Origin of the sequence: Peribacillus sp. NPDC006672, assembly GCF_050274955.1 — a bacterium.
In the GTDB taxonomy this organism is placed as follows: domain Bacteria; phylum Bacillota; class Bacilli; order Bacillales; family DSM-1321; genus Peribacillus.
In genome coordinates, this window is the sequence record NZ_JBNNOR010000011.1 from 56061 (window position 1) to 113731 (window position 57671).

Sequence of the window (57671 nt, forward strand, 5' to 3'; positions counted from 1 at the left end):
GGCATCAGGAGGTTTATTCCTGATGAAGTTCGGTTGGGGAGGGGTCATATCGGCTGTATCTATCCTAATCATCCTTGCTTCCGTTTGTGCCATGATGGTTGAAAAAGTGAAAATCGTTAAGTAAAATGATCTTTTCTATCATGATTTTCCGGAATCCTGAATATAATCTAGTGAAAAGGATATTGAATAAAAGATTGATAAGAGAAGAGGGTAATAGATAGAGTGAAACGAAAAGCAGTAATTCTCATTGGGTTAATAGGCGTTTTAATTATATTATTCGTTGTATACTTAACAAGTCCGGGCAGATTGGAAAAGGTGGAGATCGTTGAAAAATACTATCCGCATTTCTCCGATGGCAAGGCAGTCGGTTTTAAGACGAACGAAGTCATTGATGTGACGGAAACCGAAGAGGGATCCAATTGCGCAATGAAATTTAACAATGGGAAAACGTTGGAAATTGACTGTGACCGTTATTTAAAATACAAAATTGATGAAACAGTCTATATTACTTCCGAAGGAAATCATGTTAAGGAAATTCGAAGAAAAAGATAGTGGCATTCTTCACATGTAAAGCTGATTTTGTTGAAAGAAAACAAAATCAGCCTTTTTGCATTAATTGGAACTATGTTAGGAGGATAAGTGTTTACAATGACCTTTCTACAATAAGTTCCCCAGGTTTGTGAATGGTGGAATAAATGAAGAGCAAGAAGAGCACACTTGCCTCCGGTAAAAGGGAGTAATCAGCCATTCATTCAAAAACCCAGACCATAATTGGACTGGGTTTTTCATTTTTTATCTTTATTTTTAGTTTTGTCTTTTTTATTACGCTTCAGTACATCCAAGATTCTTCGGCTGTTGTTTTTACTATTTATGAGTTCAACTAAATCGCTCATGTTTTCAGATTCGAAGTCTTGTTGTTCTTTTTTCATGGAAATCCCTCCAAGTCATATATCATAATACCCTTTTTATTACGAGGGTAAACGTCTTTTATCATATTGATAATATTTGGATTTTATACCCGTTTTCATTGAAATTTTGAACAAAGTTTGCTTAACATTTAAATGAACGACTTTTTGGGTAGGGAAAAACGAAGAATGGAAAGGAATTGTTCAGATAGAACATATTGACGGACATGTGTTGAATTTTCTTTTTTTAGGACGATCATGATGGGAAATCTGATTCGGTAGGCGACGCGATAAAAAAAGGAACAACAGGCTTGATCAATAAGATTGGTTCCTGGTTTGCTTAATGCTAAGAGGTGTATTAATGAATAAACAACAAGAGTACGATCCAATAATAAAATCTTATCTGAAATTTCAGTCCCCTAAAGAAAATAGGGGGAATGTCATCGTGTATTTTTTAATTTTTTTAGATGCTTTGGGATTATTACCAATCGTGGCGGTTCCTTTTTCCCATGATTTTTTTATCGCTGCACTTATCCCCATCGCAGTCATCCATTTATGGGCGCTACTGTATGTCATCGCGCCTTATAAGTTTGAACAGTCTTATTATTTATTCTTTGGTTTTTATGGACTCGTCAATACATATGTGTTCTTTCTTACCACACAGAAGCTTTTATATAGAAACATTGGAGCAGAGGGACCTTGGCCATTTATCATGGGTGCAATCTTTTTTATTGGGCTGATTATCGGAGCGAATGGGCTCAATATTAAAGCCCTCTATTCGGGCACATATGCAAGACTTCAGAATCAGAAAAAGGGGACAAAGGCGAATCTTTCTCCAGTAGTAGCGGCATCTGGACTAGGATATGTCATTGCTCAATTGATATTGACTTATATTTACAGTGAATCGGTCCGAATGATGATATTCGTGTTGTTGATATCCATTTTATCGATTTTAACAGCGTTTTTCTCCATTTACATTCACCGATATTTTTTTATTTTGAAAAATCATGATATGGTAAAACAGATGTATCCGCAATTTGGATTGCCAAAGAAAATAAGAAACTAAGAAACTAAGAATCGATAAAATTGTATTAATACAAAGGGGGAGGAACCCCCTTTAGATGTCGAAGGATTACATGTACTTGCCTCTCCTTCATATAATTGGACATTCAAGATGGTCAATAGAGAGGGAATGGAAATGCTCAAAGCGGAGCAGGGCACAAGTGAGAAAATTTTAGATGAGGTGCTGGGTGTCATAAAGAGAGTAAAACAAGAACAGCCTGTGAATTAGGGATGGTGAATCTAGCATGGTTTTTAAGAAGAAGAAGGATTTAGAAATAAATAAAACATGGTACTGTATAGGAATTATGACGGATCAAGGACTGCAAGATGAAGAATATGATGCTCTTTCAAACCGTATTCTTGATTCGGTGGAAAATGTAGTGGTCATATCGGATTTGATCAGGGTAAATTGGGAGAAAGGAAAATTGCAAACCTTGAACGAACGATTCAAGAATCCGACACTTTCTGATCCTTGTTTTATTATTAATGAGTTCATAGAAGAGGATATCAAACGGGAAACGAAACTTCTTGAGAAAAACCATAAATGGAAGAGGTTTTTTGGAGGCCTATCACAGATTGACTACCTGGAGGCAGAGAATAAGGCAACCCACGATTTTGATAAGTCCCTTTTGTATACGGATGATGTAGACAAAGTGATTGAATATCTGAATAAATAAGAAAAGCACACCGATTATTTGTTTCGGTGTGTTTTCTTTATTCTGAAGTGATGAAAGAGAAAAACAGATAAAATTATGGGGGAAGTAGGAAAGATGGATAGAAACGCGAATAACTAAAGTAGAAAGAAAGCTTTAAAGGGAAAGGGAGATGTAGCAATGGAAGCTGTCGTACCTCAGCAAAAACCAAAACGGAAGTGGAGAAAACGCGTCCTATGGAGTTTAGGAATTCTGATTTTACTTTTGCTGTCTGTCTTGATTGTAACAAACGTATTTCTATTGCGCTCATTGCCCGAAACCAAGGGGGAAATAGTGCTATCCGGTCTTTTGAAACCGGTTACAGTGGTGAGGGATTCCAGTGGGGTACCACATATCAAGGCGGAAAATGATCATGACTTGTATTTAGCACAAGGGTATATTCAAGCACAGGACCGTTTATTTCAAATGGATTTAAGCAGGCGTCAGGCGTCTGGAAGATTGAGTGAAGTGATTGGTGAGAAAACCGTCAAAAATGATAAATATTTCCGAACGCTGGGACTGAGGCGGGCGGCTGAAGCGTCTTATGCAGCATATACAAGTGACGGGAAAGAAGCCTTGGATGTGTTTGCAGAAGGGGTAAATCTATATATCGATGAATTGAAGGAGAACGGAAAATGGCCGGTAGAGTTCACTTTACTTGGATACGAACCAGAACCGTGGACACCCGTCGATTCGCTCACCATCGGTAAATACATGGCCTTTGATTTAGGCGGGAACTGGGAAGATCAGGCGTTTAGACAGTATTTGCTGCAAACCTTCCCAAAGGAAAAAGCGTATGATTTATTCCCGGATTATCCAAAGGGCGCTCCATATATCATCAGCAAGGAAGAACTGGATATTGAAAAAAGTTTCGCTGGGGCCGTTATTCCTTATGAATTCAACGGCAGCAACAACTGGGTCGTATCTGGCAAGAAAACGGATTCCGGCCAGCCATTATTGGCGGATGATCCCCATCTGGGGTTAGCTACACCGTCCGTTTGGTACCAAATGCACCTGGAGGCCCCGACAGTCAATGTGAGCGGTGTTATTTTTGCGGGGATTCCGGGAATCATTCTCGGTCATAACGAAAAGGTCGCATGGGGTGTGACCAATACAGGCCCGGATGTCCAGGATCTGTATATTGAGAAGAGAAACCCGGAAAACGAAAAGGAATTCGCCTTCAAAGATAAATGGGAAAAAGCTCACATCTTAAACGAACCGATCAAGGTGAAGGATGGTAAGACACTAGACTATAAAGTGACGGTTACCCGTCATGGACCGGTTGTCTCCGAGTTTGCTGGGAAAAGCGGAAAAGACACAGTCCTTGCATTAAGGTGGACGGCACTTGATCCATCCGCAGAGCTTGAAGCGGTACTGAATATGAATAAAGCGGAAAACTGGAAAGACTTCGAAAAGGCCCTTTTGAAATTCGAAACGCCGGCACAGAATTTCGTCTTTGCCTCAGTCGATGGGACCATTGCCTATAAGGCGAATGGGAAAATCCCTATCCGTAAAAAAGGCGATAGTATGCTCCCTGTACCTGGCTGGACGGATGAATATGAGTGGAAAGGCTACATTCCATTTGATGAACTTCCAAAAACGGTCAATCCGGAAGAGGGATTCATTTCGACAGCGAATAATAAAGTCATATCAGATGATTATCCTTACCATATCAGCAATAACTGGGCGCAGCCGTACCGTCAGATGAGGATACAGGAGTTTTTAAAAGCGAATAAAAAGCTTACTGCAGAAGATATGCAAAGCTTGCAGATGGATCAGATGAATCTGCAGGCTAAGGAGTTTGTCCCTCAATTTATAGAGGTACTGAAAGGTCCATCAGGAAAACAGGAAGACCAGGCACTAAGGATTCTGGAGAAATGGAATCATATTGATTCCGTTGATGAAGCAGCACCGATGATTTTTAATGTGTGGATGAAAAAAATAGGGGAAGTTTTGCTTACAGAAGAAATACCGGAGGAAACGCTCAACCTCTTTAATGGAAGGCGTTCGGCCGTTGATGAACTACTAAGGCGGGCACTGGGCGGTAAGCCGGGTCCTTGGATTGAAGAGGCAGGCGGACTGGAGCAGGTACTCGCCAAGTCGTTACAGGAGACGGTAAAGGAACTGAAAGAATCACAAGGTGACGATATAGCTGATTGGGAATGGGGAGACTATCATCAGGTAAGGTTCAACCATCCGTTATCTAGTGTCGTCCCGTTAAATTATTTATTTAACAGCGGCGGCGGAATGCCGGTCGGCGGCAGCAGTGTAACCGTACAGGCAGCGGCATTTTTAGATGACGGAACCGTTAATCATGGTGGCTCCTGGAGATTTGTCATCGATCTATCCGACATGAATCAGGGATATCACCTCGTTGGGCCGGGGCAATCAGGTAACGTAAAAAGCGAGTGGTACCACGATCAGCTTGATGATTGGGCAGAAGGTACTTATCACAAAACGGTATTGGATGATCCAAAAGGTGATAAGCTGACGTTGAATCCATTATACTGATATTCAGCAAAAAAGTACCAAGTCCGGCATGCATGCTGGACTTGGTACTTTTTCATTGTTTTTGCTTAGTCAGGAATTCTGCAAGGAACTCCTCAAAATTAGGGGCCTCAATTGATACGATTTTTTCATATGACTCAATGATCTTGAGTTTAATCTCCTGTTCCAGATCATTGCGGTCTTGATAGTCGGTGTTTTTTAACGATTTTTTTATTTTAGGATTCAAAGAATCGATTAGATTCATCAATTCTTCTTTTGTTAGTTTTTTATCCACAATGGCTTTTCTCCTTTCTATTATATACCTCATCCATATAGTGCTTTCGCAGTTTTTTGAGAGCTTGTTTACGAATGCTTGAGATATTCTGGGGAGATTCATGAAAATAGGCAGCTATTTCCTTGTTGGATAGGCCATAGGAAAAGATCATGGTCAGTACCAGACTTTGTTTGGCTGTTAACTTCTTCAAGGCTTTTATCATTTCCTCATCACTTATGTGTGAAGAGAGTTCATTCGTTTCCCCCATCTTTTCAAGTTGAACGTCCAAAGTGCCGATTCGATCGATCATTCCGACAGTATCCTTTGGTGTCGAATCAAGTACCATTCGATAGCGTTCCCGCTGCTTACGTGCCCTTTTATCAAAATCAACGGAGAAAAAGTAAATTAAGGAGCACATGTATTTGTATACTTTAGCCCGGTAATAGAAAATTTTGAAGGTCTCGTTGAGATGACAAATGTTATGTGAAGAAGGGGAATCGAGAGTTTCGGTGAAAATCTTTAAATGCTCTGGGTCCTGTAAAAATACTTGAATAATCGGTTGTTCAAAGAAAGATGAGTACTGTTGTTGCAGGAACTCCAATGAATGAGAAAAAAAATGAGAAGTTAATTGGTTCATTGCTATCCCTCCTTTAATTAATAAAGTGATAGACAAGGGGAATAAATCAATTATATAAGAACATTCGTTCTTTTATCCATAAACCAATAGTGCTAGATTGATTTTTTTAAACAAGTTTCACTTTAGATATCAGATACATGAAAAGGGGTGAAGAGGATGATGATTGAGGATGCTACTGTGTGGGTGTCATTAGTTAGCGAATTTGGCTATCCATTCGTCGTTTCTATGTTTTTGCTCTTCCGCTTCGGTAAAAAATTAAAAGAACTGACAACGGACGTAGAGAACTTAAAAAAGTCCGCTCATAAAACGAAACGATAACCTCAGGACGTAATGTGCTAGGTAGTAAAAACCGAATTTCGGATTCTATTCTAAAAAGGGTCCGGAATTCGGGTATAAAGAAATAGGCACTTTTTGACCAATAATTCCCTCCTTTAAAGTCAAATAAAAAATAATAAACCATTATTTGGAATATAGCACAAAATGATTAAAAAATAATCGTCAATTGGAATCATTTTACTACAATAATTCATCCGTCAATGGAATTAGATAGGAAATCCTCCCCTCATACGATTTTTGTTTTATGGGTTAAAGTGAAAATACTTTTAAAAAAACAACATTCATAAAAAACTTATGGAAAGTTTGCGGCATCCAAGTAAAAGGATGCTGCTTTTATTTTTTTTTGGTAATAAACTGATAGTATGGAAAAGGGGTGGGAATTTTGAATGAAAAACAGCTAGAAGATATTCGGATTCTACAGCATGAATGTGAGCGGGAAGATTTTACATTAAAGCTGAACTGGGAGACACTTCGCAGTCGAAATGGTGTGAATAAGAATGATTTTCTTCACTATGATGGGTTAAAACTTGTTGGTTTTGTTGGGCTTTACGATTTTGGTAATAAAGTGGAGATGTGTGGGATGGTACATCCTGATTTTCGGAGGCAAGGAATTTTTACAAAGCTGTTGGACGACGCTATAAGGAGTGCCCTGGAGCGCAACTATAAGTCGATCATCTTGAACTCGCCTGCTCAATCACATTCAGGGACAGGATTTTTGAAACAGCTGCCATGTGAGTTCGCTTTTTCTGAGTTTCAAATGAAATGGTCTGGAACGGAGCTTGATGATTATGAGGATGCAGTCGTCCGCCCTTCACGGAGAGAAGATGAGGAAACGGAAATTCAGCTGGATATTCAATGTTTCCAATTTACGAAAAAAGAGGCGAGGGATTATTATCAGCGAATCCTGCATGAGGATACCCTGAAAACCATGATGATCGAAAAGGATGGCCGTTCTGTCGGTAAAATTCGTGTTGATCAGTCAGGTAGGGAAGCATGGATTTATGGATTTTCCATTTTACCGGAATACCAGGGTAAAGGACTTGGCAGAAAGGTATTGAAAAAGGTTGTAGCCGAACAATGCCAGCTTGGATATGATATTTTTCTTGAAGTCGAGGCGACTAATGAGCATGCTTTAAGACTCTATGAATCTTGCGGATTCAAAACGATTCAAAGACAGGATTATTATCAGTATAAAGAGGATAGTAACGACAAAGAGTGTTAGGGGGATAGGAATGCTGACATTATTCACTTATAACTGGCAGGTCCGAAATGAGTGGTTCAAATGGTGCCGGTCCGTATCGAGTGAGGAACTTATACGGCAGCGCACGGGCGGGATGGGCAATATTTTGAGGACGCTCGCCCATATTATCGATGTCGAATGCAGCTGGATCCGGGCCATTCAAGGGAAGCCGGATGTCGGGATTGATCTAGACGCCTATGATGCAATCCAGAAAGTGGAAGATTTATCTAAGCATTATCATTCTGAGGTCATGGACTATTTGAACTCGGATTCGTTTAATGGGGAAAATGAAATGATTCAGCCATCCTGGATGGAAGGGACATACGAAAAAGAAAGGATATTGCACCATCTGATAGCCCACGAAATACACCATATAGGCCAGTTGTCCATCTGGTCAAGGGAGATGGGGATCGAACCGGTATCAGCTAGTTTAATAGATAGGGCTTTATAGATTTCTATATTCTTAAACTGGTAATGCATCCGGCTTTACCAGTTTTTTTAGTTTTCATAAAAAGGAGATCACGGTGAAGTAGAGAGCGTCGAAGAAAGAGGGACGATCTTGAGATCCCATACGATGTAAGCAGGCTTGCTCATGTATGGACGAGCCTTAAAAAGTAACTTTCTTCCCAAGGATTCCCTCGTATTTCTGTAACGATTATATTTATAAAGGAACAACGATCCATGTTCTTGAATGAAAATGGTTATATAGGACCATTTATTCAAAATTCGTAATATTACGGTAAATTTTGGCGCTTATTCGACAAAATCATGTTATATTATTCTAGCATTTTACAAAAATAGAAGGGTTGTGAAGTATGTCGTACAAGATGAATGTTAAAAAGATGCTCGCACCGATACTTGCTGTAAGTTTGATTACAGCCCCATTTACCGTACCGGTCGGGGCATCTGCCAAAGAGGCTAATAAGAAACCGGTCGCTGCTAAACCATTTATCATTTCAGCTCCTGCTGTTAATTACACGAATGGCACCAAAGCGACTGTGACGGTCACACCGAAAAAAGGGAACAAAGGAAATGAAACCGTTGTCTTCCAGTTAATGAATGGGACGAAGGTCATTTCACAGTCAGCCGTTGAGGCGGATATTAAATCGGCCCAAAAGTTCTCTGCCTACTTCAACTCGTACAAATCGGGTTACTGGGTCAAAGTATCGGTTGTCTCCAAGTATAACGGCAATACGAGTAACTTCGGCAACAGCCTGGCAACCTCCGTTTCAGATGCGCCATTTGAACTAAGGATCATGGAAACGACAGATATACACACTAATCTAGTGAGCTATGATTATTATAAGGATGCCGTATCAGACTCCGTCGGCTTTTCTCGCACGGCATCTTTGATCAAACAGGCACGAAAAGAAGTGAAAAATAGTGTTTTAGTGGATAATGGCGACCTTATTCAAGGAACTCCCCTGGGTACGTACAAAGCGAATATAGCGCCACTGAAAAAAGGTGAAGTCCACCCTGTCTATAAAGCGATGAACTTGCTTGACTATGATGTGGCTACATTCGGCAATCATGAATTCAATTATGGTTTATCTTATTTGGACGAGGCCATCAACGATGCGAATTTCCCTTATGTTAATGCCAATGTTTATAAAAAGGATAAAGACAATAATCCGAATAATGATAAAAATAAATATACCCCATATAAAATCGTCAATAAGAAAGTAAAAGATATTAATGGAGCTGAAAAATCCGTAAAAGTAGGCTACATCGGATTTGCTCCGCCACAAATCATGGATTGGGATAAAACGAACCTTGATGGTAAGGTCGTTACAAAAGAAATCGTCGCAACAGCAAAAAAATATGTACCTGAAATGAAGAAAAAGGGCGCAGATGTAATCGTGGCGCTTACACACTCCGGTTTTAATGGCGACACAACGAACACCGAGGATGTCATCTATTCATTAAGTAAAGTGTCTGATATCGATGCCATCACGTTCTCCCATACGCATAAAGTCTTTCCGGCACAAGATGAAGCTTCTTTAGACAGCTTATTTAAAGATAGCCAAGGAAAAGTTCTTAAAGGTGTGGATAATAAAAAGGGTACAATTAATGGTGTACCGGCCGTTCAAGCAGGATATGGCGGTAGTAATCTTGGGATTATCGATCTTGATATCCAGAATATCAAGGGGAAATGGAAAGTCGTTAACTCAGATTCATCAACACGGGCAATCAACGATAAAGTAACTGGGAAGATAGCAGCTGAAGATGAAGCTGTCGTTAAAGCGGTTAAAAAGGATCACGAAGGAACGATCAAATATGTTAACACACCAATTGGAACGACTACAGCTCCAATTCATAGTTACTTCGCCCTTGTGCAAGATGATCCTTCTGTACAAGTCGTCACAAGCGCACAGAAATGGTATGTAGAAAAATACATCCAAAGCAACCGACCTGAATACAAAGACTTGCCTATTCTCTCTGTAGGAGCTCCTTTCAAAGCAGGACGAAATGGAGTCGAAGAATTCACCGAAATAAAAAAAGGTGGTTTGACAATTCGCAGCGCCGGCGACTTATATTTATACGATAATACTCTGAAAGCGATCAAAATCAAAGGTTCCGTAGTAAAAGAATGGCTTGAAATGTCTGCGGGGAAATATAATACAATTGATCCGGCTAAGACTGAGGAACAGGAATTGCTTAATGGAAAGTTTGCCGTCTATAATTTTGATGTGATTGACGGCGTTACATATCAAATCGATGTCACTAAGGCTCCGCGCTATGATGAAAAAGGGATAAAAGTGTCGGATTCAAGCAGGATTGCAGATTTGAAATATAATGGCAAGCCAGTGGATCCGAATCAAGACTTCATCGTCGTGACGAATAATTACCGTGCTTCGGGCGGAGGAAACTTCCCGGGAGTCAAAGGCAGCGAATACGTAGTTGACTCTGCGGATGAAAATCGCCAAGTCTTGATGGATTACATTACACAAGAGAAAGAGATCAATCCAACCGCTGATAATAACTGGTCGATTGCCCCGATTTCAGGCAAGGTGAACGTAACTTTCACCTCATCACCAAAGGGTGCGGATTATTTAAATGAAGAAAGCCCGATTTCCTATACAGGCAAAAACGATGATAAAGGATTTGGCATCTACAAATATAATTTAGGGAAAGAGAACGTTAAAGTGCAACTGCTCGGGATCAATGATCTTCACGGCCAGCTGGATACCACTTCTGATTTTGGCGGTATCAAACAAGGGCGTGCTGATTATTTAGCTGCGCACTTGAAGCAGCGTAAAGCTGAAAATCCTAAAAATACACTTTTACTATCAGCAGGGGATGCCGTTGGGGCAAGTGCTCCCGTTTCTTCTTTGATCCAGGACAAACCGACGCTTCAGTTTTTGAATAATATGAAATTCGATGTCGGGACAGTCGGGAACCATGAGTTCGACAAAGGGGTAGAAACCCTGATGGCTCAAATCAATGGCGGAAAGTCGCCTACATCTGATGTAGTATTTGATAAATTGAACTTTCCGTATGTGGTTGCCAATGTCGTATATAAAGACACGAATAAACCTATTTTGGACCCTTACGTCATAAAAAAGGTCGGCGGGGTTGATATTGGTTTCATAGGTGTAGTCACGAATTATACACCTCAAAAGGTAAGTCCAGATGGCATTAAGAATGTGGAATTCATTGAACAGGCACCTGCCGTAAATAAGGCGGTTAATGAGTTGAAGAAAAAAGGTGTAAAATCCATTGTTGTCATCTCGCATGACCCAGGTACTGAAAAAGACGGTGTCATTACAGGTGAAGTAGCTGATCTTGCCAAAGCGGTGGATGATGAAGTCGATGTGATCTTAGCCGGAGATAATCATGCTAGAGTCAACAATTATGTGGATAATAAATTGATTGTACAAGCTTACTCTTATGGAACGGCTTTTGAAGATGTGGATTTGGAAATCGATCCAAATACTAAGGATATTGTCAAAAAGTCAGCTGAAATTGTTACGGTTACACAAGAGGGCATCACACCGGATGCCGGGACGACTAAATTCATTAACGACTATTTAGACATGTTCCCTGAGTTGAAGGCCCCACTTGGGACAACGGATGAGAAAATTGTAAGAACCAATGCCTATACACAGGAAACTGGACTTGGGAATTTAATCGCCGATTCGATGAAGGCAGATTTGAATTCCGATTTTGCTTTCATGAATCCAGGTGGAATTCGTGCAGATATTCCAAAGGGAGAAGTCACCTTTTCAGATTTAGCGAAAATCCAGCCTTTCGGGAACGTATTGGTTAAGCTGGAACTGACTGGAGCCGAAGTGAAAACGCTGCTACAACAGCAATGGATCATTGAAGGAGCTCCGAAAACTTTGCAAATATCTGGACTGAGCTATACAGCCGACTTCAGTAAACCTGTCAAGGAGCGTGTTACTTTATTGAAGAAAGCGGATGGTACACCAATCAAGGATGCCGAAACGTACACAGTGGCCGTCAATGATTTCATGGCAAGCGGCGGTGATAACTATACCGTCCTGAAAGGAAAAGAGCGTGTGTTTGGACATGCTGATCTAGAAGCTTTCGTTAACTACGTGAAAGAAACCTTTAAAGGCGGAAAAATCACGGCAGAAATTGAAGGCAGGATTACCAATATCAATAATTAATTAGGATTCACCGGTGAGTTAAGAGAGTTTACTCGTGAAATTTGAAGATTTACTCGTGAGTTAAGAGGATTTACTCGTGAAATTTGAAGATTTACTCGTGAGTTTACAACATTTACTCGTGAAACTATAAAAGAGAGCGTTCCTGCACATACCCCTGTCAAGTAGATAATAAAAAAAGAGTATTTTAAGCTTCGGCCTTTTCTCGGTATTCAATCGGGGAAAGGCCGTTAAATTTTTTTCCACTATATCCCGACTTCCCATCGCTAATTATAATTCTTATTGTTTTTTGTAACGCCATCTTTCATTTTGAAGTGTAACTTTCTTCCAAATTATTCGTCGGTAATGTTAAGAGAAGGAGGAATACTGATGAATCGAAAAAAAGTGATACTAATTTTCGGCTTGTTTCTTTTACTGGGGGCATGTAGCAGTAATGATAAAGAAGAATCCTTATCGAAGTCACAGGGAGAAAAAGCGGAAAGTAAAATGGACTCCTCTTTATCAGGGGAACAGGCTTCTGATCAGGAGGCGGAAAAAGAGGCGGCAACAAATGAAAGAATGGTCATCCACCAAGCACAGCTTCAGTTGAAAGTGAAAAATCTTGAAAAAACACAAATGAAGATTGAAAGAAAGGCGAATGAATACGGAGGCTATATTGTAGAGTCGAATGTATACAGCGAAGATGAAGAAAGGTTAGAAGGTACGATCACAGTCCGGATTCCGGAAGCTCGTTTTCAGGACTTTCTTGCTGAAACCGAGGGGCAGGCTTCAGAAGTGGTCGGAAGGAACGTGACAGGCCAGGATGTAACGGAGCAATATGTAGATTTAAAAGCAAGACTGAAGTCAAAGCGGGCTGTGGAAGAGAGGTTACTTGCATTCATGCAGGACGCTAAGAAGACGGAAGATTTGCTGAAAATATCATCCGATCTTGCCATGGTTCAAGAAGAAATAGAGCAGCTGACCGGGCAAATGAAGTATCTTGAAAACCAGACCTCATATTCGACGGTTACAATCACGTTATCACAGGACAGGATTGTGGTACCGGGTATTGATAATAAAGAATTGAATACATGGGAGAGAACGAAGAAACAACTTGCAACAAGTGCCAATCTATTACTTAAAGCGGGTTCGGGGATCGTTGTTTTTATAATAGGAAACTTGCCTATCCTCATTATTTTAGGCGGAGCTGGTGCGGTGGTACATTGGGTGATAAAAAGAAGGGGTAAAAGGTAAAAGGCAGAAAAAAAAGAGGGTGCCCAAATTCGTTTGGGCACCCTCTTGCATTTATCTTTTTCGTTTATTCAAACCGGTCACATAATATAGGACTACCAACAGGATGATCCAGATCGGACCAACGATAAGAGCAATTCTTGTATCTGCTGAAAAGCCGAGTATAACCATTACGAATACTAAAAAGGCTAGAGTGAAATAAGAAGTGAATGGGAAAAGTGGCATCTTGTAAGCTAAGCTTTGTTTTTCTCCCGGACTCATTTTTCGTCTAGAGAAGATCTGTGTGACAAGTATGGTTCCCCATGTCCAGAGTGCACCAAAAGTGGCGACACTTGTAACGTAACTGAAAACTTTCTCGGCTTCCATGTAGTTAAGGTAAACACCGAAAAGTAGAACTGCAGCTGAAACGATAATGGCAACACCAGGAACGCCTGACTTTGTTGTACGTTCGAAACTTTTAGGTGATTCACCTTGCTGCGCTAGGTTGAATAACATTCTTCCTGTACTGAAGATCCCGCTGTTACAAGATGAAAGGGCTGCTGTCAGTACGACAAACTGAATGATTCCTGCTGCGCCTGGTATACCGATTTTATCAAACATCATAACGAATGGGCTGTCTTTTCCATTCATTTGATCCCACGGAGTAATCGATAGAATGACTGTAAGAGCTAAAACGTAAAAAAGTAAAATTCGATAAAAGACAGTATCGATGGCTCTTTTTAAAGATTTTTCTGGATTTTTGACTTCACCTGCGGTTACACCGAGCATTTCAATTCCCAAATAGGCGAACATGACCATTTGGAAAGAGAGGATGACACCGGATATTCCATTAGGGAAAAATCCACCATGTTCAACTAGGTTACCGAATCCAACCGCGATTCCGCCGTTACCCAGTCCAAAGATAATCATCCCGAAGCCAAGAACGATCATAAGGATGATCGTAACTATTTTAACTAAGGCGAACCAAAACTCCAATTCACCGTAAGCTTTTACAGCTAGAAAGTTAATCGTTGTCATGATGGCAAGTGCTGCTAACGCCCAAGCCCATTGTGGAGTCCCAGGGAACCAAAATTGCATATAGATTCCGACTGCCGTAATTTCAGCCATACAGGTGGCAATCCAAACGAACCAGTAATTCCAGCCGGTTATATATCCGGCAAGAGGACCGACAAATTCACTTGCATAACGACTGAAAGAGCCTGCGACTGGATTTTTTATCGCCATTTCCCCAAGTGCCCGCATGATAAGATAGATCATAAGCCCGCCGATAGCATAAGAAATAATAATAGCTGGACCGGCTAATTTAATCGCAGATGCCGAGCCGAGAAATAAGCCGACTCCAATTGCTGCGCCAAGAGACATTAATGCGATATGTCTTTCTTCCAAACCTCTATGCAGTTGAGATTCTTTGGAGTTTTGCATGATTTTCCCCTTTTCTTTGTTGGAGTGTAATTTTCTCTTTCTAGCTTTTTATCACTAGTAGAGGCGAATCAATATTATTTATTGATTATTTACATAATATTACTAAATAATATATTTTAATAGAAAGTTTGTAAAGTAAAAATATGAAAACGCTTACTATAAAAGGTATTAGCTATATAAAAAAAGTTGAAATTTTTATAATATTAAAATAGATTGCTATTTAAATAAAATATAATTAAGTGATTTTTCTAAAGAATCAGACTTTTGTGCAAGGAAAAGCTGCCCCATAAAAAGGAACAGCTTTTCGTTAAATATTTCCAGATGGCAGAGACCCATTCCGGGTGTTCTATGAAAGGGTTGTGATTATGCTATATTCATTGGTCTTTCTCCTTCTGGATTGTCAAAAAAGAGAGAATACGGCTTGTGAAGGTTTGCGGAATTTAGGGAAATAGCCCGGGAAATATCGAAGGCTGTTATGAAAATGGCGTAGATACGAAAAACCGTCAGCATTTACTGACGGTTTTTACTCTTTTTTATAAGAAAACTTTGAATGAAGCTCAATAACAATGATCCGATTAAAGCTCCCCAAAAAGAATTTATGACAAAGCCACTGACTACATAGGAAGTGATTTGGAATGTGAAAGCATTGATAATGAAAGAAAACAATCCGAACGTCAGGATGGTGATCGGCAATGTGATAAGTTGCAGAATGGGTCTAACCAGCAAGTTCATGATTGATAATATAAAAACCGCCAGCAGGGCTGTGCCATAAGATTTAATCGTGATGGAGTCGAGAAGCCAGTCAATAACGAGCAATACCAGCCCGTTGATAAGAAAACGCATTATTATGTTCATGAAAAACTCCTCCTGAAGTCACTATACTACAAGTCCATTATACTAAAACTTCGTGAATTCCAGTTAAATGTTTGCAGAATTGTCACAAAAAAAGAGGGATACGGATATGTATTCCCCAGAAGATGAATACCCATTTTGGGGGACTTTTTCTGTTCAGTTGTTGGCAATGATCTTTTCGAATTCACTTAATTCCAATGTGTTTTTCAGCTTTGGATTGGTGTTTAAAGAAAGCAGGGCACTTTCGATGAGAAAGGTTCGCGGATCACTGCTTTGTAAAAATTCCTCTTGGATAAAGTGAATTAATTTTAAGTTTTTTACCCGTTCTGCTTCATCATCTTGACATAGTTTTAAGATCATCTTTTTTAGGTCATTTGCAGAGTGCAGGAGTGCCGTATGAAAATCCTGCTGTGTATGGAAGCACTCAGGCAGCCATTGCTTGATAAGATCGGGTTCTAAAAGCTGTGCGTTTGACTTGCTAACGTCTTCGAAGATGGTTCTAATCCTGTCCACGCAATAACGGATAATTTCAGTAGGGTTGAATTCGGGCTCTTTAGCCAAGGCATTAAAATGAATCGTTTGATGCATCATCCCCGAGTAAAGAATGGCACAGTCCAAAATATATGGTTTTTTCTCAGCACCGAAAATATCCAGAAACCGTTTTGATAGCCAATGTATATGTTGGAATTTAGCATGTGTAATGAAGTTCTTAAGTTCAGTATCATTTGAAATCATTACTTCTTCATATAAGGAGAAGAGTTTATTACTTTTATTGGAGTGCATTTGTAATTCAGATTGTTTGATGAATATTTCAATATCTGAAAGGTTTTGCCCAATTAGCAATTCATTCCGCTCTTTTTCGAATTTTTCTTGCGTAGATAGGAAGACTGCCTTAAGCAATTCGCTTTTAGAAGAAAAGTAGTTATAAAAGGTTCCTTTTGAAATGCCGCTATAATCTAAAATATCCTGAATGGATGTTGCTTGATAACCCTTTTCAATAAATAATTGGTGTGCATATTTTACTACCTGCTGTTTCCGCTCATTCATATATTTATATCACCCTTACTTTTTTTGGACGGTCATTTTAACGTAATAGTATCTTATTTTCTATACGAACACAAACCGGTATGTTTACAATTTCTCCAGTATAATAAGGGTGATGGCATCAATGGATACCTTGTTTCAGTGAATACTTGGGAATGGATCAAGGCTGTTTAAATCAACTGAAAAATTAAGTTCCATGCATCCTTCTTATCTTTATGTAAATAAAGGCTAATGAAGTGAACAAACTCACAGGGAGAACCATCGGGTTTGTAATAAAATGAATAGAATGAAATAGGTGCAGTGCCCATCGTTTCATGAAAGCATAAATGAGATATCGGTTCCAATTCTCGATTACTATCCCAATAGTAGGAGAAATGATAAAATCACTTGTCTTGAAGGAATATTGGATATGAAGGTCGTATACCATTATTAGGAATCCCGTTATGGGGACATGTTATACCGTCGATGTATATGCTTTGTTCACATTCCATATACTGGTTATCCGGAAAAAGTTTTATCATTAATGAAAAAATGGATTAATTATTATATTAAAATTATTATAAATAAGTATTGATTTTTTTCTGAGAAGCTTTATCATTATATACATAAATAATAATGAAAAGGTGGTTCAATTATGACAAACAAGAAAAACCTTACTACAAGCTGGGGAGCACCAGTTGGAGATAATCAAAACTCAATCACTGCCGGCGAACGTGGTCCTGTACTCATTCAAGATGTACACTTGTTGGAAAAACTTGCCCACTTTAACCGTGAACGTGTGCCTGAGCGTGTAGTTCACGCTAAAGGTGCCGGTGCATTCGGCACTTTCGAAGTAACGAACGACCTTTCTCAGTATACGAAAGCTAAACTTTTCAATGGTGTTGGCAAGAAGACAGATCTTTTTATCCGTTTCTCTACAGTAGCCGGTGAATTGGGTTCTGCTGATACAGTCCGTGACCCTCGTGGATTTGCTGTTAAATTCTACACGGAAGAAGGAAACTACGATATCGTCGGTAATAATACGCCTGTATTCTTTATTCGGGATGCGATTAAATTCCCCGACTTCATTCATACACAAAAAAGAGATCCTAGAACACATTTGAAAAATCCGACGGCAGTCTGGGACTTCTGGTCACATTCACCAGAATCTTTGCACCAAGTAACGATCCTGATGTCCGACCGAGGCATACCTGCCACACTTCGTCATACACATGGTTTCGGAAGCCACACATTTAAATGGGTGAATGATGAAGGAAAAGGCGTTTGGGTGAAATACCACTTCAAAACAGAACAAGGCATCAAAAACCTTGATGTGAATCTAGCTGCAAAACTAGCAGGTGAAAACCCTGATTACCATACGGAAGATCTTTTCAACGCCATTGAAAAAGGGGACTTCCCTGCATGGAAATTATATGTTCAGATCATGCCTCTGGAAGATGCGGATACATACCGTTTCGATCCATTTGATGTAACGAAGGTATGGTCTCAAAAAGATTATCCGCTAATCGAGCTTGGCCGTATGGAATTGAACAGAAATCCTGAAAATTACTTTGCTGAAGTGGAGCAAGCCACGTTCTCACCGGGAACATTCGTACCGGGAATTGAAGCTTCCCCAGACAAGATGCTTCAAGGACGTTTATTCGCATATGGAGATGCACACCGTTACCGTGTGGGCTCGAATCACAACCAACTTCCGGTTAACCGTCCGAAAGTGGAAGCGAACAACTATCAACGTGATGGCTTCATGCGTGCAGATGACAATGGCAAGGGATCCGTTTATTATGAGCCAAATAGTTTTAGCGGCCCTGCAGAATCAACGGAAAATAAAGTCACTCCTTTCGAGGTGACTGGGAAAGCTGCACAAGTAGGTCATAATAGTGATGATCACTACACTCAAGCAGGTGATTTATACCGTCTATTGAGTGCGGAAGAGAAAACCCGCCTTGTTGAAACGATTGTGGGCGCAATGAAACCAGTGGAATTGGAAGAAATCAAACTTCGCCAAATCGGCCATTTTTACAAAGCCGATCCAGAATACGGAACGCGCGTAGCTGAAGGTTTAGGTTTGGTCGTACCACAAGAAGCGTAAAATATGGAAAATCCAATCTATTAAATGCAAACAGGCATCCATTCATGAATGGATGCCTGCTTTGTTTTATTCCGGGATGTCCTGTTTATCAGGAAGGTGAATGATTATGAACTAAATAGTAAGCTTTCTGTAAGCTTGGAGAATACCTGCGTAAATAATCAAAAGGCATTGTTGGAGTTCATGGATCAGGCATTCTGGATGATGCCATTTTGAGGAGAGGAGTGACCTACAACAATCTTGTAGTCCCTATAAAAGAAGAAAGGTCCAGGTGCTTTGGCAATAATTAAACCGAATCAGCATACATTTGGTTAAGAGGAGGTGCAGTATGGACGTTTTTGTTCGGCAGAATGATTCCTTGTGGTACTATAGCCAATTATTCAAGGTGAATTACCAACTTATCATTGATTCCAATAGTGGGATTGATCCGCTTGCTCTTATGATAGGACAGCAAATCAAAATTCCTGGCTTTACGACGACCGGCTATAAGATTAAGCGAGGGGACTCAATATGGGCAATTGCCAAATCACATAATCTTTCATTGGATGCCATATTTCTCGTTAATCCTAATCTCAACCCGAATGCCCTGAATGTCGGCCAGACGATTTCTGTGCCATTAAGGATTACGTGGAGGCTAATTCAAGGAAACCAGAATTATGATTATGGGATGATGGTGACCGATGTAAGACGTTTGAAAAGTATCTACCCATTTATTAAAACCTCCCCCATTGGGGACTCGGTGCTTGGAAAGAATATTCCCGAAGTAATGATTGGGAATGGTGACAAACGAGTCCACTATAATGGTTCCTTTCATGCGAATGAGTGGATTACGACGCCTGTAATCATGACCTTTTTAAATGATTATTTACTGTCAATCACGAATCAGACGGATATCCGCGGTCTATCTCTGTTTCCTTTTTATCAACAGACGATGCTGTCGATCGTCCCAATGGTGAATCCGGATGGAGTGGAGTTGGTTTTAAAAGGCGCGCCTGGCGATGAGACATTGAGAGGACGGCTCGTGGAATGGAATAATGGAAGCGAAGACTTCTCTGGCTGGAAAGCCAATATAAATGGGGTGGATCTGAATGATCAATTTCCTGCCAAATGGGAACTGGAACAAGCTCGCAATAATGTAACGAAGCCAGGTCCGGCAAATTATTCAGGGGAAGGGCCGCTTACACAGCCTGAAGCTATTGCAATGGCAGAGTTGACAAGAAAGCGTGATTTTAACAGAGTTCTTGCTTTCCATACCCAAGGAGAGGTCATTTATTGGGGGTTTGAAGGTTTGGAACCGCCCGAGTCGGAAACGATAGTCAATGAGTTTGCGAGGGTCAGTGGATATGAGCCAGTCAACTCCGCCAATAGTTACGCAGGGTATAAGGATTGGTTCATTCAGGATTGGCGCAGGCCGGGGTTTACCGTGGAGCTGGGCAAAGGAACCAATCCCCTTCCTATATCACAGTTCGATGAGATTTATCAGAAGTCGCTAGGGATTTTCTTAGCAGGGTTATATATGTGAATTTTGACCAAATGAAAAAGCTCGACTCCGTTTCCATGGGGAAGAGCTTTTTAGTCGTATAAACTATTAGACTTGAGACGATGAGGGCTGCTGCAAAAAATAAGTAAAGTTATGCTTTACTTATCGATTGCATGATTAACTCGCTTTTAGCCTAAAAAGTAACGGACGTTCTCCAGCATTCGTCCTAGTAATATTGCAGCCCCTACCAAAAAGAATCCTACTAGTTTTACGATAAAGAAGTTTGACTTCCTTAGCGCTAGTATTGGCCCCACCTACGCCAGATACATTGACGGCCACGCATGCCATCCAACCTAATCCCATTATAATAGAAAGCGCTTACATTTTCAAAATGAATCGTAGTGCAAATTTCGACATGTTCATCTGCGTCCCTCAATCAGCAGAGGGAAGGGCCTTATTGAATCTTTTTGCATAGGGTATTTCCTCCCTCATTGATAAAAATGAAAAGACCCTCCATTCATGTTGAATAGGAGACTCCGGTGCATATATCTTTCCGGAAAACTACATAAAACTTATTATTCCTAGTTTTCAAGTTATTATTTAAAAACTTAAATGAACTGTAGTCTTTTCATGTTTTTTGTGCAATTTTTAATGAAAATACGAATAAATATTTGTTTTTATTCGTTTATAGTTCGTATATAATGATTTTAAGGTATTGAGGAGGAGAGACAGAATGTATAAATCCAAAAAGATTTTATTATTGGGCTCGGGTGAATTGGGGAAAGAAGTCATACTTGAAGCACAGCGCCTTGGCGTGGAGACCGTTGCTGTAGACCGCTATGAACTAGCCCCTGCCATGCAAGTCGCCCATCGCAGTTATGTAATCGATATGCTGGATGCGGAACAACTAAGGGGAATTGTAGAAAAAGAACAACCCGATTTGATTGTACCGGAAATCGAAGCCATTGCTACTTCTGAATTAGTCAAATTGGAAGAGGAAGGCTTTCATGTCATTCCGACGTCAAGAGCAGCTAAATTGACTATGGATCGTGAGGGAATCAGGAGGTTGGCTTCCGAAACCCTGGAGATTCCGACTGCAGCCTACAAATTCGCTGATACTTATGAAGAATTTGTCCAAGCTGCTAAAGAAGTTGGATTTCCGAATGTCGTAAAACCGCTGATGAGTTCTTCAGGGAAAGGTCAAAGCGTGTGCCGAACGGAAGGTGACCTGGAAGAGTGCTGGAAAATCGCGATGGAAGGCGGCCGGGTTCAAAATGGACGGGTAATCATTGAAGAATTTATCCGTTTTGATTCGGAAATCACACTGCTTACTGTCCGAGCGGTAAACGGTACCATGTTTTGTGCTCCCATCGGCCACATTCAGCAGGGCGGGGATTATATTGAATCCTGGCAGCCGCATAATATGACAGAAGGACAAATAGTGGAAGCGAAAAGAATTGCCCATGCCATTACAGATGAACTTGGAGGGTACGGATTATTCGGTGTTGAGCTTTTCCTCTCTGGGGATAAAGTCTATTTCAGTGAAGTTTCTCCACGTCCGCATGATACGGGGCTAGTGACACTAGTGACTCAGAATTTGTCGGAGTTTGCCCTGCATGTTCGAGCAATCCTAGGATTTCCCATCCCGGAAATCACGCTGATCAACCCTGGTGCCAGCCGCCCATTAAAAGCGCAAGATGAGTTATCGGAATATTCTATAGTCGGTGTTGAACAAGCCTTGGCTTTACCGAATACACAAGTTCGTCTTTTCGGAAAACCGGTTACAAAGGTAGGGAGAAGGGTCGCTGTAGCCCTGTCATCTGCCGATTCAATCGAGGTAGCGAGAGTGAATGCTGCCCGTGCTTTGGAATGCTTAGCTATAGAGAAATAATAGTGAAAAGCGCTCTTTGAATTGGAGCGCTTTTCCTTTAGGCATGATTGTCCTTCACCGCGGTTAATTCATAACCCATCCCCCAAATACCTCATCTGTTACCTCTTTTAAGGCCGTCACCTTTTTATGATCTGAAGACTTCCCCAGATAGAGCGGAACTGGCATCGGTTTGCTGGAACCTAAAAAAACTCGATTGGAAGGTGAAAGAGAAGGACTTCAGTTCAAGGGCACTTCCCTACTCCGGTGTTAACCAGATCAGGTTAACGATTCAGAATATTTTCTCATCCTCTCAGCCAGTTAAATGGTCCCCTAGTGATGAAAGCTATGCTCGTAAAAGTGCATACAATCCCGTAACATGCCTGCCTTTTACCTTGTCTTAACAATAATCCTACTGCATTTTTACATAGCCTTGACATTGTGTTCATCTTTTTCACCTATAGTTTAATTAAATATAAATTATAGGGAGGTCATTCATTTGATTCATAATTGGAGTAAAAAGGTTTTGCCCATCACCCTCGCTTCTGCATTAGCATTTGGAAGTTTATCATGGTCCGCTGCGGATCGTGTTTCGGCAAAGGATAAGCAAAAAAAAGAACCGGAAATCAGGAACGTCATTTTCATGATAGGTGACGGCATGGGTGTTTCCTATACCTCCGCTTACCGGTATTTAAAAGATAACCCTGGTACGAAGGTGGCAGAACGGACGGAGTTTGATAAATACTTGGTTGGCCAGCAGATGACCTACCCTGAAGACGCTGCACAAAATATAACGGATTCAGCTTCAGCAGCAACGGCGATGTCTTCCGGAGTGAAGACCTATAATGCAGCAATTGCTGTGGATAATGATAAATCTGAAGTCAAAACCGTATTGGAAGCAGCTAAGGAAAAAGGAAAAGCGACAGGATTGGTTGCGACTTCTGAAATTACTCATGCTACACCTGCATCATTTGGAGCCCATGATGAGAATCGGAAAAACATGAATTCAATTGCAGACGATTATTATAATGACTTAATAAAGGGCAAACATAAAATTGACGTCCTATTGGGCGGCGGGAAATCCAATTTTGTCAGGCCAGATGTCAATTTGGCGAAAGCCTTCAAAAAAGACGGTTACAGTTATGTGACTGATAAAAATCAAATGCTTAAGGACAAAAATGAACAGGTCCTTGGTTTATTCGCTTCTGAAGGACTCCCGAAAATGATAGACCGCCCAAGTGAAACGCCTTCTTTGGCAGACATGACCAATTCGGCGATCAAGCGCTTGAATAAAGATAAAGATGGATTCTTCCTTATGGTCGAAGGAAGCCAGATCGATTGGGCCGGACATGATAATGATATCGTAGGTGCAATGAGTGAAATGGAAGACTTTGAAAAAGCATACAAAGCGGCCATAGAATTTGCGAAGAAAGACAAACATACATTAGTGGTGGCCACTGCCGATCACTCTACTGGAGGATTCTCGATCGGGGCCAAAGGAATATATAATTGGTATGGTGAACCGATTAAGGCAGCCAAACGCACCCCTGACTTCATGGCGGATGCCATCGTCAAAGGGGCCGATGTTGAAAAGACTTTAAAGCAATATATTAATCAAAAAGAAGTGAAACTAACTAACGATGAAATCAAAACGGTATCAGAAGCTGCCAAATCAAAAAATGTGACGAACATCGATAATGCAATCGAAGCCATATTCGATAACCGGACCAATACTGCTTGGACTACAGGGGGACATACGGGTGAAGATGTACCGGTTTATGCTTACGGGCCATATAAAGAACGTTTTACAGGGCAGGTCGATAACACGGATCATGCCAAAATCATCTTTGATCTATTAAAGAAGAAATAACACTTCAGGGAGGGATTCAATGAACAGACTGATGATTGGTGCCCTGTTATTAACAGCATTTGGTGCTCTTAATACCCAACCAGCTTACAAAGAAGAAACGACAGCTAAAGAAAAAACAGAGGAAATTGCTCGGCCACTGGTGAAAAAGGAAGTCTATGTTCCGAATCCACAGCTTCCTGATGATATAAAATTGAACCAAATCGGCCAGAACGTTTCCGATGCTAAAGGCGAATTAACTTTGAAAGCCTATAAAAAAGTGAATGAAACGTTAAATGTCGGCCCTATCGAGGTTAAAGTCAAAGAAATGAAAGTGATGCATGCTACCCCGGATTACAGCATGATTGATTTCTTTCATGGCTATACTCATGATGAAGATTTTGATATCGTAAAAGTGAACGTGGAAATCAAAAACAATTCGGAAAAAAAAATCAAGTTTTCCCCAGTCGCATTTCTTGAAACGGACAGCGGGGAACATCTGACATGGGAAGATGACATCTACCTAGAAGAACTTACTGGTGAAATAGAAGGAAACGGTTCAAAAAATGGAAACATTGGTTTCATTCTAAGTAATGGAAACATAGAGGGCATATCCCTCATGACAAGTGATGCGGTGGATGAAGAAGGGGAAGTCCTTGCAAAAGGCAAGTCAGCTGAATTCGCTTTTTAAAGAATATGTATAATTGCCTTGGAAAAATAAAATACTAGAACAAGTGATGGGGATTACTATCACTGAACGGAATATCCAAATCCTAATGATGAGGTGACACAGAATGAGCTATAAAGATCAATTAGATCCACATTCTCAAAAGTTTCACCATAATTGGACAAGACCTAAGCGTTCAAAATCTCAAGTTAATGGCCATACGCAAGAATCGCAAACAAACATTATACTAAGAAGCAATGCAAAGGCTCACAGGTGGTAATGGATATTTCCGACAAAGAAGGAGGCTCCCAGCGAGTCTTCTTCTTTATATTTAATGCTGAATCGACATCGAATCTAAACCATTAAAGGGATACATGGCTTTTCATTCATAATTATGATACCATTTACCTTTAAGTATGCCTGTCGTGAAATTTATCCATCACCGGAACTTTGATTCCGATTGAAAGTTTCACCTTATACAAATAGAGGACGTGAATTGTAATGATTAAAATTGAAATCCCTGCAGCGGATATAAGCATCAAACAAAGAAAGCAAGTTATAGAAGGAGACGAAGCTGTCATTCCTGAAATTTACGGGTTTATCGATTTTCATTTGATTCCCCGTGATAAAGGCGGCATCATCTTGTTTTACAATGAAAATGATGAGCTGATTTTTGTCGGTAAAGCTCGTAAATTAAGACCAAGGGTCAAGAAGCATTTCGAGGATAATGTTTCTCCAATTAAAGAGCATCGTAATGAAGTCAAGAAAATTGACATTCTTTTAGTCGAAGACGCTATGGAACGTGAAATCTATGAAACGTACATGATCAATAAACTTCATGCTAAATACAACGTCGACAAAGTGTTCTATAAATAAGGAAAAAAAGCTGGCTGCGCATGCAATCAGCTTTTTTTTGTGCAAACAAAGTTTACATCTAATGTACAAAAATAACTTCCGGACATTTACAGTTGCTTAATGTTAGGTTAACAGTGTTGGTTTATATTTAAAGTATTCCAATACATTTTCAGGAGGTTGCTATTGAAGAAAATACTTTGTAAAAAGGTGTTAGTTATCTCGATCGGGACAGTGATTGCCTTTGGGAATTTAACATGGTCCGTGTCACAAGCTTCTAAACTGGCTAAACAGAGAGAGATTGAAACTTTTGAACAAAAGATAGTAAAATCTTCAAAGTGGGAAATGGCGGAATAAGCATATGAACCAAAAAGTTTGTTGCTCGATTTGCAACAAAGTAATACGGAAAAGGTTCTTCTTGAAAAAGGAAAAATGAATTGGATAATGAAAAGATGTTGATGCTCAGCTGTTATAAGGAAGTACAATAAATGATAAAGCCGCACTGGAGGTTCATTACACATGTTGTTATGTGTGATTGGGCTTCTATTTATTTTTGTTTTTTATTTTAATGAGGAATGCCGGAGAAAACGATGGAGCGTATTTTGGGTTTCTGGTACAGATGAAATTTTACGTGAGTGCCCATGCTGCCGTATGGAGTAATGGCGATAACTCGTTCAGGAAAAGTATTCGAGAGGTAATTTTGAAAATAACTTGCAAATAGTAATGATTACGTTTTATTATAAAGGGGTGGTTTTAAAAAGAGGAATAATTCTATCAAATAAATCGTAATGATTTTGATTTATGGATAGGTTTAAAGCAAAAATTTTTAAGGGGTGTTTGTGAATGAGAAATAAGAAAATCCCCGTTACGGTTTTGAGTGGGTACCTTGGTGCGGGAAAAACGACGCTGCTGAATCATATCCTTGAAAATCGGGAGAATCTGAAGGTTGCTGTCATTGTCAATGATATGAGTGAGGTCAATATTGATGCGTCCCTTGTCAAACAGGGAGGGTTTACCCGGACAGATGAAAAGTTGGTGGAAATGCAGAACGGTTGCATATGCTGTACACTTCGTGAGGATTTAATGATTGAAGTGGAAAAGCTGTCCACACAAGGTAATATCGACTATATCGTGATTGAATCGACCGGTATCAGTGAACCCGTTCCGGTCGCCCAAACCTTCACGTATGTTGATGAAAACGTGGGAATTGATTTATCAAAATTTTGTCGGCTCGATACGATGGTCACCGTTGTTGATGCGAAGAACTTTTGGCAGGATTACGCTTCAGGGGAAACCCTTATTGATCGAATGCAGGCAAATGATGAGGCCGATCAGAGGGAAGTGGTTGATCTATTGATTGATCAAATTGAGTTCGCCAATGTAATACTTCTAAATAAAATGGATTTAATGAAGCAAGAAGATATAGGGGAGTTAAATGAGGTCCTTCAAAAAATAAACCCGGATGCGCGGATTATAGAAACGGATCATTCCCAAGTGCCGTTAAAAGAAGTCATGAACACCCATCTGTTTGATTTTGAAAAGGCAAGCCAAGGGGCGGGTTGGATAAAGGAATTAAATGAAGAGCATATTCCAGAAACCGAAGAATATGGGATTGCCTCCTTCGTTTACAGAAGGAAAAAACCATTTCATCCATCGCGGCTGATGACGTGGTTAGAAAGTTGGCCGGTGGAAGTGGTACGGGCAAAAGGCTTCCTTTGGTTGGCATCAAGAAATGATACAGCGGGCCTGCTATCACAGGCTGGACCGTCATTAATGATCGAGGGAGCAGGTAAATGGATTGCTGCTTATCCTAAAGATGAACAACAGCAGATACTGCAGGATGAACCTGAATTATTGGAGCGCTGGGATGATCTTTACGGAGACCGGATGACGGAACTAGTGATGATTGGCATTCAAATGAATCAACAGGAAATCGAAAATGAATTAGATCAATGCTTATTGACGGAAATAGAGTTGCAGCAGGATTGGTCTCAGTATGAAGATCCATTACCTGCATTTACGGAAATAGTTCATTAAAAAATTTAGGAGGAACAAACATGAGAGTAAACATTACTTTAGCATGCACAGAATCAGGGGACCGAAATTATATCACAACGAAAAACAAGCGGAATAATCCGGATCGAATCGAATTGAAGAAGTACTGCCCGCGTTTAAAGAAATACACGCTTCACCGAGAAACGAAGTAATTTCGAGATTTAAATCGTAATGATTATGTTTTATTGAAGAGAATGGTTGTAAAAGGAGGGAAGTTCATGTTGGAATGGATCATTATTGGCGGAGGCATTCAAGGGACGACGATGGCCACATTTTTACTAAAGTCAGGAAAAACGACAGTGGACCAGCTGGCGATTGTAGATAGAAATGAAGAACCATTGGCGAGATGGAAGCATTGTACGGAAGTGATTTCAATGCCATATTTGCGTTCGCCATCCGTACACCATTTGGATGTGAATCCATTCAGCCTGCAGAAATATGTGGAAAAAGCAAACTGGAACAATAACTTTTATGGCCAATATAAGCGGCCATCCCTACAATCCTTCAATGAACATTGTGCTCACGTTACAGATGATTTATCTATTAAGCAGGCATGGGTGCAAGGAAACGTCACCTCTGTCTGCAAAACGGGACAGGGTTGGGAAATACAATTGCAAAACAAGCGACGGCTTGCAGGGAAAAACCTCGTGATTTCAATTGGTATTGGTGAACAGCCTTATTGGCCGGATTGGGCACAGCAATTAAAACAAGAGGATGAGCGTTCCATTTTTCACATATTCGATGAAAATATTCCGGAGCTGACACAATTACATGGACCCATCACGATCATTGGAGGAGGCATATCTTCTGTCCATCTGGCTTTAAAGCTGAGTAAGATCTATTCCAATGAAGTAACAGTACTAAAGCGGCATCCGTTTAGAATTCATGATTTCGACAGTGATCCTGGTTGGTTGGGTCCGAAAAAACAGCGTCCTTTCCGTACTATAACAAGTTATCAAAAAAGACGCGAGGCCATTATCCAGGCCCGTAATAAGGGATCCATTCCACCTGGCTTACATAAAGTGCTGATGAATCAGGTTAAACAGGGATTATTGCGTGTCATGGATGTTGAAGTGATAAGCGCTGTGTGGAAGGACGGGCATATTAGCCTCAGGGATAAAAACGAAAAGGTTATCCAACAAAAAGGGACGATCCTTTTAGCAACCGGCTTTAAGTCTTCAATGCCAGGGAAGGATTGGCTAACGCCAGTCATCCAGTCGCATGATTTACGCCTTGCTGAATGTGGTTATCCGATTGTATCACAGTCGTTGCAGTGGGGACCTGGTTTATATGTTACGGGTGCATTGGCTGAACTTGAAATGGGGCCGATATCCAGGAATATATCTGGAGCAAGACAGGCAGCGGAACGAATCGTGAACAGTTTATAGAATTAATAAAATCATTATGTTTAAAAAAGGAGAGATTAAAATGGCCAAAAAATCCAAGGTGGTAAAAGCACAAAAACAGTTGGCAATGGTCGAAAAGTATGCAGAACTTAGAACACAATTGAAGGAGAAGGGGGATCATGCTGCATTGGCCAAACTCCCGCGTGATTCTTCGCCGACAAGGGTTCACAATCGTTGTGGAGTAACAGGAAGGCCGCGTGGATATATGCGTAAATTCAACATGTCACGTATCGTTTTTAGGGAACTTGCTCATAAAGGGCAACTGCCAGGTGTCAAAAAGTCAAGCTGGTGAAGCGGGGAGAAAAGCAAGGTTGATTCAGGGGGAAGGTTCCTTGAATCAACTTTTTATTTTGAAAAGGAAAGCTTTAAGCAGTCAGAGTATATAATATTAAATCGGTTAATAAGACAATTTGAGAAGTAGGATGTATGATTTTTTGTTAGTTACAAAGAGGAATCGTTCATGAGAATAAGAGCCCTTAATAAACCAAGAGCCGCTTCATGTCTTAACCTAGCTTAAAGGAAGTGTATGGCCGTAATCTTATTTTACTAACTTTAATGCTTGTTCAGAAATTAAGGCACGAAAATGGGGCGTGAGAGAACCAGTTTGTTTAGGTAAGGTAAGGTAAAGAAAGCAGAAGTTTTATCAACTCTGCTTTTTTATTAATCAAATTTATCTTTGGAAAAATTCAATCCACTCTTTTTCTGGTCCGTATACGTAGAAATAGCGATAACCATTTGGAAGGGTGACGATTTCTTCATCAATCAGCTCGGTGTTTTCTAAACTTTTAATCCGGGCATATTCCTCTTCGATATCATCCACAGTAATTGCAAAATGGTGGATCGTTGCTTCGGATGGCAGCGTGTCGCTATAACCTTGAATTAATTCAATTTCTGTTTCGTCTGAATCATTGTATCCAAGGAATGCTAGTTGGATTACACCATTAGTATGTAGCACCCGCGATTTCACTTTTAAATCTAATACATCCTGATAAAAGGTTATGGATTCTTCAAGATCTCTTACAACAACTCCGATATGATCGACTCTTTTTATAGCCAAGGAACTTCCTCCTAATTTTGTTTAGTACAATATGAAAGTATTAGTATATATAACATTATTCGTAATAAAATTACAATTTTGGGGTAGTGTTTTTCTGATTATTAAAAAATGATGGATGAAGGAAGAATTGGCTGGTTAATCGTGGAAAATAATTGATAAAGAAATAGACAATACTTAATGAAGAAAAGTATTGTCTATACATGTATAGTGGAGAACTCTTTCTACTTCATTGAATTTGCATCTCATTTACATAATCCATGAAATCCCTTGCTTCTTGAAATTCAGCTTGAAGATTGGCAGGTAAGTCATCGACATTAACTGAGCCGTTTTCACTCCCACTTTGCACGGCAATTTTTTCATATGTCATAAGAGCCTCAATATACGTTTCGTATTCCTCAGCCGTTAACAACTCTTCACTGGATACTAGTCCGTTTAATTTATCGAAATATGGCTGTATTTCCATAAAAGCTGTTTTTAATTCAGCGATTTTTCTTGAAGGAAGTTGGTCGTAATCAATATTGCCGTTTGCATCTCCATAGTCTAGTTTAGACTCAGTTACTACATGTAATAATTCTTTGAAATCAGCATACTCTTCTTTTCCCAATTCACCTTTAGCTTGGGACAGTTTTGCATCGAAAAGGAGATATCCCTCCATGGTAGCATTAGCCAAATGCTTTTTTACCTGCTCGAATGATCCGTATAGATCATCAGCCAGGAAGGATTGATAGGCGAAAGCACTGGTTGGGAGTAACAGTGAAGCAATTAGCACGCTTGTTATTAAATATTTTTTTCTTTTTCCTCGATTAGTTGTTATTGTACTCATTACTTTCACTTTTAGTTCTGGTGAAGGATTTAGGCTCTTACTTTCTTCATATAACGCTTCCCTTAATTGATTATGAAGATTGTTCATTATACATTCCTCACTTTCTCTAAAAATAATTGACTTTCTTTTCCTTTCGCATTCAACTTTCTTAAAGAAGCGTGAATCCTGGATTTAACGGTTCCAATCGGGATTTCTAAAATTCTGGCTACCTCTTCTTGTGAATAATCATTTAAGTAGCGAAGAATTACGACTTGTTTTAGCTTGTAAGGTAACTGGTTTACTAAATCTACGAGTTGTTGATTAGAAATTTTATCAACAATGTCATGAGAAAAATCTGGAACATTGATTCGTACTGCTACTTCTGCTTCTGCCTTTTTAGAAATCCTTAGGCGCATCCATCTTTTCCGTCGATAGGTTTGAAGCTGCCGTATGACAATCCCCATTAACCATGGTTTGAAAGGTCTTTCGCAATCATATTTACGAAGAGACTTAAAGACCTCTATGTAGATGTCCTGAATCACATCGTCAATATCCGCTTTTTCGTCTATAAGAAAGTGAACGTTTCTATAGACACTTTGAATAGTTTTTTCATATAGCTCGTCGTATGCCTGTTTCTCTCCCTTTAAGAAAAGTTTGATGCTGTAAATTAAATCATTTTGGTCACTCATCCTATAACCTCCTTCCGTCTATACTATATATTGGTAAGGTATTAATATTTCGTTCGCTTTTTAGGGGTATTTTCCCATTTTAATGGATTCTTTTCATGAAAAGAAAAGAATTTATTTTTTTCCAGGGCAAAAATTTGTTTCTATATGGAATAGTCGATATACTATTGAAACAACTCCATTATTTAATGGATATGGGAGGAGAGGTAATATGGGTAATATTCGTGAAGGTGAGGTTTTCACCCTTACTGATGACAATGATGAAGGCCATGAAGTTGAGGTTTTAGGATCATTGGATGTAGAAGGAACGGAATATGTAGCAGTAGGTTTGCTTGAAGATATTGAAGAAGATACAGAGGAAGATATCGATATTTTCTTTTTCAGGGTCGAAGGCGAAGGTGAGCTGCTCGATATCGAATCGGATGAAGAGTTCGAAAAGGTATCATTGGCGTTTGAAGCTGCATTTGAAGAGAAAGAATGATGGGGCAAGAGTAAAAGGCGGCACAATATGTGCCGCCTCAGACTTTAGAACAAAAGGTTTCGGAATGTTCTCATTCTGAAACCTTTTTGATTTTTTATTGGATTTGAAGTACTTTCTTTAATTTCTTACTCTTCTTCCTTATCGAAACTTTTTATAAAGCTTCATTATTCTATCTGCTTCGCATCGCAAGTTATAAAAATACTGGATAATTTCCTTTTCATTTTGTATTGATTCTTTCATTCCTTCTAAAGTTCGCTTTCCCACTCTTCTATCTACCAAAGAAAGAATCTTAATAACCATATCATCTGATTTCAATGCCTTTTCTATTGGTAAATTAAAGTATTCTTCAACTGCATCGAAAAAGTCATACTGTGCAAAAAACCCTTCAGCTTTAATCATTTCATGTGCTTGTATCCCTATCTGATAGTTTTGATGTCCATTATAGACATCGTATTCAATACTTTGAGCATTTCTTATTTCATTTTCTTTTCGATACATTTCTATATCAGATGTTATCGTACACATGTTTAGGATTTCCTTTTTATCAACAGTAATGAAAGCTCTTCCTAATTGGTCATGAGCCTTTCGATAATTCGTAACAGTAAACTGTACTCTATTTTTCAGGGAGTCACAGATAAAACTATCTAACTTTTTCTTTACTTTGCTCCACTGCTGGTTACGCAAGTTTTTATCCTCCTTTATATACATTCTAATTACTAAAAAAAGTAGATGTCTAACTATATCCAAGTAATGAAACCAACTCAAATAATGAGCGAGGTATTTTGTTGCCACGCCATAATCGTTGCATCCAGCCTTTCAAACGACTGTGATCGTTAATTGACTGCAAAAAGAGTTCTTTATACATGTCAAAAACAAAGTTGATTTGAACGGGTGTGCGAGTCTCCTGCGGGAAAAGCTGCAAAGGGCACCGAGGGTGGACCGTCCGCGGAAAGCGAGTGCCCTACGTTCCAATCAACGTTCAAAAGTTACAAACCCTCAAAAAAACTGTAGACAAACTCAATTATTTATCGAGTTTGTCTACAGTTTGAAGGCGGCATAATATGTGCCGCCTTTTTATATGTAGAAAGAAAGTATCGGCCCCGCCTTCGCCAAATACCATGATAGCCACGCGTGCTACCCAGCCTTACTTAAGTATAATGTTTTATTATTGATGGGACGTGTACTTTATATGAAGTTTTTGTGAAAAAACGGAGTATTTTTCCATATCTGGGGCATAGGATAAAAAAGTGGAGGTGATAGGATGGCTGTTGTAAAGAGCACTGCTGCCGATCGTGCCTTATTGGCAAGATTGCTTAGAGCTGAAGGCGAGGGTGAAGGTGATCAAGGCATGTTGATGATCGGGAATGTAGGGATCAATCGGATTAGGGCTAATTGTTCCGATTTCAAAGGGTTGAGGACGGTTCCAGACATGATTTATCAGGAACATGCCTTTGAAGCTGTGCAGAAGGGGTATTTTTATCAACGAGCAAGGGAAAGGGAAATAAGGCTTGCACGTCGCAGTCTAAATGGTGAAAGGCTATGGCCCTCGAAATTTAGCCTATGGTACTTCAGGCCACCGGGAGATTGTCCGGCAACTTGGTATAATCAGCCCCTGGTTGGGCGTTTCAAGCTTCATTGCTTTTATGAGCCAACAGGTGAAGAATGTGAAAATATTTATAATACATTTTAGGAAAGAGGCTGAACCTTTATAAAGGTTTGGCCTCTTTGTGTGTCAAGCATGTAATCGAAATATCATATGATAAAACTGGCAAATGATTTACTGATACTGTAAAATTGAGACTGTAAATTTCCGGATAAGAAAGGAATAAAAAAATTTGATGAGTAAAAGGCTTATTAATTATGGACAAGGGCAAATGGGAAAACAGTCGGTGGATGATACAGAGAAACTTAAGTCATTCATGGAGAACAACCCGGACGCCATATCCATTGTTGATCTGGAAGGAAAGACCCTTCAAGTAAATGCAGCTTTTGAAGAGTTTTTCGGTTGGAAGAATGATGAGCTCATTGGCATGCCATATCCAATTATTCCTGAATTCTTGAAGGAATCAGCCAATGAATTGCATGACCAGATTAGGGCAGGGGTAAAAAAGAAAGGCTTTGAAACGGTCAGGCAAAGGAAGGATGGCCGGTTAATCAATGTGAGCATCTCCCTGTTTAATATCCGGGTTAATGAAAATGAGCCGTCCGCACTGGTCTTCGTTTATCGGGATATCACGAACCAAAAGCTTGCTGAAGCTGCCTTGAAGGAAAGTGAACAAAGGTATCGCAGTTTAGTAGAGGTATCACCTGAAGCGATTTTTGTACATCGTGATGGGATAATAGAGTATATGAATCCCATGGGGGCAAAAATGCTGGGGATGGATAGTGTGGAAGATATTATCGGTAAGTCGGTCTTTCAGTTCGTTCACCTGGATTCCCGGGAAAGTGTACAAAAAAGAATCGAGATAATGAGGGACGATTATCAGGCGGTTGGTTTACTGGAACAAAAGTTCATTCGACTTGACGGGCAAGTATTTTATGGAGAAACACTCGGTCTTCCGATTATTTATAAAGGTCATCCAGCCATACAGGTATTCTGCAGGGATATTACGGAGCGTAAAAAGACCGAAGAGCTGCTTTGTAAATCCAATATGTTATCGGCCGTTGGACAGATGGCTGCGGGTATCGCACATGAAATAAGAAATCCATTAACTACGGTCAAAGGATTTTTACAATTATTAAGGGAATACCCTGAGCAAAAGGACTATCTTGAAATGACGGTCAGCGAAGTTGAGAAAATTGAAATACTGGCCAATGAATTTTTAAGTTTAGCAGAGCCTGAAGCGAAGGTTTGTGAATCGATTCAGCTTAACGATATTTTGGATAGTGTGATTACATTAGCCGAGTTTCAAGCGATATTGTATGATGTTGAAATCATCAAGGAATATAATACGGGTTTAGGATCTGTCATTGGCGAACCGAATCAGTTAAAACAGGTTTTCACGAATGTCGTCAATAATGCGATTGAAGCCATGCCTAAAGGCGGCAAACTTCATATACAGTTAAACTATGAGGGAGCCAACGCGATGATCCGATTCATTGATCAAGGATGTGGAATCTCAAAAGAGCGCATGAAGCATTTGGGGCAGCCTTTTTATAGCACCACGGAAAAAGGAACTGGGTTGGGGCTCATGGTCAGTACTAAAATCATTCATGGGCATAATGGGGAAATTCATTTCAGTAGCGAAGTGGGAAAAGGGACGATTGTAGAAATCATTCTCCCCCTCAATGAGAGTTCACAATGAAAAGTGACGAGAAGCCATGCTTTCGTCACTTTTTGGATTATAGCTTAACGATCGTTCTGCCTCTTGCTTCCCCTTTTAATAGGGTAGGAAGGATGTCAGGCAATTCTTTAATAGTAATTTCCTGTTGAACGAGCTGTTCTAAATGTGCAAGTTTAAAGTCGGTGGCAAGGCGATGCCAAACTTTCAATCTTGTATCCATCGGGCAATTGACCGAATCGACCCCAAGTAAATTAACACCTCTTAAGATAAATGGAAAGACAGTGGCAGGAAGGCTTGTGCCAGCTGTTAATCCGCTTACCGCTACAGATCCGCCATATTTGATTTGGCTAAGGACCGAGGCTAACGGTTCACCGCCAACGGGATCTACCGCCCCGCTCCACTTCTGTTTGCCCAGTGCGCGCAGCTTGCCATCATATACATCTTCACGTGATACAATGGTCGTCGCTCCGATTTCCTTTAGGTATCCATGTTCCGATTCCTTTCCTGTACTTGCTTCCACTGAATAGCCAAGTTTGGCAAGGATCGAGACAGCGAAACTGCCTACCCCGCCAGTTGCACCAGTGACGAGAACGCTCCCTTGCTTAGGGGTGAGGTTATTTTCTTCCAGGCGCAGAACTGATAAGGCAGCAGTGAAACCAGCAGTTCCGATGATCATCGCCTCTCTCATTGTAAGGCCATCAGGAAGTGGAACGATCCAATCTGCAGGAACACGGGCAAATTGACTATAGCCGCCGGATTGTGAAACGCCAATCCCGTAGGAGGTTGCAATGACTTCGTCGCCTTCCTGAAACCGGGAATCCTCAGATGAAACGACTATACCAGCCATATCAATTCCTGGAACGATTGGATAGCTGCTGACAATGTTTCCATTTGGAATGCTGGCGAGGCTATCTTTATAGTTCACACCAGAATAATGGACACGGATGAGCACTTCCCCTTGTGGTAAATCATCAAGTGATAGTTGCTGAATATTAACGGAAAATTGATCATCTTGCTTGTTTACAACCAATGCATCAAATTGCTGTATCATGGTTCGTTCCCCCTTTTATACTGAATCTACCCCATTATAGAAGAAAAAACGTCATAAAGTATAATGATACAATTCGAAATAAGTAGGCTTCCTTTTCTTTCTACTTCTAAAAATGGTACTATTAGATTTGATTCAGTTCATATTAAAGGAGATGTTTTACATGGCTAAAAAAGGATACATACTTATGGAAAATGGAGAAAAGATCGAATTCGACCTTTTCCCGAACGAAGCACCGAACACAGTGGCTAACTTCGAAAACTTAGCAAACACAGGATTTTATAATGGTGTAGTCTTTCATCGTGTAATCCCTGGTTTCGTAAGCCAAGGCGGAGATCCTACAGGTACAGGTGCAGGCGGAAGCGGCAAGCAAATCAAATGTGAAACAGTAGGAAACCCTCACAAACATGAGGCAGGCAGCCTATCCATGGCACATGCTGGAAAAGATACTGGCTCAAGCCAATTCTTTATCGTGCACGCGCCACAACCGCATCTTAACGGTGTTCACACAGTATTCGGTAAAGTGACATCTGGACTTGAAACAGCCAAAGCTATGAAAAATGGCGACAAAATGGAAAAAGTCGAAGTTTTTGACGCTGAATGATGGAAGTGAAAAGAGGGGGCATTATGCTCCCTCTTTCTTTTTGCTATTTAAAGGGCAGCAGACTTAAACTATAAGCCCATTTTGTTTAGTGACTAATGAAAGTAAACCACCTGTATGAAGAATTCTTTTCATTAGAGTAAAGCAAATATAGAAAGAATCCTTTTCCAGGGCCCCTTTCATTAAATCTTATTTGTCGCTGTCTAGAACTTCGGCTTTGTTCGTCGATTTTACTTCTTTGCAGGAGCATGGTTGAAGAATGGGACATACCCATTGTTCCAACACTAAGATTCCAGCTACCACTTTTTAAATCTTGTTCATGTCCCCTACTCCTTTTTACATCTTTATAATAGAACCACCTGTGGATCCTTTATAATTTCCCCATACCGTCTGTTTCTTGTCTGTCCTAATTCCTGACCCTTTGTAAATGTAAATTAGGGGAGCTTCATTTTGTTAGAGATACACATATACGAAAAGAGGGGATTCTTTGAAACATTGAGTCATTTTGGCGTAGCGCTTTCACTGAAACGATATTTGACCCCTGTCATGGTTTCCGAAATATCCCATAATCTTTTCGAAGTTTCTTCATTATACAAGGTATCGATGATAGTATCTTTTCTAGGAAAGCCTTTTCTGCTTTTCTTTCCATCGGGTCCAATATACTCCCCGCCTGTTAATGTAGGTTCCGTTGCGGCATAAAGAGTAGGGAGTGCTCCCATATTTGCCGGCTGGGTGATGGTTTTGGAAAGAAAGTGGACGAACCTATTCATGGGTTTGCCAGATCCGCGTGACATGAGATTAGTATGGGAAAGGCCTGGATGACAGGCAATGCTAATCGGGTTTGCTTCATGCTGGTTGAACTTGTTCTGTAATTCGCGGGCAAAGAGAAGATTGGCCAGCTTGCTTTGCCCATAGTATTTCATCGGTTTATAACCGTTTTCACCATTTAGATTTCCGAAGTCTATGAATCCATTGATGGCGGCCAAGCTGCTCAGTGTGACGACCCGCGATTTTGGTGTAGAAAGGATACGCGGAAGAAGGAGGCCTGTCAATGCAAAATGACCGAGATGATTGCACCCGAATTGCAGCTCGAAACCATCCTTCGTCTTGCTGTATGGCGGAATCATCACACCTGCGTTATTGATAAGGACGGAGAGTGAATCATAGTTTTCCTTAAAGGAATCAGCAAAATGCCGAATGCTGCTTAAATCACTTAAATCCAGCTGCATCACGCGTACATTCGCTTTAGGATGCACCGAGATGATTCTATCGACCGCCTTTTCACCCTTTGAAGCATTCCGGACGGCAAGAATAATCTCTGCCCCCTTACCGGCCAGAGCAAAAGCCGTTTCGAAGCCAAGTCCACTATTTGCACCAGTAATCACAATGGTTTGCCCCGATACATCGGCCATATCTTCGCCATTCCACTTTTCAATCATCCAAATCACACCTTTCCACACATTCTATACCTATCATATACCCAAATAATTCCTATATGTCACATTCTGTGGAGGGAATCAGGTGCTGTATTCTATTTTTTCTGATGTAACCGGAATTTTTTAATTATCCGCCCATTAAGTAATCAATTATATTTTTCATGATCAGAATGACGGTAACGATGATGAATAATACTCTTACGTATGCCACGCCCTTTTTAATGGCGAATTTAGAACCTGCCAATGCTCCTGCTATCATGGAGATCCCCATCGGTATTCCATAGGAAAAGTTGACGGTATCAAGAAATATGAACATGATCAGTGCTGCCAGATTACTTCCGAAGTTTAAAAATTTTGCGTTTCCTGCAGAGTGCAAGAAATCAAAGCCAATCATTAAAAAGGCAAACAAAATGAAAGACCCCGTTCCAGCCCCTAAAAATCCATCATAAAAACCAATGGCAAATATAGCGAACGCGAAAAGTGCGGCCTTTTGCCATGTGAGCCTCTTGTAAGTCGATTCTTGTCCCCAGTCTTTTTTTAAAAAGGTATAAATGGCTATAACTAGTAAAAGAACTAAAATCAGTGGTTTTAATAATTCGGGTGAGACGAAATTGACAACCCAAGCACCTAGTAACGATCCCATGAAAATAAGTGGGAAAAGTTTGGCCACGAACCGAAAATCAACCTTACCTGAACGAATGAAGGCAATGGTACTTGTTAAAGACCCCATGGAACTTGCTAACTTATTCGTTGCAATCGCGGCCGTTGGGGATAGTCCAGAAAATAATAAAGCGGGTATGGAAATCAGGCCACCACCGCCGACCACAGAATCAATGAATGCTGCCAAAAAGCCAAAAAACATCAGCAGCAAGAGTGTTGAAATTTGTATATCTTCCATCCAAGAAGCCTCCGTATCAATGTCATTATGGCCGAAATGCTTACTTTTGCGGCAGCCATAACCCAAAGTGTTTATATTAGTCACTATTTAGATAGTAACTAATATAAAACTTTCTGTAAATAAGAATCTGATGAGTTATGTTCCCATACCTTTTGAAATCGAATAGATTTCGATAGGAGATTTGGTATGATAGGCATATAACTTACTTAAAGCACTAGGAGGTACTATGCAAGATATCATTCAAAAACTACAGTCTCTCGGGTTTAGTCAATATGAAGCAAAGGCTTATGTTTCTTTAGTTCGCCAAGGTCCAACCAGTGCCTATCAAGTAAGCAAGGAATCTGGAATTCCCAGGGCACGTATCTATGAAATATTAAATGGACTTCAAGAAGAAGGAATCGTATTAAAAGAGGAAATTAATGACTCGATACAATATTCACCATTACCAGTCGAAGTGTTTTTGGAATCCGTCCAATCGAAATGGAACAATACCTATCAATCCATCAGTCATACACTAAAGCAATTCGAGAAAATCGAGCCCATGTCCGACAATCGTGTAATGACGCTTAAGGGTGAAGGGCATATCCTATCCTTTTGCCGTACTTTGATTCAAAAAGCGGAGGGGAGGGTGGTGGTTTCCTTATGGGACAAGATGTATGAGAAACTTGAACAAGAGCTTAAAGGGGTAGCCGCGCATTGCACTCTCAAGGGGATTGTATTTCAGGTTGAACACCCATTATCAGGTTTAGATATACATCGCAAAACCAGCTATGTGGACAATATCGGAGAGAACAAATGGTTTATCCTATCCATTGATGGCAAGGAAACGATTTACGGCCCTTCTTCGGAAAATAGAGAAACGGCGTTTTACACAGATGATCCCATTCATATCAATTTTCTCGAAAATTACATTTGGCATGATATCCTCGTTAACCGCTTAGTTAAAAAGGATGAAGAAGATGCCGAGCAATGGATTTCGAGGGAAAGGGACCGTTTTTTCTCGTTATAGCAGAAGGTAACATAAAAAGCTGATAACCCCTTATGTAGGGGTTATCAGCTTTTTTATTATTCATTATCAAAGTATGAATCAGAGTCATTCGGATAAAAGGGTTTTAGGAAATCTAATCGCTGACGATAAGTTGGATTTATCTCGATAAGACCTGTAAGACACAATTGTATGGTCATGCGCTAGAACATCTAACTGGAGAATTTGTGAGCTTTTCATTTCCAAATAGTACGTAACACCTTCTTTTTGTAAATGATAAAAAGAAAAGGGGATACCTAAAAGGTTTTTCCTGATTAGTTTTGTTTCAGGCTGATTTATGATGTGCTCACTCAATTCCACTATTGTAACAGAAGTTGTTTCTGTAATTGCTGTTATTTTTTCTTTTGCATAATCGACTGCATGACTGAAGGTTTCGGCAAGATTCTTCAAGATTCCGTCCATTTAGGGCATCTCCTTTGAAATAGGGTATGTATGTAGTATGGTACGTGGCAAATGCTTTATGCAAAAAAATACTCAATGATGCTATAGAATTGTCCGTTTATGAACATGATTAAGAGAGTGTTCAACGAAATCAAAAGGTAATCAAGGAAGGACAGAGAAAATGTCAATGAAGGTCAAAGCATGAAGAATAAAAAAATGTATATGGGCCTGCTTTTCATCACAATCCTCGCTTTTTCAATATTGTTCATTCAGTTGAATATCGATGTGAACTCAAGAGCGGAAAAAGGGAAAGACACCAATCTGGATAGTCATGAGAAAATAGAAAAAATGCTTGGAAAAATGACGCTTGAAGAGAAAATCGGACAGCTTATGATGGTCGGTTTCAAGGGAACTGAAAAAAACAGTGAAATTACGGAGCTTATCGAACAAAAACATATAGGGGGCGTCATTTATTTTGACCGCAATATGAAGTCACCTGAACAAGTGGCTAAGTTATCCAACTCGCTACAGCAAACAGCCGATCAAAGCTTACATCCGCTTCCGCTCATGGTGGCTGTCGATCAGGAAGGCGGGGACACAATCCGGATGAGGGAACGGGTATCGCCACTCCCTGCGCAAAAGGACCTTGGGAAAAATGCATCTGCCGAGGACATGTACAAGGTGGCAAAATTGAATGGGAAAGAACTTGGATCAATGGGGATTAACATAAATTTCGCCCCTGTTCTTGATCTATCGAAAAAGGATGAGCGTTCATTTGGAAAAGATCCGGAAAAGGTCTATCAATACGGAAAGAAAGCCATTCAAGGCTTGAATGATGTATCCATAACTGGTGCATTGAAGCACTTTCCAGGAAACGGACGCAGCGAAATCGATCCGCATGTCGAAACATCGTCAGTGGAAACAAATCAACTTGATCTGGAAAACTCGGATATCTATCCTTTCAAGCAAATCATAAGTGAAATGGATAACCAAAAGTTTTTCGTGATGGTGACCCACATCAAATATCCAGCCTATGATAAAGAAAAACCGGCAAGCCTTTCTAAAGTCATCATAGAAGACCTGCTTCGGGGAAAACTTAAGTATGAAGGGCTTGTGGTCACGGACGATTTGGAAATGGGAGCTGTGAACAAGTATTTCTCCTATGAAGAGATGGGGAAGCAGGCAATACTTGCAGGAGCTGATATGTTACTTGTCTGTCATGAATACTCCCATGAGCTTGAGGTATATAACGGATTACTCGAAGCTGTAAAGGCAGGAGAAGTTCCAATAGATAGAATTAACGAGTCAGTGAAAAGAGTGTTGACATATAAACTCTACAATATGAAACAAACGAAGGCAGACCCGGATCAAGCTGAAAAAGTGGTGAAAAGTCCTGAAAGCATAAAGTATATTGAAAGTCTGAATTTGGATAAATAAAAGGGAAACCGAACACAACAGGATGCTTTAGTTTAAATCAGTTGATAGAGGGAATACTAACTATAACTAACTTGAAGGAGGAAACTCACATGCCATCAAACAAAATGATTGGAACCGTCCTGTTAGGAGCTGCAGCATTTTTAATGCGCAATAAGAAAACTCGTGAAAAAACCATGAGTCAAATAAAATCCTTAGCCACACCAGAAACCATTGATAAGGTTAAGAGCCAACTCCAATCAATAACTAAAACAAAATCAAGTGACCCATCTGCTCATTAAGATGAAAAGCCCCATCAACTTGCTCAATCATGCAAGTTGATGGGGCTTTTTTTCATTGACCTCTTTTTCTTGATCAAACAGCTATATCTTTTCATTCTTCCAAGATTCGACTGGTTTTTGGCTTCATGAACCTGATGACCTTCACGACAAAGTAAAACGCCTGACTTCATCAGAAGACTTCCATTAACATTAGAACCCGGTGAAAGGAAAATGAAAAGCACTCGTTTCTTCCGAAGACCGTGGACAGGTCTGTCAAAAGTACAAGTGCTTTCATGAGTGATCAATGATCATTCAGCTTCATCTTCACCATTATCTTCTTTATTGAACCAAAGCGGATCCTCATTATCGACTTCACCATTATAATTAATCAGGATTTCTTCTCCTGCCTTTATGTCAGTGTAAGCAAAGAAATCAAATGTATGATTCTTAAAGTTGATGTCGTACGTAGCATTTGGTGTATAAGAGTGATTAAACAGCATGCCATAACCTAAAAGCATGGCAGTATGGTTAATTCCATATTCAAACGCATAATCAGCAAGCAATGTTTTCTCTATGAAAACATGCTCCTCGTTTGGATAAGCAATGACAGGTGCTTCATGCAAAAGCTCACCTTTTTTAATGTCTTGTGTTGCGAATACGCCTCTATTGAACTCACCATCACTGAGTGTGGAAGTTTTAACTTCAATCATGTTCGTCACCTACTTGTTCTATTCAATATAGTCCAGATCATCTAAGCTTGACAGTTAATAAGGAGAAAAGCAACTATTTTACGGAAATAATCATTTTCTCACTCATTTGGGGAATGACACTATTATATTTATTGAGGCCCTACCTTTATATCATAGGTTCCGTGGGACGGAATAATTCACATGAAGGCCGGAAAAAGTAGTCGAACGGCAGAATAATCCTCAATCGGCCGAAATTAAGCCACCTGGATATTATATATACATACAAAAAACACCTCCGCTAAATTGAAGCAAGGGAGGTGTCGGTCATATAGGTAATTCTCTTAATTCACACCGACAGCTGTAAAGCCATTTTTGACAGCTGTGACTTCTGCACTGCTTGAACCGTATAAATCAGAGGCTGCTTGTACGACTGCAGCTCTGGCTTGTGAAAAAGTCGACGAGGAAGTTAAATAAGTTGTGTTGGCCCGATAAAAGATGGTCCCTAGTTTATCAATGCCGATCCCGGATACTGTCACGCCATGGTGGGTTCCGCCGGCAGAGATTAAATAAGCTGCCTTATTTATGATTCCGCTGTTCGTATGGACTCCGCCATTATCAGCAGTTCCCGTATAACGGTTTGAATAATGGTCAGGGTCACCATTCAATGTTGGATTAGCCATTGAACGAAGTGCATCACCGGAAATGTTAGGTGTGTAAATATCTTCTCCGATCAAATAATCCGCTTTGTCACTTTGATTTTTAAATTCGACAACGGTGCCAAAAATATCAGAAATCGCTTCATTCAATGCACCGGATTCATTTTGATAGGTAAGATTCGATTCAGAGGAAGTCACAGCATGCGTCAGTTCATGTGCAACGACATCCAGACCGCCGGACAATGGGATGAACGTCGTGCCATCTCCATCTCCGTAAACCATTTGGGTGCCATCCCAGAAAGCATTATTGTATCTTGAGCCATAATGAACGGTTGATTTCAGGATGGTTCCATTTCCATCATAAGAATTCCGTCCAAATGTGGATTTGTAATAATCATAGGTTTTACCTGCATAAAAATGGGCATCCACCGCAGCTTTATCGGTAGAAGTAGTAAAAGCATTTGTCTTGTTGGAAAAAAGTGTACCAGGCAATTTTGAACCGTTATTGGCATTATAAGTGAAAATGCCTTTGCCGCGTGTATTATCTTGTAAATAGTATTGACCGTTGGATGAGGTAGTGTTCAACGACACGGTGTTGTTTAAGACGCCAGTGCCCGTTCCGACGGAATTGGTTCCCGTCACTTCATCTAGTGTATTATATTTATTCAAGATTTTACCCGTTTTGACTGAAATGAAATAATTATGATTTCCAGGTTCCGGGCTTAAGAATTTCAAATTAACTTTATATACATAATCGGCCTTGTCTTCATTTGCATATACATATAGCTCAGATTCAGGTGATTGTTCGTAGGCAGGAGTGAATCCAAGATCTGCTTCCGCTATTTTGATAGCTTCTGATTTACTGATTCCTTTTTTAGCCTTTTTCCCTAACTTCGTGTTTAGATTGGCTTCAACCGTACCGGACACGACCGTCAAAACACCTTTAGCGTCAATCATTACAGCTTGTGTAGAATTCCATACAGGTACGCCTTTATACGTTTGTTGCAATCTAAGGACAGTATTGCCAAGTTCATCCTTGCTTTCTTTCTGGATAGTAAAGGAGTCTTTCGCCTTTTGTTTTTCTAGCTTGTAAGACTTTGTATTTTTATCAAAAAAGGTAAGAATGATATCTTCTGCAGTTTGCTGCGATGGGTCCGTAAGTTTCCCAGACTTGAATTCTAGCGAATCTTTATGCTTATTATACTTTTCAACACTTAACACGTTTTTTGCCGCTAAAGCTTCTTGATGGGGAATGGCAGAAAATAATAGACCGATGGATAGTGCAGTTCCTAAAAATACCTTACCTTTCATAACACTCAACTCCTTCATGAGAATACCTCATTTTTGCATCATTTCATATTATTATCAAAGGGAGAAAACTCGCGAAAAATATGACATTTAAAGGGATAAAATGGTGAAAAATGGTTTTTGGTAGGTATATTATTTCTGAATATTCTTACAGTAATATTTGGAATATATTAAAATTATGTAAAAGGATCTTAATATTTTACTTGTTAAAAATCCCTTTTTTTTAAAACTGCAAAAAAACGTGGCATAAAGTGCAAAAAATCGTTGCGTAAAGTGCAAAATATTTTGTCTATTGAAGTCATTTTTTTTGTTAATTTGTTGAATATTGCGGTTTTTTAAATTTGGCATGAAAATTGCATATATTCAGAATAGGAATATTCGATTGTAAATTAGCTCTATTTGAAAGTCGAAGGAATAGGAAAATTTATTAAATGGATTTCCCCATAAATGAAAGCGCTTATATAGAAAGGGATGAAAATTTATGATACCAAAACAAGAAAACGACATCTTTCAGCATCCTCCAAAGCAAGAAGAACAAGAATTAAAGCGCGGTTTAAAATCCCGTCATTTAACGATGATTTCCATTGGAGGAGCTATTGGCACCGGACTGTTTCTTAGCAGCGGGGCAGCTATCCATACAGCTGGACCAGGCGGGGCATTACTTGCTTATGCCTTAGTTGGGGCAATGGTGTACTTCGTGATGACCAGCTTAGGGGAACTGGCCGCCTTAATGCCGACAAGCGGTTCATTCAGTACCTATGGAACGAAATTCGTCGATCCGGCATTTGGGTTTGCTTTGGGATGGACATACTGGTTCAATTGGTCGATGACCATAGCGGCTGAGTTGTCAGCCTCAACAATGATCATGAAATTTTGGTTTCCGAATAGTCCGTCATTGTTGTGGAGTTCATCATTCTTGGTGCTCATTTTCCTATTAAACTACTTATCCGTTAAAGGTTATGGTGAAGGGGAATACTGGTTTTCCTTCATAAAAGTAACGGCCATCGTTATTTTTATAATCGTTGGAATACTAATGATTGTCGGCATCATGGGTGGCGAAGCAGTAGGTTTTAAAAACTTCACAGTCGACGACGCTCCTTTCCCTGGTGGATTTATGGGTGTCTTCATCGTATTCATAGCGGCTGGCTTTTCTTTTCAAGGTACCGAAATTGTCGGCGTGGCTGCCGGTGAAAGTGAAGATCCTGCACGGAATATACCAAAGGCCATTAAAAGTGTCTTCTGGAGAATCCTGCTTTTTTACGTATTGGCAATCTTTGTGATAGGACTGCTTATCCCTTATACGAATTCAAGTTTACAAGGGGAAAACGTCATGGTAAGCCCGTTCACGCTCATATTTGAAAAGGCAGGTGTGGCCTTTGCAGCTTCGCTTATGAATGCCGTCATTTTAACAGCGGTATTATCAGCAGGTAACTCTAGTTTATATGCATCGACACGAATGTTATATTCAATGGCTAAAGATGGGCAAGCACCGCGCATTTTTGCAAAACTTAACAAACGCGGAGTGCCGGTTGCGGGAATGATTTTGACATGTGCCATCGGTATGCTTGCATTTTTAGCTTCTATATTTGGTGATGGTAAAGTGTATATATGGCTAATGAATGCTATTGGTATTACAGGATTTATCTTCTGGCTAGGTATTTCTATCAGTCATTATCGTTTCCGTAAAGCTTATATAGCTCAAGGCCATTCATTGGATAAGCTGCCGTATAAGGCATTATGGTTTCCAATCGGCCCGATTTTTGCTATTATGATTGGCTTAATCGTTATTCTATCTCAAAATTTTCAAGCATTTTTTTCAGACCACATTGACTGGGGCAGTGTAATAGCTGCATACCTAGGAATCCCACTTTTCCTTGGTCTATGGTTTGGATATAAACTGGTAAGGAAAACTAAATTCGTTAAACTTGAAGAAGTCGAGTTTGACTTTGACAAAAAATACGAATGAACAAGCTATAAGTAAAATCAGCCGGACAATGCAGTTTTAAATTGTCCGGCTCTTATTTGTCTAAATGTAAACCGCTATGTGCATGTAGGTTTATTTACCTTCGCCATTCAAAACTCTTATTCAAAGCCGGGAGCGGGATTCCTGGTTTTTTAATTTGTGTTAAATGGAAATTAATACAAATAAAAAGGCGGATGTTATATGATAAATGTAATCTCTATGTATGTGTTTCTATCAAATTAGCTAAAGGAGACTATATGTATCATTCTAATCTCTTTCAAATTTTTTGAAAAAATCAAAGGAATGCATACTGTATGACGGGGTAACTGCCATCTTTGAGAAGAGAAAACAGACTGTAACCGTTTGAAGTATCTAATCGCTAGAAAAGGAAGGTGCGTGCTTATGACTCTATTAACTAATTTGAAAGTATTGGACTTTTCAACGCTACTGCCCGGACCATTTGCCACTTTGATGCTAGCTGATTTAGGAGCAGATGTCTTGAAGGTAGAAAGGCCGGCGGCAGGGGATTCATGGGGTGTGAATCAATATCTTAACAGATCAAAGCAATCGATTACACTTGATTTAAAACAGTCGGAGTCCATCGAGGCCGTAAAAAATTTAGTGAAAGAATACGATATCGTCCTTGAACAATTCCGGCCAGGTGTCATGGAACGTCTAGGGCTGGGATACGAGGTTTTAAAACAAATCAATCCGAAGGTAATTTATTGTTCGATCACAGGATTTGGCCAGACCGGTCCCTACAAAGACCGCCCGGGTCATGATATCAATTATATTTCGATTGCAGGGTTAGCAGGCTATTCCGGTACGAAAAAAGACGGCCCAGCAAAGAACGGAACGCAAATTGCCGATCTTGCAGGAGGATCAATGCATGCTGTTATCGGCATTTTGTCCGCAGTCATTTACAGGGACAGAACCGGGGAGGGCCAATCCATCGACATCAGCATGACCGACTGCAGTTTCGCTTTAAATGCCATATCTGCACCTCTGAATTTACAACGTGGCTTGGAGCTGGAGCCAGAGAAGTTGATGTTAAACGGAGGGTCATTTTATGACTATTACGAAACAAAAGATGGACGTTATTTTTCGGTAGGAAGCCTGGAGCCTCCATTCCGTAAAGCTCTATGTGAAGCAATCCTCAAGCCTGAATTGTATGAACTAAGCTTGAGCAGAGATGCTGAGAGTGGAAGTAGATTTAAAACAGCAGTCCAACGTGCTTTTCTTGAAAAAAACTTTGATGAATGGAAAGAAATATTTGCTGATTCTGAGGCCTGTGTAGAACCAGTACTGACCTTTACCGAAGCGACCAATCATCCCCAACTTAAGGAGCGAGGCATGATTGTTGAAGTACCTGACGGAAAAGGAAGCATCCAGAAGCAAATTGCCTGTCCAATCAAAACATCGGTGTTTACCCCTCATTATAAACATACAGGGCTGAAGCCGGGACAAAGTAATGAAGAAGTTATCCGCACCTTTAATCGCTAAAAAAGAATGAAAGAAAGAATCTGACAGAGAAAAAGGTAATCTGTCGGATTTTTTTATATAAAAAGGAATACAGCCAGAACATCACTGATAAAAATTACCAGTTATAACTAGCGTGTACTGGGTATCAGAGTATCATCCTTCAACAAAGGGATTACAAGAAAATAGCTCTGGTAAGGAGGATGATACAAATCTTTGGTCTCCATGATATCATTAAATTTCTATTTTCCTTTTTTCTGATTATGCCAATCGTTACACTGATACATTTAAGCGGGCATATCTTTTTTGTTACCATCTTCGGAGGATCAGAAAAGAAAATCTTGATCGGTTGTGGTAATAAACTTTTCACCTTTTGGAACATAGAGGTAAGGAAATATTATTTTTGGAATGGGACTTGTGAGTTTAAGGGATTGAAACATGATAATCGTTTGACGAATATGCTGATTTATTTAGGGGGCTCTATCTTTAATTTAGTCAGTATGCTATTCATATACAGCTTGATTTACCAGAACATCTTAGAAAGCTCGGTAATCTGGTATCAATTCATTTATTTTTCCTTCTATATTATGTTCTTTTCCTTGTTTCCGATGTATTTCTCGGACGGGTCGCCCAGTGATGGGAAGGCTGCTGAATTGGCATTGAGGAACAAGCTGGAAGATAGGGTGACAGACGATATATTCGTTAAGAAAAAGGAGGATGAAGATAGCTGCAAGTAAAAAGGGGACGTGCTGGTAGCCGTTCTTTTTTTGTGCTTGGATGAAATAGAATAGGGTAACGACGTAATCTAGATATTGTTGCAGCAGGTGTTAGTCTGGTCATTGCAAGTTATAAAGCAAACTCCCTTGGAACGGCATTAGCACATGTATAATATACGGATTATTGATCAGGACCTTGCATGTTTATGAAAGGTTAACTACATTCCGGCATACGCTATAACTGACGTTCCATATCGAATATCAGTTATTGAGAGTTAAGTTGGAGGAGGAAAACCATAATGAATACATTCAATCCATCTAATACTTTCGGAAATGGTTTACCGATAACGATAACTGCAACTATGTTAGAGCGAATTATAAAGATGAAGTCTGGTGAGCAGGCCGTTAAAGTCGAGATTACGCCAGAACATATAGTGCTCATCGGAACGACGGAAGTGAAAAAAATGATGTTTAAGAAAAACGTGCCTTTCCGTATTACATTAAAACCGGTTCAGGTGGAAAAAAGAACGATTTCATTTGAATTAGTAGAAATGAAGCCTATTGATAGGAATTTTATTAACCAAAAGATATTTAACAGACCGCCATTTTTTAAATTTGAAAATCGAATAATCAAAATGAATTTTAATGCTTGGAACATCGTGAAGAGAATACCCGTGGGCACTATTAAATCGTATGAGTTGGCCGAAGGTGCATTAAAAATGAAAATTTCTTTATGATAATAGAAGAAAGGTAATCATTGAAGGAAATGTTTACATAGCATTCTTACCTGTATTATTTTAAAGGGGACACCAGGTATGTTAGTGTAAGGATATGGTAAAGGGCATTTTTTCAATAAGAAAAATTGTGTTTGATAAATCAAGCTCTTTAAAATATACTAAATAACTGAAGTTTTGAGTTTTTCCGGAAGATAAGGGGGAAAATGAATGGACCAGAAAATTTTGCCTGCTTCGGCAAGCATGAAGGATTTCGAAAGATTTCTAGAAAGTCCCTATGAAATAGGTGTGTTTCTTGATTTGCATATATCACAATTGAAAAATGTAAGTATGATGGCAAAGCAGCATAATAAAAAAATGATTTATCATGTCGATTTAATTCATGGTATTAAAAGTGACGAATACGCTACAGAATTTATTTGCCAGGAGTATTGCCCATATGGTCTGATTTCGACAAAATCCAGCGTGATTTTGAAAGCAAAGCAAAAGGGCGTTATTGCCATTCAACGAATTTTTTTAATTGACTCACATGCGTTAGAGAAAAGTTATAAGCTGGTACAGAAAACAAAGCCAGATTATATCGAAGTTTTACCGGGCGCAATGCCTTGGATGATTAAAGAGGTAAAGGAACGCTTACAAACCCCTATCTTTGCTGGCGGGCTCATACGCTCGTCAGATGAAGTCTTGAATGCCCTTGAGGCAGGAGCTTCGGCAATCACGACTTCAAAAACTGAATTATGGGAGATGTTTTAATTAAGATAGAGATTGCTGTTTTATAAAGGGAAAAAAATACAGGGGACTTCATTTATTTTTATACAAATTAATTGACAGCGTTTTCACAACCTAGTATATTTACATTACAAGTTAATACATGTGACGGAGATTAGGAGATTCACAACAGACATACTCATTATTATTTTGAGGATATTTCTGATGTGAATCTCCTTTTATTTGTTGGTAAGGCATCATTCTATAAGAGGAGGGATTATGTATGGCTCCATTTTGGGGAGAAGTAGTAGGTACGATGATTTTAATTTTATTTGGTGCAGGTATTGGGGCGGGAACTTCCTTAAAAGGATCTTATGCTAAAGATGCTGGCTGGATTGTCATCACGATTGCGTGGGGACTGGCTGTTACAATGGGTGTCTTTGCAGTTGGTTCCATAAGCGGAGCACATTTAAACCCGGCTGTTACCGTGGCATTAGCTATCAATGGAGATTTTCCTTGGGCTGATGTGCCAGGGTACATCATGGCCCAAATGATAGGGGCAATTATAGGTGCAACTCTTGTATTCCTGCATTATTTGCCTCACTGGAAAGCTACGGAGGATCCAGGTACAAAGCTTGGTGTGTTTTCAACCTCACCGGCTATCCCACATACTTTTTCAAATCTATTAAGTGAAATGATTGGTACATTCATCCTTGTCCTTGGCTTATTGTTTATTGGAGCCGGCGAGTTTACAGAAGGTCTGAACCCATTTGCTGTCGGTTTATTGATTGTTGTTATCGGGATGTCGCTAGGAGGAACAACAGGCTATGCCATAAACCCTGCCCGTGATCTTGGACCTCGTATTGCTCACTTCCTGCTGCCAATACCGGGTAAGGGAAAATCAAATTGGGGCTATGCTTGGATTCCGGTTGTTGGTCCGATAGTCGGTGGAGCACTTGGAGCTGTCTTCTATAAAGCGGTCTTTGTCGGTGAATTGACGACAGCCTTTTGGGCTGTTTTAGGAGCGAGCCTGATAATATTGGTGTTAGCGTATACTTTTGGAAAAAAGCAATCAAGTGAGTTAGAAATTAGCAACATAGCTAGTTAAATTAAAAAGGGGGGGGAACACAGTATGGAAAAATATATCTTATCATTGGATCAAGGAACAACTAGTTCACGGGCGATTCTGTTTAACGAAAAAGGCGAGATTATCCACTCGTCCCAAAAGGAATTCACGCAGCATTTCCCTAAGCCGGGCTGGGTAGAGCATAACGCCAATGAGATTTGGGGATCAATTTTAGCGGTAATTGCTGGTGTACTATCGGAATCAGGCGTAAAGCCAGAGCAAATTGCCGGTATTGGAATCACTAATCAGCGTGAAACGACAGTCGTATGGGATAAAGAAACTGGAACCCCTGTGTATAATGCGATAGTATGGCAGTCCAGACAAACGAGCGAAATTTGCGATGAGTTGAAAGGAAGAGGTCTTAACGACCTGTTCCGAGAAAAAACAGGATTGTTAATAGATGCCTATTTTTCCGGTACAAAAGTGAAGTGGATCCTCGATAATGTTGAAGGAGCCCGACAAAAAGCAGATGAAGGCAAGTTGTTATTTGGAACCATTGATACCTGGCTGATTTGGAAGCTATCAGGAGGCAAAGCCCATGTAACAGACTATTCTAATGCTTCACGGACATTAATGTATAATATTCATGAGCTTAAATGGGATGAAGAGCTGCTGGAGATATTGACTGTGCCGAAGTCGATGCTACCAGATGTTAGACCTTCTTCCGAAGTGTATGCTCATACGATCGAATATCATTTCTTCGGCCAGTCGATTCCAATCGCAGGAGCAGCGGGTGATCAACAGGCGGCATTGTTTGGCCAAGCTTGTTTTAATGAAGGAATGGCAAAAAATACGTATGGAACAGGTTGTTTCATGCTTATGAATACGGGAGACAAGGCTGTCAGTTCCGAACACGGGTTATTGACAACTCTTGCTTGGGGATTGAATGGCAAGGTTGAATATGCACTAGAAGGCAGCATATTTGTAGCAGGATCAGCAATTCAATGGCTGCGCGATGGTTTACGGATGCTTAAAAATGCCGAGGACAGTGAAGCCTATGCAAAACGTGTAGAAAGTACTGATGGAGTTTATGTTGTTCCGGCGTTTGTTGGGCTTGGGACTCCATATTGGGACAGCGATGTACGAGGTGCGGTTTTTGGCTTAACTCGTGGAACATCTAAAGAGCACTTTGTCCGTGCTACCCTTGAATCACTTGCATATCAAACCAAGGATGTACTTGATGCAATGGAGGCAGATTCAGGCATAGAGCTGAAGACATTGAGAGTGGATGGCGGTGCAGTTAAGAACGACTTCCTAATGCAATTCCAAAGCGATCTATTACGTGTCCCTGTTGAAAGGCCAACTATAAACGAAACGACAGCACTCGGGGCGGCGTATTTGGCTGGACTAGCTGTTGGCTATTGGAAGGATCAGGAGGAAATTGCCCAGCAGTGGGCAATCGATAAAACCTTTAATCCATCCATGGATGAGCAGGATAGTGAAAAATTATATGACGGATGGAAAAAAGCTGTTCAAGCAGCAATGGCTTTTAAATAAAAACAAAGCGAAGTCTTTCTAATATGAGCTAGAGTATGTTATACTAAAATCAAGTTAATAAATCGGCCGGAGAACAGGAGAGACCATGAATGCGTTATCGAGAATTCGATAATGTGCATTTATGGTCTCTTTTTTTGTTTTTATCGGCAAATTAGGGATATTAATATTATATGGACACTATGAGAACAAATGAACCAATTCAATATAAGGACCAAACTCACGAGTAAACGTGCAGAATTCACGAGTAAACAGTGCGAACTCACGAGTAAACAGCGCGAATTCACGAGTAAACAGCGCGAATTCACGAGTAAACGTGCAGAACTCACGAGTAAACGTGCAGAACTCACGAGTAACGTGCAGAATCACGAGTAATACAGGCTAATCGACAATGGAAGGCATTACTTAAAGGAGGAATCAGGCATGAGGTTTTCAAATATATATCGAGAAGAAACAATTGAGCTTCTGAAAAAAGAAAAATATGATGTGTTAGTCATTGGCGGAGGAATTACAGGTGCAGGGATTTCCCTGGATGCGACAACTCGAGGAATGAAAGTGGCATTGGTGGAAATGCAGGACTTCGCGGCAGGCACATCAAGCCGTTCAACAAAGCTTGTCCATGGTGGTTTGCGATATCTTAAGCAATTTGAAATAAAAATGGTTGCTGAGGTTGGAAAAGAGAGAGAGATTGTTTATGAAAATGGGCCACATGTAACTACACCAGAAAGAATGCTGCTCCCAATGCATAAAGGCGGCACATTCGGGAAATTCAGCACATCCATCGGGCTCCGAGTCTATGATTTCCTAGCAGGCGTTAAAAAAAGCGAACGAAGGAAAATGCTATCGGTTAGTGAAACACTGAAAATGGAGCCCCTTGTAAAGAAAGAAGGACTTAAAGGCGGAGGCCATTATGTTGAATACCGAACAGATGATGCACGTCTGACGATTGAAGTGATGAAGGCGGCTGTAGATCAAGGAGCGACACCGATAAATTATACAAAGGTAGAAAAATTGTTGTATGAAAATGGCAAGGTAATAGGCGTCCAGGTCAATGATTTACTATCAGGCAATCAGTATGAAATATATGCAGACAAAGTTATCAATGCCGCAGGTCCATGGGTTGATTCAATCCGTGAAAAAGACCAATCGAAAAAAGGGAAAACGCTGAAATTATCAAAAGGTGTTCATGTGGTCATCGACCAATCGAAATTCCCATTGAAGCAGGCGCTTTATTTTGATACACCAGATGGACGGATGATCTTTGCCATTCCGAGAGCCGGTAAGGCTTATGTAGGGACTACGGATACTTTTTATGATGGTGATCCTGCAGTGCCAACCGTTACATCCGAAGACCGTGCCTATTTATTAAAGGCGATTGATTATATGTTCCCAGAAGTGAAAGTTACGGATGGAGATATCGAATCAAGCTGGGCTGGAGTAAGGCCGTTGATTCTTGAAGAAGGAAAAGACCCTTCTGAAATATCAAGGAAAGATGAAATTTGGGAGTCCGATTCGGGCCTTATCACGATTGCTGGAGGGAAATTGACCGGTTATCGCAAAATGGCAAAAACGACGGTCGACCTTGTGGCAGAGAAGCTTTCCCAGCAGTCCAATAAGACTTACCGAGCGAGCAGCACTAAAGGAATGCCGATTTCGGGCGGGGATGTCGGGGGATCAAGCAACTTCTCCTATTATATCAAGCAACATATTCAAATGGGGGTAGACTCAGGACTCTCTGTAAAAGACTCCGAGGAAATATTGGCCATGTATGGGTCTAACGCACCTGTGTTATTCAATATCGCCAAAAGCGAAGGAAACGGAGGAAAAAGCACTGGCATTCCGCAGAAATTGTTCGTACAGCTGAAATACGCACTTGATCATGAAATGGCTGCAACTCCAGTGGACTTCTTCTTCCGCAGGACCGGGACCTTGTTATTCGATATCGATTTAGTCCAAACGTATAAAAATGCAGTGATCGATTATATGGCTGGATATTTCGGATGGTCAGCATCGACAAAAATGGAGAGAACCAATCAATTGGAACAGGAAATACTGGGTGCGATTAGAGTATCTTGACCTATATGCAAAAAAATGACGCCGGCGGAATCGCTGGCGTTTTTTTTAAATTCAGGGGAAAGTATGGATATCTCAGTTGGAAAAATAAAAAAGCGGCATGTTAGGTCTTCCGACTCAAAAACTATTGTTTAATGCATTAAGATGAAATATAATAAATGATAGATAAGTTTGAATTTTCAAAATATAATCAAAGGGGGAGCTTGATTGTCTGATTTTATTACGGCTTTAAATGGAGTTTTATGGAGCACACCAGTCATTTACATTTTATTGGGAGTAGGTTTAGTGTTCTCGATTTTGACCCGTTTTCTGCAAGTGAGGCATATTAAGGAAATGGTCGTTTTGATGTTCAAAGGGAAAAGTTCAGAAGCGGGCGTTTCCTCTTTCCAGGCATTATCCATAGCTCTTTCGGGGCGGGTCGGTACAGGTAACATTGCTGGCGTGGCAACGGCTATCGCTTTTGGTGGTCCTGGTGCGGTTTTTTGGATGTGGGCCATAGCCTTCATTGGAGCATCAAGTGCGTTTGTGGAATCGACCTTAGCCCAAATATATAAAGTCAAACAAGACGGTCAATATCGAGGGGGCCCTGCCTATTATATTGAAAAAGGAATGGGCGTGAAATGGTTTGCTGTTCTTTTTGCACTCGCTGCACTAATAGCCATGGCCGTGCTGATGCCTGGTGTTCAGTCAAATTCAATTGCTGCCGGAATGGAGAATGCATTTGGCATTAAACCTGCAATCACAGGTATAGCTATTATCCTTTTACTTGGTTTCATTATATTCGGTGGTGTAAAACGGATAGCTAATGCTGCGCAAATAATCGTACCATTCATGGCCCTGGGCTATATATTACTTTCTGTTGTCATCGTCATAATGAATATTACAGAATTACCAGGTGTCATTTCATTAATATTCAGAAGTGCCTTCGGGATGGATTCTGCATTTGGCGGGCTCATCGGAATGGCGATAGCCTGGGGAGTGAAACGCGGAGTTTATTCGAATGAGGCGGGGCAAGGCACAGGTCCTCACCCGGCTGCTGCGGCAGAAGTTTCGCATCCGGCCAAACAAGGTCTTGTACAAGCATTTTCTGTCTATATCGATACATTGTTCGTTTGTTCAGCAACGGCTTTCATGATCTTATTTACAGGTATGTACAATACTCAAGCGGAAAATGGATCATTCATTGTCAATAATCTAGCAAATGTAACACCGGGTCCAGGGTATACACAAGCGGCCATCGATAGCGCAGTACCGGGATTTGGTGCTGGGTTTGTTGCTGTTGCGCTTTTCTTCTTCGCTTTTACGACGATCATGGCATACTATTATATTGCAGAAACGAATATTGCTTATTTAATGCGCAACCGGAATAGTAAGTGGGCCATGTTCGTATTGAAACTCATCATTCTTGCGGCTAGTTTTTATGGAACCGTTCGTACGGCAGAGATGGCTTGGGCATTAGGTGATGCTGGATTAGGGATTATGGTATGGCTAAATGTCATTGCCATTTTAATTCTCGCTAAACCAGCACTTATTACCTTAAAAGATTATGAGAAGCAAAAGAAGAAAGGCTTGGATCCCGTTTTCGACCCCAAACCGTTAGGCATTAAGAACGCCGATTTTTGGGAGAATGAATATGTCAGCGACAAGGAAAATGTTTCTTGAAAATAAATTAATATGATGTGATACATGAAAAACCAGCTCAAGGTAATTGAGAGCTGGTTTTTCATGGTTTTTCGGTAACTAGCTCTTGTGAGAATGACCGTGAAGTTTTAGTTAAATATGGAATATTCTTGTAAAACTAATCGTATTAGTTATAATAGTAATCATATTAGTCTTGTAAGGGAGTTTGATTAAAAATGAAAATGACAAAGGTTGGTACAGTATATCAACTATCTTTCATGCCACGTGTATTTCCTGTGAACTGTTATTTTGTAGAAGAAGAGAATAGCCTTACACTAATAGATGCAGCATTACCCTACAGCACAAAAAGTATAATGAATGCGGCGCAGATTATTGGAAAACCGATAACAAGAATAATAGTTACTCATGCTCATGATGATCATGTAGGTGCACTTGACGGGTTAAAAGCATCAATGCCTGATGCACAAGTGAGTATTTCTATTAGGGAAGCATCATTACTTGCTGGTGATACCACGCTCCTGCAAAATGAAAATCCAATCCGTGGCGGAGTCCCTAAAAATATTCAAACTCGACCAGACTTACTGCTTAAAGAGGGTGACC

At 40.2% G+C, this 57671-nt stretch carries 56 protein-coding genes and 1 pseudogene (2 of these 57 cut by a window edge); 40 read left to right on the top strand and 17 right to left on the bottom strand.

What is annotated here, in order from left to right; all coding sequences use genetic code 11:
- Together ACQKKK_RS18225 and ACQKKK_RS18230 are read left to right on the top strand one after the other, a co-directional pair.
- Window positions 1-124, top strand: partial view of an MFS transporter gene (locus ACQKKK_RS18225; RefSeq protein WP_427617938.1) — the 3' portion only. It extends 1070 nt beyond the left edge of the window; the window shows 124 of its 1194 coding nt (coding positions 1071-1194); its start codon lies off the left edge, out of view; its stop codon occupies window positions 122-124.
- A gap of 98 nt (window positions 125-222) precedes the next feature.
- The gene (locus ACQKKK_RS18230) at window positions 223-552 is read left to right on the top strand and encodes a hypothetical protein (RefSeq protein WP_427617939.1); all 330 of its coding nucleotides are present in this window, start codon (window positions 223-225) and stop codon (window positions 550-552) included.
- Between the two features lie 233 nt (window positions 553-785).
- On the opposite strand, the gene ACQKKK_RS18235 is transcribed toward ACQKKK_RS18230, so the two are convergent.
- Window positions 786-929: a hypothetical protein gene (locus ACQKKK_RS18235; RefSeq protein WP_427617941.1), complete on the bottom strand. Its 144-nt coding sequence runs from the start codon at window positions 927-929 to the stop codon at window positions 786-788.
- Window positions 930-1266: 337 nt separating this feature from the next.
- On the opposite strand from ACQKKK_RS18235, the gene ACQKKK_RS18240 reads away from it, so the two are divergent.
- The 3 genes from ACQKKK_RS18240 (at window position 1267) to ACQKKK_RS18250 (ending at window position 5170) form a co-directional block, all read left to right on the top strand.
- On the top strand, window positions 1267-1971 hold the full coding sequence (locus tag ACQKKK_RS18240) for a hypothetical protein (RefSeq protein ID WP_427617943.1): 705 nt from the start codon (window positions 1267-1269) through the stop codon (window positions 1969-1971).
- A gap of 241 nt (window positions 1972-2212) precedes the next feature.
- Window positions 2213-2644: a hypothetical protein gene (locus tag ACQKKK_RS18245; RefSeq protein ID WP_427617945.1), complete on the top strand. Its 432-nt coding sequence runs from the start codon at window positions 2213-2215 to the stop codon at window positions 2642-2644.
- Window positions 2645-2800: 156 nt separating this feature from the next.
- Window positions 2801-5170, top strand: coding sequence for a penicillin acylase family protein (locus tag ACQKKK_RS18250; protein WP_427617947.1), 2370 nt, complete (start codon window positions 2801-2803; stop codon window positions 5168-5170).
- A 52-nt stretch (window positions 5171-5222) separates the two neighbouring features.
- Here the strand turns inward: ACQKKK_RS18250 and ACQKKK_RS18255 are convergent, their stop codons facing one another.
- Together ACQKKK_RS18255 and ACQKKK_RS18260 are read right to left on the bottom strand one after the other, a co-directional pair.
- On the bottom strand, window positions 5223-5441 hold the full coding sequence (locus ACQKKK_RS18255) for a hypothetical protein (protein WP_427617949.1): 219 nt from the start codon (window positions 5439-5441) through the stop codon (window positions 5223-5225).
- Entirely contained in the window at window positions 5434-6057 is a 624-nt protein-coding gene (locus tag ACQKKK_RS18260) for a sigma-70 family RNA polymerase sigma factor (protein WP_427617951.1), read from the bottom strand. Before ACQKKK_RS18260 ends, ACQKKK_RS18255 begins: the two co-directional genes overlap by 8 nt.
- A gap of 156 nt (window positions 6058-6213) precedes the next feature.
- On the opposite strand from ACQKKK_RS18260, the gene ACQKKK_RS18265 reads away from it, so the two are divergent.
- The 5 genes from ACQKKK_RS18265 (at window position 6214) to ACQKKK_RS18285 (ending at window position 13497) form a co-directional block, all read left to right on the top strand.
- On the top strand, window positions 6214-6375 hold the full coding sequence (locus tag ACQKKK_RS18265; RefSeq protein ID WP_427617953.1) for a YvrJ family protein: 162 nt from the start codon (window positions 6214-6216) through the stop codon (window positions 6373-6375).
- Window positions 6376-6766: 391 nt separating this feature from the next.
- Window positions 6767-7615, top strand: a complete 849-nt coding sequence (locus ACQKKK_RS18270) for a GNAT family N-acetyltransferase (protein WP_427617955.1) — start codon at window positions 6767-6769, stop codon at window positions 7613-7615.
- 10 nt (window positions 7616-7625) lie between these two features.
- Window positions 7626-8084 carry a DinB family protein gene (locus tag ACQKKK_RS18275; RefSeq protein ID WP_427617957.1) on the top strand — a complete coding sequence of 153 codons (459 nt, stop codon included), beginning with the start codon at window positions 7626-7628 and terminating at the stop codon, window positions 8082-8084.
- A gap of 364 nt (window positions 8085-8448) precedes the next feature.
- A complete protein-coding gene (locus ACQKKK_RS18280) occupies window positions 8449-12267 on the top strand; it encodes a bifunctional 2',3'-cyclic-nucleotide 2'-phosphodiesterase/3'-nucleotidase (RefSeq protein ID WP_427617959.1) in 3819 nt (1272 codons plus the stop codon).
- A gap of 366 nt (window positions 12268-12633) precedes the next feature.
- Complete coding sequence (locus ACQKKK_RS18285) at window positions 12634-13497, top strand: DUF4349 domain-containing protein (protein ID WP_427617961.1); 864 nt, start codon at window positions 12634-12636, stop codon at window positions 13495-13497.
- 51 nt (window positions 13498-13548) lie between these two features.
- On the opposite strand, the gene ACQKKK_RS18290 is transcribed toward ACQKKK_RS18285, so the two are convergent.
- From ACQKKK_RS18290 to ACQKKK_RS18300, 3 genes are all read right to left on the bottom strand, one after another.
- Window positions 13549-14916, bottom strand: a complete 1368-nt coding sequence (locus tag ACQKKK_RS18290; protein WP_427617963.1) for an amino acid permease — start codon at window positions 14914-14916, stop codon at window positions 13549-13551.
- Between the two features lie 510 nt (window positions 14917-15426).
- Complete coding sequence (locus tag ACQKKK_RS18295) at window positions 15427-15771, bottom strand: phage holin family protein (RefSeq protein WP_427617965.1); 345 nt, start codon at window positions 15769-15771, stop codon at window positions 15427-15429.
- Between the two features lie 153 nt (window positions 15772-15924).
- A complete protein-coding gene (locus ACQKKK_RS18300; RefSeq protein ID WP_427617967.1) occupies window positions 15925-16815 on the bottom strand; it encodes a TetR/AcrR family transcriptional regulator in 891 nt (296 codons plus the stop codon).
- A gap of 631 nt (window positions 16816-17446) precedes the next feature.
- Between ACQKKK_RS18300 and katA the strand changes: the two genes are divergently transcribed.
- The 12 genes from katA to rpsN all read left to right on the top strand — a co-directional run bounded on the left by katA (window position 17447) and on the right by rpsN (window position 29363).
- Window positions 17447-18901, top strand: coding sequence for a catalase KatA (gene katA / locus ACQKKK_RS18305; protein ID WP_427617969.1), 1455 nt, complete (start codon window positions 17447-17449; stop codon window positions 18899-18901).
- Window positions 18902-19226: 325 nt separating this feature from the next.
- A complete protein-coding gene (locus ACQKKK_RS18310; protein WP_427617971.1) occupies window positions 19227-20420 on the top strand; it encodes a M14 family metallopeptidase in 1194 nt (397 codons plus the stop codon).
- 691 nt (window positions 20421-21111) lie between these two features.
- Window positions 21112-22269 (top strand): phosphoribosylglycinamide formyltransferase 2, encoded by a 1158-nt coding sequence (gene purT / locus ACQKKK_RS18315; RefSeq protein WP_427617972.1) that lies wholly within the window; start codon window positions 21112-21114, stop codon window positions 22267-22269.
- Between the two features lie 478 nt (window positions 22270-22747).
- On the top strand, window positions 22748-24115 hold the full coding sequence (locus ACQKKK_RS18320; RefSeq protein ID WP_427618067.1) for an alkaline phosphatase: 1368 nt from the start codon (window positions 22748-22750) through the stop codon (window positions 24113-24115).
- Window positions 24116-24134: 19 nt separating this feature from the next.
- Window positions 24135-24782 carry a DUF4352 domain-containing protein gene (locus ACQKKK_RS18325; RefSeq protein WP_427617974.1) on the top strand — a complete coding sequence of 216 codons (648 nt, stop codon included), beginning with the start codon at window positions 24135-24137 and terminating at the stop codon, window positions 24780-24782.
- A gap of 103 nt (window positions 24783-24885) precedes the next feature.
- Entirely contained in the window at window positions 24886-25038 is a 153-nt protein-coding gene (locus tag ACQKKK_RS18330; protein ID WP_072272311.1) for a YpzG family protein, read from the top strand.
- 215 nt (window positions 25039-25253) lie between these two features.
- A complete protein-coding gene (locus ACQKKK_RS18335; RefSeq protein WP_170946990.1) occupies window positions 25254-25634 on the top strand; it encodes a nucleotide excision repair endonuclease in 381 nt (126 codons plus the stop codon).
- 162 nt (window positions 25635-25796) lie between these two features.
- A complete protein-coding gene (locus ACQKKK_RS18340; RefSeq protein ID WP_427617976.1) occupies window positions 25797-25967 on the top strand; it encodes a hypothetical protein in 171 nt (56 codons plus the stop codon).
- 486 nt (window positions 25968-26453) lie between these two features.
- Window positions 26454-27647 carry a GTP-binding protein gene (locus ACQKKK_RS18345; RefSeq protein ID WP_427617978.1) on the top strand — a complete coding sequence of 398 codons (1194 nt, stop codon included), beginning with the start codon at window positions 26454-26456 and terminating at the stop codon, window positions 27645-27647.
- Window positions 27648-27667: 20 nt separating this feature from the next.
- Window positions 27668-27817, top strand: a complete 150-nt coding sequence (rpmG, locus tag ACQKKK_RS18350) for a 50S ribosomal protein L33 (RefSeq protein WP_253512536.1) — start codon at window positions 27668-27670, stop codon at window positions 27815-27817.
- 66 nt (window positions 27818-27883) lie between these two features.
- The gene (locus tag ACQKKK_RS18355; RefSeq protein WP_427617980.1) at window positions 27884-29053 is read left to right on the top strand and encodes an NAD(P)-binding domain-containing protein; all 1170 of its coding nucleotides are present in this window, start codon (window positions 27884-27886) and stop codon (window positions 29051-29053) included.
- Window positions 29054-29093: 40 nt separating this feature from the next.
- Window positions 29094-29363 (top strand): 30S ribosomal protein S14, encoded by a 270-nt coding sequence (gene rpsN, locus ACQKKK_RS18360; RefSeq protein WP_427617982.1) that lies wholly within the window; start codon window positions 29094-29096, stop codon window positions 29361-29363.
- A 378-nt stretch (window positions 29364-29741) separates the two neighbouring features.
- Here the strand turns inward: rpsN and ACQKKK_RS18365 are convergent, their stop codons facing one another.
- From ACQKKK_RS18365 to ACQKKK_RS18375, 3 genes are all read right to left on the bottom strand, one after another.
- Window positions 29742-30128 (bottom strand): VOC family protein, encoded by a 387-nt coding sequence (locus ACQKKK_RS18365; RefSeq protein WP_427617984.1) that lies wholly within the window; start codon window positions 30126-30128, stop codon window positions 29742-29744.
- Window positions 30129-30354: 226 nt separating this feature from the next.
- On the bottom strand, window positions 30355-31038 hold the full coding sequence (locus ACQKKK_RS18370; RefSeq protein WP_089361815.1) for a DUF3600 domain-containing protein: 684 nt from the start codon (window positions 31036-31038) through the stop codon (window positions 30355-30357).
- A complete protein-coding gene (locus ACQKKK_RS18375) occupies window positions 31038-31619 on the bottom strand; it encodes a sigma-70 family RNA polymerase sigma factor (protein WP_427617986.1) in 582 nt (193 codons plus the stop codon). The genes ACQKKK_RS18370 and ACQKKK_RS18375 overlap by 1 nt, the downstream gene beginning before the upstream one ends.
- A gap of 208 nt (window positions 31620-31827) precedes the next feature.
- Here ACQKKK_RS18375 and ACQKKK_RS18380 point away from each other — a divergent pair, with 208 nt between their 5' ends.
- Complete coding sequence (locus tag ACQKKK_RS18380) at window positions 31828-32097, top strand: DUF1292 domain-containing protein (RefSeq protein WP_089361813.1); 270 nt, start codon at window positions 31828-31830, stop codon at window positions 32095-32097.
- A gap of 138 nt (window positions 32098-32235) precedes the next feature.
- On the opposite strand, the gene ACQKKK_RS18385 is transcribed toward ACQKKK_RS18380, so the two are convergent.
- Both ACQKKK_RS18385 and ACQKKK_RS18390 read right to left on the bottom strand, forming a co-directional pair.
- Window positions 32236-32781, bottom strand: coding sequence for an SF0329 family protein (locus ACQKKK_RS18385; RefSeq protein WP_427618069.1), 546 nt, complete (start codon window positions 32779-32781; stop codon window positions 32236-32238).
- Between the two features lie 45 nt (window positions 32782-32826).
- A pseudogene (locus ACQKKK_RS18390) lies at window positions 32827-32932 on the bottom strand (IS1595 family transposase); the annotation flags it as partial.
- Window positions 32933-33358: 426 nt separating this feature from the next.
- Here ACQKKK_RS18390 and ACQKKK_RS18395 point away from each other — a divergent pair.
- Window positions 33359-33787 (top strand): cell wall hydrolase, encoded by a 429-nt coding sequence (locus tag ACQKKK_RS18395; RefSeq protein ID WP_427617987.1) that lies wholly within the window; start codon window positions 33359-33361, stop codon window positions 33785-33787.
- 148 nt (window positions 33788-33935) lie between these two features.
- The gene (locus ACQKKK_RS18400; RefSeq protein ID WP_427617989.1) at window positions 33936-35402 is read left to right on the top strand and encodes a PAS domain-containing sensor histidine kinase; all 1467 of its coding nucleotides are present in this window, start codon (window positions 33936-33938) and stop codon (window positions 35400-35402) included.
- Window positions 35403-35439: 37 nt separating this feature from the next.
- On the opposite strand, the gene ACQKKK_RS18405 is transcribed toward ACQKKK_RS18400, so the two are convergent.
- Window positions 35440-36432, bottom strand: coding sequence for an NADPH:quinone oxidoreductase family protein (locus tag ACQKKK_RS18405; RefSeq protein ID WP_427617991.1), 993 nt, complete (start codon window positions 36430-36432; stop codon window positions 35440-35442).
- 160 nt (window positions 36433-36592) lie between these two features.
- Here ACQKKK_RS18405 and ACQKKK_RS18410 point away from each other — a divergent pair, with 160 nt between their 5' ends.
- The gene (locus ACQKKK_RS18410; RefSeq protein ID WP_427617992.1) at window positions 36593-37033 is read left to right on the top strand and encodes a peptidylprolyl isomerase; all 441 of its coding nucleotides are present in this window, start codon (window positions 36593-36595) and stop codon (window positions 37031-37033) included.
- Window positions 37034-37530: 497 nt separating this feature from the next.
- Here ACQKKK_RS18410 and ACQKKK_RS18415 read toward each other — a convergent pair whose 3' ends face one another.
- A complete protein-coding gene (locus tag ACQKKK_RS18415; protein WP_427617994.1) occupies window positions 37531-38469 on the bottom strand; it encodes an oxidoreductase in 939 nt (312 codons plus the stop codon).
- Between the two features lie 124 nt (window positions 38470-38593).
- On the bottom strand, window positions 38594-39364 hold the full coding sequence (locus tag ACQKKK_RS18420) for a TSUP family transporter (protein ID WP_427617996.1): 771 nt from the start codon (window positions 39362-39364) through the stop codon (window positions 38594-38596).
- Between the two features lie 226 nt (window positions 39365-39590).
- Between ACQKKK_RS18420 and ACQKKK_RS18425 the strand changes: the two genes are divergently transcribed.
- A complete protein-coding gene (locus ACQKKK_RS18425) occupies window positions 39591-40373 on the top strand; it encodes a TrmB family transcriptional regulator (RefSeq protein WP_427617998.1) in 783 nt (260 codons plus the stop codon).
- An 84-nt stretch (window positions 40374-40457) separates the two neighbouring features.
- Here ACQKKK_RS18425 and ACQKKK_RS18430 read toward each other — a convergent pair whose 3' ends face one another.
- Entirely contained in the window at window positions 40458-40811 is a 354-nt protein-coding gene (locus ACQKKK_RS18430; RefSeq protein ID WP_427618000.1) for a hypothetical protein, read from the bottom strand.
- A gap of 180 nt (window positions 40812-40991) precedes the next feature.
- Here ACQKKK_RS18430 and nagZ point away from each other — a divergent pair, with 180 nt between their 5' ends.
- Window positions 40992-42227: a beta-N-acetylhexosaminidase gene (gene nagZ / locus ACQKKK_RS18435; RefSeq protein ID WP_427618002.1), complete on the top strand. Its 1236-nt coding sequence runs from the start codon at window positions 40992-40994 to the stop codon at window positions 42225-42227.
- A gap of 89 nt (window positions 42228-42316) precedes the next feature.
- Entirely contained in the window at window positions 42317-42505 is a 189-nt protein-coding gene (locus ACQKKK_RS18440) for a hypothetical protein (RefSeq protein WP_427618004.1), read from the top strand.
- A gap of 287 nt (window positions 42506-42792) precedes the next feature.
- On the opposite strand, the gene ACQKKK_RS18445 is transcribed toward ACQKKK_RS18440, so the two are convergent.
- Both ACQKKK_RS18445 and ACQKKK_RS18450 read right to left on the bottom strand, forming a co-directional pair.
- Window positions 42793-43194, bottom strand: coding sequence for an SET domain-containing protein (locus tag ACQKKK_RS18445; RefSeq protein ID WP_056523115.1), 402 nt, complete (start codon window positions 43192-43194; stop codon window positions 42793-42795).
- A 320-nt stretch (window positions 43195-43514) separates the two neighbouring features.
- Window positions 43515-45140 carry a M4 family metallopeptidase gene (locus ACQKKK_RS18450; RefSeq protein WP_427618006.1) on the bottom strand — a complete coding sequence of 542 codons (1626 nt, stop codon included), beginning with the start codon at window positions 45138-45140 and terminating at the stop codon, window positions 43515-43517.
- Between the two features lie 478 nt (window positions 45141-45618).
- Here ACQKKK_RS18450 and ACQKKK_RS18455 point away from each other — a divergent pair, with 478 nt between their 5' ends.
- The 11 genes from ACQKKK_RS18455 to ACQKKK_RS18505 all read left to right on the top strand — a co-directional run.
- Complete coding sequence (locus ACQKKK_RS18455; protein ID WP_427618008.1) at window positions 45619-47103, top strand: amino acid permease; 1485 nt, start codon at window positions 45619-45621, stop codon at window positions 47101-47103.
- 399 nt (window positions 47104-47502) lie between these two features.
- Window positions 47503-48603 (top strand): CaiB/BaiF CoA transferase family protein, encoded by a 1101-nt coding sequence (locus tag ACQKKK_RS18460; protein ID WP_427618010.1) that lies wholly within the window; start codon window positions 47503-47505, stop codon window positions 48601-48603.
- A 179-nt stretch (window positions 48604-48782) separates the two neighbouring features.
- Window positions 48783-49316, top strand: a complete 534-nt coding sequence (locus tag ACQKKK_RS18465; RefSeq protein WP_427618011.1) for a hypothetical protein — start codon at window positions 48783-48785, stop codon at window positions 49314-49316.
- A gap of 278 nt (window positions 49317-49594) precedes the next feature.
- Window positions 49595-50032: a hypothetical protein gene (locus tag ACQKKK_RS18470; RefSeq protein WP_427618013.1), complete on the top strand. Its 438-nt coding sequence runs from the start codon at window positions 49595-49597 to the stop codon at window positions 50030-50032.
- 207 nt (window positions 50033-50239) lie between these two features.
- The gene (locus tag ACQKKK_RS18475; protein ID WP_427618015.1) at window positions 50240-50782 is read left to right on the top strand and encodes a glycerol-3-phosphate responsive antiterminator; all 543 of its coding nucleotides are present in this window, start codon (window positions 50240-50242) and stop codon (window positions 50780-50782) included.
- A gap of 238 nt (window positions 50783-51020) precedes the next feature.
- Window positions 51021-51845 carry an MIP/aquaporin family protein gene (locus ACQKKK_RS18480; RefSeq protein WP_427618017.1) on the top strand — a complete coding sequence of 275 codons (825 nt, stop codon included), beginning with the start codon at window positions 51021-51023 and terminating at the stop codon, window positions 51843-51845.
- A 24-nt stretch (window positions 51846-51869) separates the two neighbouring features.
- A complete protein-coding gene (gene glpK, locus ACQKKK_RS18485; RefSeq protein WP_427618019.1) occupies window positions 51870-53360 on the top strand; it encodes a glycerol kinase GlpK in 1491 nt (496 codons plus the stop codon).
- A gap of 189 nt (window positions 53361-53549) precedes the next feature.
- Window positions 53550-53732 (top strand): hypothetical protein, encoded by a 183-nt coding sequence (locus tag ACQKKK_RS18490; protein WP_427618021.1) that lies wholly within the window; start codon window positions 53550-53552, stop codon window positions 53730-53732.
- A 48-nt stretch (window positions 53733-53780) separates the two neighbouring features.
- Window positions 53781-55433 (top strand): glycerol-3-phosphate dehydrogenase/oxidase, encoded by a 1653-nt coding sequence (locus ACQKKK_RS18495; RefSeq protein ID WP_427618023.1) that lies wholly within the window; start codon window positions 53781-53783, stop codon window positions 55431-55433.
- A gap of 204 nt (window positions 55434-55637) precedes the next feature.
- Complete coding sequence (locus tag ACQKKK_RS18500; protein ID WP_427618025.1) at window positions 55638-57092, top strand: alanine/glycine:cation symporter family protein; 1455 nt, start codon at window positions 55638-55640, stop codon at window positions 57090-57092.
- Window positions 57093-57286: 194 nt separating this feature from the next.
- Window positions 57287-57671: the 5' portion of an MBL fold metallo-hydrolase gene (locus ACQKKK_RS18505; protein ID WP_427618027.1), read on the top strand. Its footprint extends 320 nt past the window's final position; the window shows 385 of its 705 coding nt (coding positions 1-385); the start codon lies at window positions 57287-57289; the stop codon falls past the right edge of the window.

What these genes read in the sequence shown, in the direction of transcription:
- ACQKKK_RS18235 (WP_427617941.1), bottom strand. Translation starts at nt 929, where the DNA reads ATGAAAAAAGAACAACAAGACTTCGAATCTGAAAACATGAGCGATTTA.
- ACQKKK_RS18240 (WP_427617943.1), top strand. Translation starts at nt 1,267, where the DNA reads ATGAATAAACAACAAGAGTACGATCCAATAATAAAATCTTATCTGAAA.
- ACQKKK_RS18245 (WP_427617945.1), top strand. Translation starts at nt 2,213, where the DNA reads ATGGTTTTTAAGAAGAAGAAGGATTTAGAAATAAATAAAACATGGTAC.
- ACQKKK_RS18250 (WP_427617947.1), top strand. Translation starts at nt 2,801, where the DNA reads ATGGAAGCTGTCGTACCTCAGCAAAAACCAAAACGGAAGTGGAGAAAA.
- ACQKKK_RS18260 (WP_427617951.1), bottom strand. Translation starts at nt 6,057, where the DNA reads ATGAACCAATTAACTTCTCATTTTTTTTCTCATTCATTGGAGTTCCTG.
- ACQKKK_RS18265 (WP_427617953.1), top strand. Translation starts at nt 6,214, where the DNA reads ATGATGATTGAGGATGCTACTGTGTGGGTGTCATTAGTTAGCGAATTT.
- ACQKKK_RS18275 (WP_427617957.1), top strand. Translation starts at nt 7,626, where the DNA reads ATGCTGACATTATTCACTTATAACTGGCAGGTCCGAAATGAGTGGTTC.
- ACQKKK_RS18280 (WP_427617959.1), top strand. Translation starts at nt 8,449, where the DNA reads ATGTCGTACAAGATGAATGTTAAAAAGATGCTCGCACCGATACTTGCT.
- ACQKKK_RS18285 (WP_427617961.1), top strand. Translation starts at nt 12,634, where the DNA reads ATGAATCGAAAAAAAGTGATACTAATTTTCGGCTTGTTTCTTTTACTG.
- ACQKKK_RS18290 (WP_427617963.1), bottom strand. Translation starts at nt 14,916, where the DNA reads ATGCAAAACTCCAAAGAATCTCAACTGCATAGAGGTTTGGAAGAAAGA.
- ACQKKK_RS18295 (WP_427617965.1), bottom strand. Translation starts at nt 15,771, where the DNA reads ATGAACATAATAATGCGTTTTCTTATCAACGGGCTGGTATTGCTCGTT.
- ACQKKK_RS18300 (WP_427617967.1), bottom strand. Translation starts at nt 16,815, where the DNA reads ATGAATGAGCGGAAACAGCAGGTAGTAAAATATGCACACCAATTATTT.
- katA (WP_427617969.1), top strand. Translation starts at nt 17,447, where the DNA reads ATGACAAACAAGAAAAACCTTACTACAAGCTGGGGAGCACCAGTTGGA.
- ACQKKK_RS18310 (WP_427617971.1), top strand. Translation starts at nt 19,227, where the DNA reads ATGGACGTTTTTGTTCGGCAGAATGATTCCTTGTGGTACTATAGCCAA.
- purT (WP_427617972.1), top strand. Translation starts at nt 21,112, where the DNA reads ATGTATAAATCCAAAAAGATTTTATTATTGGGCTCGGGTGAATTGGGG.
- ACQKKK_RS18325 (WP_427617974.1), top strand. Translation starts at nt 24,135, where the DNA reads ATGAACAGACTGATGATTGGTGCCCTGTTATTAACAGCATTTGGTGCT.
- ACQKKK_RS18330 (WP_072272311.1), top strand. Translation starts at nt 24,886, where the DNA reads ATGAGCTATAAAGATCAATTAGATCCACATTCTCAAAAGTTTCACCAT.
- ACQKKK_RS18345 (WP_427617978.1), top strand. Translation starts at nt 26,454, where the DNA reads ATGAGAAATAAGAAAATCCCCGTTACGGTTTTGAGTGGGTACCTTGGT.
- rpmG (WP_253512536.1), top strand. Translation starts at nt 27,668, where the DNA reads ATGAGAGTAAACATTACTTTAGCATGCACAGAATCAGGGGACCGAAAT.
- ACQKKK_RS18355 (WP_427617980.1), top strand. Translation starts at nt 27,884, where the DNA reads ATGTTGGAATGGATCATTATTGGCGGAGGCATTCAAGGGACGACGATG.
- rpsN (WP_427617982.1), top strand. Translation starts at nt 29,094, where the DNA reads ATGGCCAAAAAATCCAAGGTGGTAAAAGCACAAAAACAGTTGGCAATG.
- ACQKKK_RS18370 (WP_089361815.1), bottom strand. Translation starts at nt 31,038, where the DNA reads ATGAACAATCTTCATAATCAATTAAGGGAAGCGTTATATGAAGAAAGT.
- ACQKKK_RS18375 (WP_427617986.1), bottom strand. Translation starts at nt 31,619, where the DNA reads ATGAGTGACCAAAATGATTTAATTTACAGCATCAAACTTTTCTTAAAG.
- ACQKKK_RS18380 (WP_089361813.1), top strand. Translation starts at nt 31,828, where the DNA reads ATGGGTAATATTCGTGAAGGTGAGGTTTTCACCCTTACTGATGACAAT.
- ACQKKK_RS18395 (WP_427617987.1), top strand. Translation starts at nt 33,359, where the DNA reads ATGGCTGTTGTAAAGAGCACTGCTGCCGATCGTGCCTTATTGGCAAGA.
- ACQKKK_RS18400 (WP_427617989.1), top strand. Translation starts at nt 33,936, where the DNA reads ATGAGTAAAAGGCTTATTAATTATGGACAAGGGCAAATGGGAAAACAG.
- ACQKKK_RS18405 (WP_427617991.1), bottom strand. Translation starts at nt 36,432, where the DNA reads ATGATACAGCAATTTGATGCATTGGTTGTAAACAAGCAAGATGATCAA.
- ACQKKK_RS18410 (WP_427617992.1), top strand. Translation starts at nt 36,593, where the DNA reads ATGGCTAAAAAAGGATACATACTTATGGAAAATGGAGAAAAGATCGAA.
- ACQKKK_RS18415 (WP_427617994.1), bottom strand. Translation starts at nt 38,469, where the DNA reads ATGATTGAAAAGTGGAATGGCGAAGATATGGCCGATGTATCGGGGCAA.
- ACQKKK_RS18420 (WP_427617996.1), bottom strand. Translation starts at nt 39,364, where the DNA reads ATGGAAGATATACAAATTTCAACACTCTTGCTGCTGATGTTTTTTGGC.
- ACQKKK_RS18425 (WP_427617998.1), top strand. Translation starts at nt 39,591, where the DNA reads ATGCAAGATATCATTCAAAAACTACAGTCTCTCGGGTTTAGTCAATAT.
- ACQKKK_RS18430 (WP_427618000.1), bottom strand. Translation starts at nt 40,811, where the DNA reads ATGGACGGAATCTTGAAGAATCTTGCCGAAACCTTCAGTCATGCAGTC.
- nagZ (WP_427618002.1), top strand. Translation starts at nt 40,992, where the DNA reads ATGAAGAATAAAAAAATGTATATGGGCCTGCTTTTCATCACAATCCTC.
- ACQKKK_RS18440 (WP_427618004.1), top strand. Translation starts at nt 42,317, where the DNA reads ATGCCATCAAACAAAATGATTGGAACCGTCCTGTTAGGAGCTGCAGCA.
- ACQKKK_RS18445 (WP_056523115.1), bottom strand. Translation starts at nt 43,194, where the DNA reads ATGATTGAAGTTAAAACTTCCACACTCAGTGATGGTGAGTTCAATAGA.
- ACQKKK_RS18450 (WP_427618006.1), bottom strand. Translation starts at nt 45,140, where the DNA reads ATGAAAGGTAAGGTATTTTTAGGAACTGCACTATCCATCGGTCTATTA.
- ACQKKK_RS18455 (WP_427618008.1), top strand. Translation starts at nt 45,619, where the DNA reads ATGATACCAAAACAAGAAAACGACATCTTTCAGCATCCTCCAAAGCAA.
- ACQKKK_RS18460 (WP_427618010.1), top strand. Translation starts at nt 47,503, where the DNA reads ATGACTCTATTAACTAATTTGAAAGTATTGGACTTTTCAACGCTACTG.
- ACQKKK_RS18465 (WP_427618011.1), top strand. Translation starts at nt 48,783, where the DNA reads ATGATACAAATCTTTGGTCTCCATGATATCATTAAATTTCTATTTTCC.
- ACQKKK_RS18470 (WP_427618013.1), top strand. Translation starts at nt 49,595, where the DNA reads ATGAATACATTCAATCCATCTAATACTTTCGGAAATGGTTTACCGATA.
- ACQKKK_RS18475 (WP_427618015.1), top strand. Translation starts at nt 50,240, where the DNA reads ATGGACCAGAAAATTTTGCCTGCTTCGGCAAGCATGAAGGATTTCGAA.
- ACQKKK_RS18480 (WP_427618017.1), top strand. Translation starts at nt 51,021, where the DNA reads ATGGCTCCATTTTGGGGAGAAGTAGTAGGTACGATGATTTTAATTTTA.
- glpK (WP_427618019.1), top strand. Translation starts at nt 51,870, where the DNA reads ATGGAAAAATATATCTTATCATTGGATCAAGGAACAACTAGTTCACGG.
- ACQKKK_RS18490 (WP_427618021.1), top strand. Translation starts at nt 53,550, where the DNA reads ATGAACCAATTCAATATAAGGACCAAACTCACGAGTAAACGTGCAGAA.
- ACQKKK_RS18495 (WP_427618023.1), top strand. Translation starts at nt 53,781, where the DNA reads ATGAGGTTTTCAAATATATATCGAGAAGAAACAATTGAGCTTCTGAAA.